This window comes from Photorhabdus australis DSM 17609 (assembly GCF_000711895.1).
GTDB classification, from domain to species: Bacteria; Pseudomonadota; Gammaproteobacteria; order Enterobacterales; family Enterobacteriaceae; genus Photorhabdus; species Photorhabdus australis.
Map to the genome: position 1 here is coordinate 1 of NZ_JONO01000005.1, position 57,671 is coordinate 57,671.

Sequence of the window (57,671 nt, forward strand, 5' to 3'; positions counted from 1 at the left end):
CCGCTGCCGGGCAGCGTCCCGGAGAGTTATTTTGCCATTAATCAGCTGATACGTCCGATACGGGTGATCCCCCGAGAAGGTCATTCACTGCATTTTTATGGGGCGGGTCATTTTACTACAACTTCCACACTGGCCTGGTATGCCCGCTATGACCGCGAGCCTCTGCATATCACACCACTCCAGGCTGGCCATCCAGCACGGGTCAGCGGATTCTGGCGAACAGACAGACTGCCCGGAAAGCTGTATTTCTTTGCTCAGGGAGCCATCGCTTTTGACATCGAAGGTGCAGAATCAGGGACAACCATGTGGCATCTGGTACGAGAGGCAGCAAGTATCGCGGAATGATAAATTATCACAGCATCTATGCCGCCTTGTGTCAGCGGGAGTACTCTTTGGAGGAAAATGTAGGTCAGACACTTAAATGATGTATGTAGACTAGAAGTTCGTTATGGAATATCAAGAGTCGTTGGATAATATTATAAAATTCTATTTTTCTTTCCCGAATGAAGTTATTAAATATATGATTAATTTTAATCATTTTTGATTAGATGAGTTTAATCAGATCTATTTGGTTGTTCTGTTTTGTTTAAAAACAATATCCAATTTAATAATTTAATTGCGAAGGATAAATACAGGCTATTTTGAAATAATAATAGTAAGAAAAGATTATTTAAATAAGTTAAAAATCCTTATTGTGAAGTAGAAGATTTTATCATTAAACCAAGATGAAACGTTTGCTCCTTGATAAATTCCTGTATATGGTGCAGGTGGCATTATTTTCGCGGTTTTATAGAATGGTTTTGTTGTTTTTATAGGCACTATGAATATAAGGATATTTTTTGCGATTTTGATCTCAATAATTACAATTATTATTAGCCATCTCGTCGAATTGTACAATAATTCTAATGTCGGAAAATTCGACACCCCATTACACGGGGATTTCCGTTAATAAAGCAGAAAAAATTTAAATATTCATAAGTCTATTTAAATTAATATCGATGGATATCATATCCTTGATATCTAAAAAATCATTGGAGGAGTCATTTATGTCTAACTTGAAAAAAGAAATCGCTGAAACTAAAACTGAAATTAAAGGTACTAAAGTTAAAAATAATCAACCTCAACCTCTAACAGAAGATCTGCTCGACCAAATCTCTGGTGGTTGGGTGAATGCTTACGCAAGATGGACAAACCGCTTTTAAATTCAGTAGATTAAAGTCAGGGGGCTTAATTGCCCCCATTTGATTCTTTCGAGCTGAGCAATGTTCGTAGTTGGAACTTAACCTGCCATTTTCGTATTACTGGCATAGGGTCTAACAAAGTAAAAAATGGAGCTTCGAGTGATGGTTAATTCATTAGTTAAGAAAAAAATTCAACATCTTGAAGTAATATTAAAGATAAGCGAGCGATGTAATATCAATTGTGACTATTGTTACGTATTCAATAGAGGAAATTCAGCGGCTAATGATAGCCCCGCCAGGATCTCTCATGCGAATATTGATTACCTGGTGGATTTCTTTCAGCGGGGAAGTCAAGAATATGATATTGACACTCTGCAAATTGATTTTCATGGAGGAGAACCTCTCATGATGAAAAAGCCGCAGTTTGCCAGTATGTGTGAGCGACTAGCCTCAGGTAATTACCATGGTTCGAAAATCAGATTTGCATTACAGACTAATGGCATCCTTATTGATGATGAATGGATATCTTTATTCGAAAAATATTCTGTCAGTGTGAGTGTCTCCATTGATGGACCGAAGCATATTAATGATCGTCATCGCTTAGACAGAAAAGGGCGTAGTACTTACGAAGGTACTATACGGGGTCTCCGTAAACTTCAAGAAGCTTATCAAGCAGGTCGGCTGCCGTCAGATCCGGGTATTTTGTGTGTCGCGAATGCTAAAGCAAGCGGGGCTGAAATATATCGACACTTTGTTGATAACCTGGGCGTTTATGGCTTTGATTTTCTGGTACCTGACGACTGTTACACTGATGCCCAGGTTGATCCAGATGGCGTTGGACGTTTCCTAAATGAGGCGTTAGATGAATGGGTGAATGACAATAACCCCAAGATTTTTGTGCGTCTTTTTAATACCCATATTGCCAGTCTTCTTGGCGCGGAAAATGCGGGGTTTTTGGGGCATAACCCAAGCGTAGCTGGAATATATGCATTTACCATTGGTTCAGATGGTTTTGTCCGTGTCGATGATACCTTGAGATCGACATCTGACCGTATTTTCGACATCATTGGTCACATTTCTGAAATCAGCCTATCTGAAGTATTAAATAGCCCACAGTTTCAGGAATATGCGTCTATAGGGGAATCGTTACCAACAGAATGTGAAGACTGTATTTGGGCAAAAGTTTGTGCCGGTGGGCGCATAGTTAATCGCTTCTCGCATGAAGAGAGATTTAAACGCAAGTCAGTATATTGTTATTCAATGAGAAGCCTTCTTAGCCGCGTTTCAGCTCATCTTCTCAATATGGGGATTGAGGAAGATCGCATTATGAAAGCGATTGGCCGGTAATTTAATATAGAGACTTTTAATATTTTATTTCAATAATGTGAGGTATGCCTTAGATTGCCAAATAAAAACTCTATTTTCAGATCCGAAGCAATAGAACACAGAACTCATCATTGGTTAGGAAATCCACAAGTTATTATGCCAGTAGGCGCCTCAGTTTGGACAATAATAGCGCTTGTTATTATTGTCAGCCTTGTTGTGTTCATGATAATAGGCACTTACACACAGAAGGTTCGGCTAATGGGGGAAATTATCTACGAGCCTGCGGTTGCGAGAATAGAAGCAACGGGTAACGGAACCATTGTCCGTAGTTTTGCTGTTGAAGGGAAAGAAGTTCGCGCTGGAGATGTTATTTTTATCGTTAACATGGAAACTCAAACCGAATATGGGCGTACAAGTCATGAAATTACTTCTGCCCTCAAGTCACAAAAAACCGCTATTGAACGAGAGATCATGCTGAAATCAGAGGCGTCTGATCAAGAAAGTGATTTTCTTACCCAGCGTCTTAAGAATAAGGAAGCGGAAATTCAAGAATTAGACAACCTGATCACAAAATCAACCGAACAAGTCGCGTGGCTATTTGACAAAGCTCAGCTTTTCAATAAATTAGTTGGGAAAGGAATCGCACTTGAAATAGATCATATAGAACGCCGCTCTGATTATTATACTGCTTCTGTTCAACTGGCGGCTTACAAACGAGAAAAGGTTAAGTTACAGGGTGAATCTCTCGATATCAGGGCGAGGTTGGCGACAATCCACATTGGACTTGAAACTTCACGTGAAACATTACGTCGAGATATTGCACGGCTAGATCAAGACTTAGTCTCTACGGCAGAACGAAGGGAACTCTATATAACGTCTCCAATTGACGGTAAGTTAACGGGAATTACTGGATTAGTTGGCAAAAGAATTCGCTCGTCCCAGGAATTAGCGAGTGTTGTACCTACTTCGGGCCGCCCCAAAGTAGAAATCTTTTCCACTTCTGAAGTTATTGGAGAATTACGCGAGGGACAATCTGTAAAATTACGGTTTGATGCTTATCCATACCAGTGGTTTGGGCAGCATGATGGTATTGTTACTGCAATTTCCACGACTTCAGTTGAAGGGAGTTTAGGAATAAAGGATGAAAATAATCAGCAACAGAAACGGTATTTTCAGGTTCATATCCGTCCTAAAAGCGACGGTGTACTCTTAGCGGGAAATATGCATCCTTTACGGCCCGGAATGGGGGTCGAAACAGACATTTTTATAAGAAAAAGGCCAATCTACGAATGGATTTTGTTACCTCTAAAAAGAATTCATGTCGCGACTCAAGGTAAACCTGGAGATGATGTATGAATGTCACAATGAAAGGCTACTTTGAAGCATTCAGGCACCATCTTCCTGTAGTGATGCAAACAGAGGCTACGGAATGTGGACTCGCTTGTGTCGCTATGATTGCAGGTTATTATGGACTTAATATGGATCTGCAAGCGCTTCGCAAATATTATCAGGTGTCTTTAAAAGGTATGAACCTGCGCGATATTATCGTATTAGCTGATCGCCTCTCATTAGCGTCTCGTCCAATTCGAGCTGATCTTGATTCTTTAAGTCAGGTAAAAACGCCTTGTATTTTGCATTGGTCTTTTAATCACTTTGTTGTATTAAAGAAATTTTCACGCCGTGGGGTCGTTATTCACGATCCGGCAAAAGGCGAGAGAAGAATTTCTATCGATGAGTTATCTAAAAAATTTACGGGTATTGCACTTGAGCTTTGGCCAAATAAAGACTTTCAGAAACGTACTGAAAAGAAAACAATTCGACTGCTGGATATGTTTAAAAACGTTTCTGGATTATCTCGGGCTTTAGTTCAAGTATTGGCTTTATCATTTTGTATTGAGCTTCTTGCTATGGCCGTGCCGATGGCAGCTCAATTCACGATAGATATGGCTTTGAGGTCTAGCGATATTGATCTTGTCTCTGTGATTGTGTGCGGAATTATTGGCTTATTAATATTCAGAGCCTTGCTTAGTATTGTGCGTTCATGGTCTGTTATGTCGATTAAGTATACTTTGGGTATTCAATGGAGCTCTGGGCTTTTTAGTCATATGATCCGATTACCTACTTCATACTTTGAAAAGCGTCATATTGGTGACGTCACTTCGCGATTTAACTCTTTATCGGCAGTACAAGATGCCTTCACCGCGGATATGATAGCTTCACTCTTAGACATTGTTGTGGTGATTGGACTCTTCTTTTTAATGTGGGTTTACAATGGTTATCTTGCTGTCGTGGTCATTTCGATATCCATTGTATACGCATCGCTAAAATTCTTTCTTTTTCGAGCCTATCGTTCGGCTAATCTCGAGGCGATAGCCCATGAATCTCAGCAACAGTCACACTTCCTTGAAACAGTACGCGGCATCACTTGCGTTAAAATTTTTGACTTAGCCGATCGCAGACGATCCGATTGGCTCAATCTTGTTATTGATGAAGCCAATGCAAAAATATACCTCTTTAAAATTGACCTGGTGACACAGACTGCGGCACAGCTTTTAATTGGTCTTACTTCTGCATCCATATTATGGTTAGGCGCTAAATTGATTGATGGCGGCGCGTTAACCACAGGTATGCTTTTTGCCTTCTTGATTTACTCTGATATGTACGTAAATCGAACCATACGAGTGGTTGACTCGATTATTAAACTTCGCTTGATCGATATGCATAGCGAACGACTGTCAGAAGTGGCTTTAGCCGAACCTGAACATAATGAAGGGGATGCTGTTCTATCATGTCCTGAAACAATTTCAGGCAGTATTGAAATTAAAAGCCTGAGTTATCGTTATGGCGATGGCGAACCCGCTATATTTGAGAATGTTTTTCTGTCTATTAAGGCTGGTGAAAGTATCGCTATAGTTGGGCCGTCAGGTTGTGGTAAATCGACACTGCTTAAGACAATCGGTGGATTAGTCTCGCCAGAAAGTGGCTTTATTTATTTGGACGGAGTTGATGTGCGGAGATTAGGACTTGGGGCCTACCGTAGCCATATCGCTTGTGTCTTACAAGAGGACAGATTATTTGCGGGATCGCTATTGGATAATATTAGTTCATTCGACGTTAAGCCTGACCATGAATGGGTATATGAGTGTGCTCGTCTTGCTTCAATTCACGCTGAAATAGAAGAGATGCCAATGAAATATGAAACAATGGTTGGAGACATGGGCAGTGCTCTGTCAGGTGGACAACGGCAGCGTATTTCTCTTGCCAGGGCATTGTACAAACGTCCAAAGATATTATTTCTTGATGAAGCAACGAGTGATCTGGATATCGATAACGAAGCAAAAATTAATGACTCAATACGAGAACTAAAGATTACCAGGGTATTTGTAGCCCATCGTCCGACAATGATCGCAATGGCGGATAGGGTTTTTGATCTAAGTATGAACGCAGAAGTGGAGAACCCCCATGCATTTTTCTCTAAGTAAACATATCAAGGTGACCGCATTTGTTGCTTTTTCTTCCATGATGTCATTATTTGTTGCAAATTCTATGGCCGCTGAAAAAGTCATGCATATCAATTTTCAATTTGATGAATTTGCTCTACCGATAGCAAATCTTGAAATTGATGGAAAAACTCAAAATCTTATGATCGATACGGGTTCAACTATAGGTCTCCATTTATCTAAAAACCTGATGTCGAAAATTTCCGGCTTAGTTATCGAACCTGAAAAAGCGCGTTCTACTGACCTTACGGGTAAGACTTTTTTAAATGACAAATTTAATATTCCACGGCTTTCGATAAATGGCATGATGTTTAAAGATGTTAAAGGGGTTTCATTAACACCATGGGGAATGAAATTAATTGGAGACAATGATCTTCCTTCCTCAATGGTAATTGGCCTTGATTTATTCAAGGGAAAGGTGGTTCTTATTGATTATAAAAGCCGGAAATTATCAGTTTCTGATCGTTTGCAAGCGTTGGGAGTCAATGTGGATAATGGTTGGATAAAATTGCCGCTGAGACTGACTAAAGAAGGCATTGCTGTCAAAGTTTCACAAAACTTTAAAAGCTACAACATGGTATTGGATACTGGCGCATCGGTTTCGATTTTTTGGAAAGAAAGATTGAAATCTCCTCCGGTTAACATTTCTTGCCAGGCTGTGGTTAAAGAGATGGACAATGAAGGGTGTGTTGCATCGACGTTTCAGCTTGACGAAATGGGCGTTAAGGGAGTTAAGCTGAATTCGGTATTGGTTGATGGGGGATTTAATCAGTTAAATACTGATGGATTAATCGGGAATAATTTCTTTAATAAATACGCAGTATTAATCGACTTCCCTGGTAAGAGATTATTCATTAAAGAGAACTCGTAGGGATGGATAACGGGAAGATGTTTTTGGTTTGGAAATTGAATCGTAACAACTCCCCCTTAAGGTGTTTCTGTAAAATGTGCTGTTATACCCGATAGATTTCAGGATGCATCGCGACGGCAAGGGAGCGAATCCCCAGGAGCATAGATAACTATGTGAACGGGGTGAGAGAGTGCAGCCAACAAAGAGGCAACTTGAAAGATAACAGGTATATACCCAATAGATTTCAAGATGCATCGCGACGGCAAGGGAGCGAATCCCCAGGAGCATAGATAACTATGTGACTGGGGTGAGAGAGTGCAGCCAACAAAGAGGCAACTTGAAAGATAACAGGTATATATCAAAGTGACGCAGACCGGTTGGGGTACATTCCCGATACTGAACATAATTCACCAGGCTTTTATTTCAGGTTAATATGGAGTTGATGAAAAGGAGAATCTCTCATGAAATATGCCCAACTATCTGTTTTAGCTTTGCTCATTACTGGATGTGCGAGCACTAAAACAATACCACCTCAATCTCCAACTAAATCTCCGGTAGAAGTTGCGAGAATGGCTGTAAATAATGGTACAAAATGGCTTGCTCAGTTTATAAATCATTCAGAACACGATGAATTATTTAACCTGAACTCTCATATCAAGGTGCAAGGGTTAAGAACTTATAAATCTGTTTTCTTCACGGAAGAGCAGGAAAATATCCGCAGAGCTTTATATGATCATTGCCAGGGGGCTGGTGGTGATTTAGTCTATAATACCCATATTGGAGATTTATGCCAGCTTAAGGATGGGAAATATCTCTATTCTTATCAAATGAGAGGAACTGGAAACGCAAATCGTGATGGGGAAGAATATCAGCTTTCACTTTACTATGTACCATATTGGAATTTCGCCGACCCAGGTTATATCAAGTTAGCATCGAAAACTCTCCATGAACTTGAAGAAAAAGTTATCGCAGTAAAAGAAGGTAACATGGAGTTTGAGAGGCAGAAAGTACGTGAATACTTTATATCTGAGATAAAAAATTATGCGGTGCAGATGCGAAATTTTGAAAGGAAAAAGCCTTTATTACATACTCCAGGAACTCAGGTTTGCCTGAGAGTTAATGGCTCAATCGTTCGGGGTTTTTCAAAAGGCCGACTTAATAATGTGGATGAGACGATAGGTATTCACATCAACAGTATTGATGGCTTATATCCAGTACGTTACCGAAACCTCAATTTAATACCTGGAGTGGATATTGCAGACACCGGTCTATACTGGGATATTTGCAATTAAGTGTTTTCCTTTATAAAAGGAAATGCTTTTTTCCAATACTGCTCATTTAAATAAACCTGAATGAGTCATAGTCGGAATCAGCTTAAACGGCCAACAATTTGTGCTGGCCGTTTAAAAACTAACATATGACCTGCTGATAACAAAGTTATTCATATCCTGCTTTGACTTGTATCACTACATTTACTCTTATTTTCTTAAGTGAATGGATAATCATTCTTTTCTGACGCCTGTTTTATTATCTATTGTCAGTGTGAAGATAATATGTCTTGCTGGCTGTTATAGAATAAAGTCATTAATTACGCTATCACGGATCTGCCCTGACGTAATAGAATTTTCTGTTCCTGACATTTTGCGAAAATAAATGCAACCCTTTTTTTAAATAAATGTCGTGTCGTTTAAGTTAGGTTTATATATTATGTGAATTTTATTGAGTTCTTTGAATTTTATATCCGATCTATTTTAAACAAAAAGTGCTTTCTGACAAAAATTATCTTGCTTTTGTACAAAACTGTTTAGAAAATCGCCTTCATTAAACAATGAATTATTGGGTCAGTCTGAATATTCATTTGGACGAGCAGGATCGATTTTCTCTTATTTCCTGCTGGCTAATGGCCAGTCTGGGAATAGCGGGATTGGCAAAAAAAAACCACTGCATTTTTATGGGGCGGGTCATTTTACTACAACTTCCACACTGGCCTGGTATGCCCGCTATGACCGTGAACCTTTGCATATCACACCACTCCGGGCCAGCCAGCCAGCACGGGTCAGCGGATTCTGGCGAACGGACAGACTGCCTGGAAAGCTGTATTTCTTTGCTCAGGGAGCCATCGCTTTTGACATCGAAGGTGCAATATCAGGGACAACAATGTGGCATCTGGTACGGGAAGCGGAAAATATAATGGAGTAAACGCTGAGAAGTGTATTCAATATACAAGGAATACCTGTTGCACTGGAAGGGCACCTTGTTAATTGTGGTTGCCCAACCGGAACCTTCCGATTAAAGGCGCAAGCATAAATATCAAATGCCAAAACCCTTAATTGAATACTCACAAAACTATGCCGCTGGAGTATTCTATTTTTCACTCCAATCGGCATACTCTTACCAGTACCTTATTTCTCAGCAAATTCTATTAAAGAATCATTCACTGTTTTTTAATCGCCTTAATGATATTAGTGGTTGAAATACCTTCCTCAAAGTTCAACACTTTGACTTCACCACCCGCCGCCCAAACCTCTTCACTACCAGCAATCTCTTCAGGTTTATAATCACCGCCTTTAACCAATACATCAGGCAAAACATCGGCAATCAAACGGCGCGGTGTATCTTCTTCAAACGGAACGACCCAATCCACAGCGCCCAGCGCTGATAACACGATCATACGTTGTTCCAATGGATTGACAGGGCGGCTTTCACCTTTCAACCGTTTAGTTGATGCGTCACTGTTAACGGCAACAATTAGCCGATCGCCCAACTTACGGGCATTTTCCAGATAAGAGACATGACCTGCATGCAAAATGTCAAAACAACCATTGGTCATCACGATTCTTTCTCCGCGCTGACGAGCATCAGCAACCGCTTGTTTAAGCTGAAATTCAGTCATAACACCGAAACCAGTTTCAGCACGGCCACGGATAGCGTTCTCCAATTCAATTGGCGAAACCGTTGAAGTTCCCAGTTTGCCAACCACAACGCCCGCAGCCGCATTCGCCAGAAAACAAGCCTCATTCAGTGGTCTTCCCGCTGCTATCGCAGCAGCCAGCACACCAATAACTGTATCGCCAGCACCGGTAACATCAAACACTTCTTGCGCCTGAGTCGGCAAATGCAGCGGGGGTTGATCGACGCTTAACAAACTCATCCCCTGCTCAGAACGGGTGATCAATAATGCCTGAAGCTCCAGATCCTTAACCAGTTTAGTGCCCTTCTCAACCAGTTCATCGTCATCTTTGCAGCAACCCACTACGGCTTCAAATTCAGACAGATTCGGCGTTAACAACGTTGCGCCACGGTAGCGTTCAAAATCATGACCTTTCGGATCGATTAATACGGGCACTTTGGCATCGTTTGCCAATTTGATCATTTTCTGAACCTGACTCAACGCGCCTTTAGCGTAGTCAGACAAAACCACTGCTCCAATATGAGGTAACGCCTGTTCAATGCGTCCAAGTATCGGCTGCGCCTCGACGTTATCGAAACCTTCTTCGAAATCCAGACGGATTAACTGCTGGTTACGGGAAAGTACCCTTAGCTTAGTAATTGTCGGATGTGTTGGCACAGCAACAAAATCACAGCGCACCTTAACACTGCTCAATTTTTCATTCAGCGCACGTGCTGCGTCGTCAATCCCTGTCAATCCGACCAAATGTGAATTCGCTCCAAGCGCAGCGATATTCATAGCAACGTTAGCCGCACCACCCGGGCGTTCCTCAATGGTATTTACTTTTACTACAGGCACCGGTGCTTCCGGTGAAATGCGGCTGGTTGGTCCATACCAATAGCGGTCTAACATCACATCACCGACAACCAAAACGCCGGCACGATGAAAATCCGGGAGTGTTACTTTCATCCCTCGCTCCAAATATCAGATATTAACTAGTGACAAATATTATCATAAGCCCAGAAAATGCCAGTAAAATCCACACACAAAACCGGTATCACCCGTTATTGCTCACCCAGCCACTGTTGCCAGCTATAACGTACTTGTTCCTGTTGCTGGCTGAAACAATCAGCTGATACCTGACTGGAAAGCTCCTGCAACGCCAGATGATGCAATTCATCACGCATGGAAACATAAGCCTGAGTCAACGAAACGGCTTCAGTTTCGTCCATAATTCCATAAGCTGCCATCAGCTCAAAAATTCGCACATTATCTGACCAACGGGTCAATCGCTCGTTCTCAGATGCGTAACGTAGTACCAGATACTGAGCAATAAATTCAATATCAGTAATCCCGCCCGGATCAGCTTTAATGTCAAATTGATCTGAATGACGACTGCCTAAATGTTTATGCATCTTCTCCCGCATTTCCCTGACTTGCTGACGTAACAAAGCCGGTTCCCGTCGCGTACATAACGTCTGGTGACGTATTTGCTCAAAATCCTGATGCAAATTTTCATCACCAAATACCATACGAGCGCGTACCAATGCCTGATGTTCCCAAGTCCATGCTTCATTTTGTTGATAGTCAGCAAACGCTTCGATAGTACTAACCAACATTCCTGACTCGCCAGAAGGACGCAAACGAACATCTACATCATACAAAACACCAGAGGAAGTTCGGGTACTAAACAGATGCATAATTCGTTGAGCAAGACGCAAATAAAATTGTCGGGCATCAATCGACCGACCTCCATCGGTCATCACATCCATCGGGCAATCAAGTAAGAAAACCAAATCAAGATCGGAACCATAGCCCAGTTCCCAACCTCCTAGCTTGCCATAGCCAATCACAGCAAACCCCAATCCTTCACGCTGGCCCAGATGTGATGGAACACCGTAGCGCTTTGTCATTTGGTTCCAAGCCTGTTGAACTACGGCCTCAATAATTGCCTCAGCCAGATAAGTCAGATGATCACTCACTTTCATTACCGGTAGCACGCCTGTGATATCTTCCGCGGCAATCCTCAACAATTGCGCCTGTTTAAACTGACGAAGAGCCTCTAATTGCTGCTCTTCATCATCTTCAGGTATGCGTAACAAATACTGCCGCAGTTCATCTTTATAAGCATGCAGGGGCAACGGCTTATACAGAAATTGTGGATCAAGCAACTCATCCAGTAATAATGGATGGCGGGAAAGTTGAGTCGCAATCATCGGTGAAGCGGCACATAGCCGGATAACATGTGTCAATACGGCTTCCGATTCCAGTATTAATTCCAGGTAAGTTGTACGGCTGACAATACTGAGTAACAACGGAATAATTCGCTCCAGTACCGTATTAGCATCTTGTCGCAAACAAATTTTCGCCAACAATCGAGGCATAAGATGATCAAGTACATCACGCCCACGAGGGCCAATGGTTCTTTTGCTTATATCATGACGGTATAGAGAAATGGTGTGCAATATCTGTTGTGCAATTAATTCATCCAAATGCGGAGCCAGTACTACTAATTCTTCTTTATCAAGATGTTCCAGCCACAAGCTCTTAAATGGCACATGATAGGGCTCTTTTTCACCATTATCACTATCATCGCCAATTAATTGGGTAAAAATATCCCGAACTGCTCCCATCTTGCTATTTAATTCAATAATCAAATCGTCCCAGCTTTCAAATTTCATCCCCCATGCCAATCGTGAACGGTTCAGCTCATCTTCCGGCAGAGTCTGTGTTTGCTGATCATTGATTGACTGTAAAAGATTTTCCAATCGCCGTAAAAAGAGATAACTATCAGTTAATTGTTTAATCTGTAATGGCTGTAAGAGATCCAGCTTTTCGATTACTTGCAGAGTGGGTAACAGCGCCGGAGATTGTAAGCACAATTCACGACCACCACGAATAAGCTGAAATACCTGAGTGATAAATTCAATTTCACGAATGCCGCCCGCACCCAGTTTGATATTGTCTTTCAAGCCACGGCGACGAACTTCCCGTTCAATCATCCCTTTCATATTTCTCAGGGATTGAATCACACTGAAATCGATATAACGGCGAAAAATAAATGGCCTCAGCATCCGGCGTAGTTCTTCACAATATGATTTACTACCGGACCCCATAATGCGCGCTTTAACCATTGCATAACGTTCCCAGTCACGCCCCTGCTCTTGATAGTAATCTTCCAGCGCTGCGAAACTGAATACCAGCGGACCACTGTCACCAAATGGACGCAAACGCATATCAACCCGATATACAAAACCATCCACTGTCTGCTGATCGAGTATTCTGATAAGACGTTGCCCTAAACGGGTAAAAAACTGAGAATTATCCATTTCACGGCGGCCACCTTGGGTAATCCCGTTTTCAGGATAGACAAAAATCAGATCAATATCGGAAGAGAAATTCAGCTCACCCCCTCCGAGTTTTCCCATACCGAGAATTAACAGTGGTTGTGGTTCACCTTGCTGATTACAAGGCGTTCCCCAATCCTGACAACAACGCTGATACAACCAATCACGGGCAGCAACAATCAGCGTCTCAGCCAACACACTGAGCTGTTGCAAAGTCCCCTGAGTGGTACTGCCATGCAACGCTTGTAACCAGGCAATTCTGACCAAAATTTTGTTACGAAACTGACGTAAAACCCGCATCAGGGTATTTTCATCTTCTATTGATGAAAGTAACCGTTGCAGCCATTCAGTGTATTGGTGCCATTCCTGCGCTTCAGGTGGATTCTGGCGGATTTCAGCTAACCATTCAGGGTGAATCTGCAAATTTTCAGCAACAAAATCACTCAGAGACAACACAGCCTGCTCATGCGGAGCAAAAGGTTCAATAGATAAAGCCAATTCCTGGAAATGTTCAGTCACTCTCTGTAATTGAACCAGAAGCGGGGTTGAAAGTGGCAACATAGAGAATTCCTGTTATTTAAGCAGAGAGATTTACCAACCACATAGTCAGCGCCAGCTTACATTGTAAATAAACTGAGCTGTAACACAGAGTTTCGGCCTTTGTTTCCGCCTCTGATAATTTTTGCTTAATAGCAGTTAATTGATCATCCAACTGTTCCAACCGACCCGATGGCTTGCTAAGACATGTAATCGTCTGCTGAACCAATGTAAGTACTTGCTTCAAATTATCCCGGCCTTCTGATAAGCCGGCCAGACAGCATTCTTCCTGATCTTGCCAATGGCTCAATATTGATGAAAGCACTGATGATAATGGCTGTTGCATATCAATTTCTGTCGGAACTGGAGAAGAAATTGCCCTCGGTTTTCCCTGAACTAACTGATAACCACGGGCAGCTTTACTTTTATTTCCCTGCCGTAAACCATCTGATTTTGCCAGCTCAAATGCCAGATCGAATACATCAGCTATGGTTCCTTGTTTCAATTCCAGTTCAAACTCACAGATTGGATCTTTGCCACCTGCTGCAATAATTTCCCCCTGATCGAACACCACTTCAATTTCACTCTGCCCGTAAGTGACCACCCACTTTTCACGCATAAAGTCAGTGCTGAATAAAGCATGCAAGTGGGATTGCAATTCTTCCACATCACAGTTCTCAGGCCAGATATGCGGTGGAAATAGAGTCAGCGCCAGTTCCGGCTTTGCCAGAGGAACATCATATTCTGGCCTCTGGTGCAATCCACCAATGACTTTACCGGCTGTTTTTATCGTCATTTCATATTGGTCATCAAAACCACGAATACGCAGTCCCATATCAAGACGACGAAGTTGGTTATCTGGCGTTTCAAAATAGATATTAGTCAGTTTCTGAGGAACAAAATAGCGATGAGGAAATATTGATAACTGTTGACGGATTGCAGGAATAGCTGTCGGTTTGGCGGTAAGTTTTAATTCAATTTCTACACTCATATCTGCACCATTGATGACAATCTTTTAGTCATCATCTTACCCTGATTTCACTTTTCTTTGCGACTACAAGCTATTTTCATCAAGAAGTTAATCCAAGAAAGTTGCGTTTATTACTATGTGCCTACACCAGATTGCCTGACTATCCTGAATACGATAATTAAAGGAAGCCTTCAGATGTAATTTTTCATCAATCAGCTTCCAATACAAAATACATTCGAGATAGTTGCTTTTTCGTTCCTTTGCTTCTTAAACGCCAATTTTATTATGCTATTTGTCCAATTTAAAACCTTGTTGCTGAATAGCAGAAAGCACCGCTGGATAATAGATATTCTGGTAATAATTGGCAGTATTCACGCTCCAATTACTACTGTCATTGCGATCGATATGTTGCCAGTGCTTCATTAACGTTTTGTTGTACTGTTCGATGGCTTCCGGTAATACTTCACAATGATAATACTCTTCATGACAGAAACTATTGAGTGGCAAACGCGGTTTCTGCTGTGCGGGAATATCAACATAGCCAATCACCAGACCGGCCACCGGGAAAGTGAGTTCCGGCAATTGCAGGAGCTCGATCATCGCCTTTGGGTTATTGCGAATACCCCCAATCGGCACAACACCCAAACCGTAAGAGCGGGCTGCGGTCATTAGTGCCCCCAGTGCGATACCAACATCAGTTGAGCCAGAAATTAGGCTTTCAATACTTTGATGCGCGATCTGCTGTTTACCGCTCATCTCTATGCCGAGGTATGTTTTATACATATCCAGTACTACGGTAATAAATACCGGTGCCTGAGCGATCCACGGCTGGCCACCAGCCAGCTCAGCGATTCTCGATCGGCAATGGGCATCACGAATAACGATTAGTGACACCTGCTGCGAGTTCACCGAAGTCGGTGCGAGATGGGTAGCTTCAATGATGCTGGTAAGAATATCCTCAGAGATTGGTTTATCAAGATAACTGCGTTCACTGCGGTGCGAGGTGAGTAGTTCAATTGTTTGATTCATAATAGTTCTTTAAATAGGTTAACCGAGGCTTACGTAAATATACAATGACGTTATACGCTATAAGAATATTGCCAATAAATTAGCGCAGAAGCACAATGCACGTTCATGTAGATGTCTTGTCTATCTTAACTATCAAACTTCTCTATAGGAGCAAGAATATTACATGATCCTATAAGTTTCCGTCATTCTTCATTAATGGCAAACAACACTGCCAGACAAAGTCAGTATAATATTTCTCTTTCTGTGCAACTCTCGGAAAAAAGGATAGCTGTCGTTGTGACTAATCCCCACCCTATCGAGGGATTACGGCGGATTTTACTAAAAGAGAAAATTAAAATTTTCTCTTTTCTAAAAGTTATGATAGTAATTGGCAGAATGTGCTTTGTTAAACAAACAACCAGTAAACACTGTATTCGACCAGTTAGATAGCTTTTCTTTATGGTTTACTGTTTGCTCCAGCGAACTTAACTCTTTACTATCAAATTCTAAACTCACCATAGATAAAGGACAGTTGAAATTACAATGCGAAAACTACCTTTACTTTTTACAGCGTTATTGAGCCTGGGTTTTTCGCTTACTGCCCAAGCTGAAGAAAAACGCTATGTATCCGATGAGTTATCTACCTACACTCACGCAGGCCCGGGTAACAAGTATCGTATTGCCGGCACACTGAATGCTGGTGATGAAGTCATATTAATGAGCATCAACCAGGACAGTAATTACGCTCAAATAAAGGATGACAAAGGCCGTATTGTCTGGCTGCCAGTTAACCAGCTCAGTAATAAACCGAGTCTACGGGCCCGTCTTCCCGAAATGGAGCAGGAAATAAAGCTACTCACCGATAAGTTAGCCAATATAGACAATAGCTGGAATCAACGTACTGCCGATATGCAGCAGAAAGTTGCAAACAGCAGTGACATTATTGCTGGGCTAAAAAAAGAAAATGAACAGTTGAAAAATAAGCTGATCGTAGCAGAGAAAAAACTCGATGTTGCCAATCTGCAACTTGATGACAAACAACGTAATATCATTCTGCAATGGTTTATGTATGGCGGCGGTGTTGCAGGTGCTGGCTTAATTTTAGGGTTGTTATTACCACATATGATCCCACGTCGTAAACGTAATGACCGTTGGATGAATTGATAAGGAATATTGAGGTGAGAATCTATCTGGTTGGCGGTGCAGTACGTGACCGCCTGCTAAATCTTCCTGTCAAAGAGCGGGATTGGGTTGTTGTTGGCGGAACACCGGAAGAGCTGATATCCCAAGGATACCAGCAAGTGGGCAAAGATTTCCCCGTATTCCTACATCCCAAAACTCATGAAGAGTATGCACTGGCGCGTACTGAGAGAAAATCTGGCTTGGGATATACAGGTTTTACTTGTTATGCCGCCCCCAATGTCACCTTGGAAAACGATTTGCTGCGCCGTGACCTAACAATTAATGCTATTGCTCAAACTCCTGATGGCGAATTTGTCGATCCCTATCATGGTATTAGTGACTTAAATAATCGTATCTTGCGCCATGTTTCCGAGGCTTTTTCTGAAGATCCGCTAAGGGTATTACGAGTAGCCCGTTTTGCTGCTCGTTTCGCACATCTGGGGTTTACCATCGCACCAGAAACTCAGGCATTAATGTCAAATATGGTAACTGACGGGGAGTTATCAATACTCACACCAGAACGTGTCTGGAAAGAGACAGAAAAAGCCCTTTCTACTCATTCACCACAGGTTTTCTTTCAGATTTTACGTGATTACGGCGCGCTGGCTGTACTGTTTCCTGAAATTGATAATCTGTTTGGCGTTCCCGCTCCAGAAAAATGGCACCCTGAGATTGATACCGGTATTCATGCGTTGATGGTGCTAAAAGTTGCGGCAGAGCTGACAAATGAAGTGGATAGCCGTTTTGCTGCACTATGTCATGATCTCGGTAAAGGGCTGACGCCATCAGAACAGTGGCCTCATCATTATGGCCATGGCCCCGCAGGTGTTAAGTTAGTGGACCAGTTGTGTCAACGTCTGCGTGTTCCTAATTCTGCCCGTGATTTAGCAAAACTGGCCGCTCAGTATCATGATTTAGTACATACTGTCGATCAATTACGACCAAAAACATTACTTAAGCTGTTTGATGCCGTTGATGCATGGCGTAAACCTCAGCGGATAGAGCAGTTGATTATCACCAGTGAAGCAGATGCACGTGGCCGTACCAGTTTTGAAGATACACCATATCCACAAGGTAATTATCTTCGACAGGCATTCAAAGTTGCCAACCAGGTTCAGGTAAAAAACATTGTAGCCAGCGGGTTGCGTGGTGCTGATATTGGTAATGAGTTACGACGTCAACGTCAACAAGCACTAGCAGAATGGAAACAACAACAGGACTAGTGCTGCTATTTAAACTTTAACATTTCCCCTAATATCGAACTTTAACCATACTTGGATTAAATAGATATTAGGGGATATATTCACTATATAAATACCCAGTAAACAGCTGCCGCTACAATAAACCGGTAGATAGCAAACGGGATAAAAGAAATACGTTTAATCAACGTCAGAAAAGTCTTAATTGCTATCAACGCAACAATGAATGCAGTAACAAAACCAACAGCAAACATTGGGATGTCAGAAGCAGTTAAAAAATGCAAGCTCTTATAGAGATCCAGCCCACTCGCTCCCATCATCATTGGTACAGCCAGAATAAATGAAAATTCTGATGCAGTATAACGGTTAACTCCCATCAGCATTCCACCAGAAATTGTTGCTCCTGAGCGGGAGAATCCCGGCCACAATGCCAGACACTGAAAGCAACCAATCATAAAAGCCTGGCGATAAGTAATATCATCCAGCCCTTCTGCTGTCGGTGTCTTAGGCTTCAAGATTTCTGCTGTAATTAATAACACACCACCAATAACCAAGGCATACATAACACTTTGCGGGTTAAACAATGACTTGATTGTATCGTGGAAGAGTAACCCAAGAGTCACCGCAGGCAACATTGCCAAAATAATATGGCTCAGCTTCAGCTTACCGTTGGTTTTACCTTCGTGGGGAACCTCACCAAAGTGAATACCAATTAACCCGAACAGACGACGCCAAAATACAACTACCACGGCAAGAATAGATCCAAGCTGAATAATCACTTCAAATGTTTCAGCTTTATCACCAGTAAACCCCAGTAAGTGACCAACAATAATCATATGGCCAGTAGAGGAAACAGGAAGAAATTCAGTTAGCCCTTCAACAACACCAAGAATAAGTGCATGAAACAAGGTAGAAAGGTCAGTCATATAGAGAGGTCGCACTCCATTAACAAATATCCGAAACAGGCAACACGGAATAACCCTGCTGCCATTTTCCCATTGTCATTAATCAAATTGACATATTATTAAGCTTAGCGATGCTGCGTGCCAAGCTATGGTAAGAACAATGACAACAATATGACAACTGAATTCACTGCTGATCAGACTATTTTTTTCTTTCAATAATAACGCCAACTTGACGAGCCCGTGCTACAGCCCCCGGTTTACTGACTTTTATCCGTATCCACGGTGAATTAAAGCGGTTTAACAACAAATCAGCCACCTCTTCAGCCACCCTTTCAACCAGAGCAAAATTCTGATTCTCTACATGGTTGATAACCGCTTCACTAACTTTGGCGTAATCCAGACAATATTCAACATTATCACTAGAAAATGCGCGTTTGTTATCCCAGCCCATTTCGATATCGAACACTAACTTCTGCTTAATGGTTTGTTCCCAGTCATAAACACCAATGGTAGTGATGACAACTAATTCCTCAATAAATACGATATCCATCACATCGCTTTCCTATATTTTCAACTTGTCGGATACCACTTCCGACTAAATATGCGTATTATCCATGGATAAGCTAAGAAAACGACCATTATTATTGGAGAAACATTATGAGTGCTATCGCGCTTGGTATGATTATCTTCGCGTATCTTTGCGGTTCGATCTCCAGCGCAATACTGATCTGCCGTCTGGCTGGGTTGCCTGATCCTCGCCAACATGGCTCAGGCAATCCAGGAGCGACGAATGTATTGCGGATTGGTGGCCGCAGTACTGCAGCAATAGTACTGATTTTTGATGTTCTAAAAGGAATGATCCCAGTCTGGCTGGCTTATCAGCTTAATGTATCCCCTTTCTATTTGGGGATTACCGCAATAGCCGCTTGCCTCGGTCATATTTATCCAATCTTTTTCCATTTTAAAGGTGGTAAAGGTGTCGCAACTGCTTTTGGTGCTATTGCCGCCATTGGTTGGGATCTCATGGGTTTGATGACCGGTACCTGGCTACTGACAGTCTTACTAAGTGGCTACTCCTCTTTAGGCGCAATTGTCAGCGCCTTAATTGCCCCTTTCTATGTCTGGTGGTTTAAACCTGAATTTACTTTTCCAGTTGCCATGCTTTGCTGTCTGGTGCTACTACGTCACCATGATAATATTCAACGCCTTTGGCGCGGTCAGGAAAACCGTATCTGGAACAAACTGAAAAAGCAAAAAGAGATGACTGAACAAGAAAAAATTCAAGCAAAGAATCAAGAAGGAAAAAAAGATTAACAACAGATATAAATAAAAAACCAGTAACTGACTGAATTACTGGCTTTTTATTTTCATTACATTAAAGAAGAATTATAAGGCAGGTAATTCAGACAACGGCCAGCGGGCTTTGACAGTCACTCCCAGAGAATCACTCACTCCGCCTTTCAAACGGATCATACCAGCAAGCGCAATCATGGCACCATTATCTGTACAGAATTCCGGACGTGCATAAAATACTTCACCACCTAATTTTGCCATGACCTCTTCCATTCTGGTGCGCAATGTACGGTTAGCGCTGACACCACCAGCCATTACCAGCCGTTTGAATCCCGTCTGATCAAGAGCCCTTTTGCATTTGATCGCTAATGTATCAACTACCGCATCTTCAAAAGCCCGGGCAATATCCGCTCTGGTCTGCTCATCATTACTATTGTTATGAATAGTATTAGACGCAAAAGTTTTCAGTCCGGAAAAACTAAAATCCAGCCCAGGACGATCAGTCATCGGGCGCGGAAATACAAAACGCCCCACTTCTCCTCTTTGAGCCATTTTAGAGAGCAACGGCCCTCCTGGATAATCCAACCCTAACAATTTAGCTGTTTTATCAAATGCTTCACCAGCAGCATCATCTATTGATTCACCAAGCAACTCATATTCACCGATACCTGTTACGCTAATGAGCTGAGTATGACCACCAGACACTAACAAAGCCACGAACGGAAATTCAGGACTGTTATCTTCCAGCATCGGAGCTAGTAAATGTCCTTCCATATGATGAACAGGAACCGCAGGAACATCCCAGGCAAATGCCAGAGAGCGACCAATAGTCGCCCCTACTAGTAATGCACCAACCAGACCAGGGCCAGCTGTATAAGCAACAGCATCAATATCTTTACTCGTTAATTTTGCTTCTTTCAAAGCAGCCTGAACCAAAGGAACTGTTTTGCGGATATGGTCACGTGAAGCTAGCTCAGGCACAACACCGCCATAATCAGCGTGTAATTTAATCTGACTGTATAATTGATTTGCCAATAAACCGGCCTTATCGTCATAAATTGCGATTCCGGTTTCATCGCAAGACGTTTCTATACCTAAAACTCGCATTACACTACCCATAGTCCACGGAAGGGAGCCAGTTTATCATTAATGAGATAATTTGCGGGGTTTACATGCTGACTATTTTTGCTGTTTAGTCTATAATCAGCGCCCTACGTGAAGTTCCTGTGTGGTTATCGTCAATATTACAAAACTGATTTGCAAATCTCATTGCAGGTCATCATGTAATGTTGTTTCAATTTGCTGCGGCGCTTTACAAAGCCGTATCCGTTGAAGTAAAATTCCGCACCATTTTAAGATGGCTGGCATATCACGCCAGCAAAACCGATTTCTATTGAGGTGAAAGGCACATGCCGGTAATTAAAGTACGTGAAAACGAGCCATTCGACGTAGCACTGCGTCGCTTCAAGCGTTCCTGCGAAAAAGCAGGTGTGTTAGCAGAAGTTCGTCGTCGTGAATTCTATGAAAAACCAACGACTGAACGTAAACGCGCTAAAGCTTCTGCTGTAAAACGTCACGCTAAGAAGCTGGCTCGCGAAAACGCACGCCGCACTCGTCTGTATTAATCCTTGCGGTTCACCCGCACAGTGGTTAAATTTGCAGATAATAGTAGTTGCAGATAAAGGCCGTGCTTTCCAAAAGGAAGCGCGGCTTATTGTCGTTCATCAACGGGCGTAAAAGGGCTTATGGCTGGACGAATTCCGCGCGCATTTATCAATGATTTATTAGCTCGTACCGATATCATCGAGTTGATCGATGTTCGTGTGCCACTTAAAAAACAGGGTAAAAATTACCACGCGTGTTGTCCGTTTCATAACGAGAAAACGCCTTCTTTTACTGTTAATGGCGATAAACAGTTTTATCATTGCTTTGGTTGCGGAGCTCACGGTAACGCTATCGATTTTCTGATGAATTACGACAGACTTGAGTTTGTTGAATCCATCGAAGAATTGGCAACCATGCACGGGTTGGAAGTGCCTTATGAAGCCGGTTCTGGTAGTAGCCAGATAGAACGCCACCAAAGGCAAAATCTTTATCAATTGATGGATAAGCTCAACAGCTTCTATCAGAATTCATTAAATACCTCCGCTGCACAACAAGCCCGGCAATATCTGGCTCAGCGCGGGCTTAGTGAAGAAGTTATCCTCCGTTTCTCGATTGGTTTCGCTCCTGCAGGTTGGGATAACACCTTGAAACGGTTTGCTCGTAGCGCGGAAGAACGTCAACAATTAAATGACGCCGGTATGTTGGTCGCAAATGATAATGGCCGCACTTATGACCGTTTTCGCGAACGAGTGATGTTTCCAATCCGTGACCGCAGAGGGCGCGTGATTGCATTTGGTGGACGAGTTCTGGGAGATGCACTCCCTAAATATCTCAACTCACCAGAAACTGAAATTTTTCATAAAGGCCGCCAATTATATGGCCTTTATGAAGTACAGCAAAGTCACAATGAGCTTTCACAATTATTAGTGGTTGAAGGTTATATGGACGTGGTGGCGCTAGCGCAGTTTGGTATTGATTATGCTGTTGCCTCATTAGGCACTTCAACTACATCGGAACATATTCAATTACTTTTCCGCGCTACCGATAACGTCATTTGTTGTTACGATGGCGACAGAGCCGGACGTGACGCTGCATGGAGGGCATTGGAAACAGCACTCCCTTATCTAAATGATGGTAGGCAGTTACGTTTTATGTTTTTGCCTGATGGCGAAGATCCTGATTCACTGGTTCGCAAAGAAGGCCGCAAAGCATTTGAGCAACGAATGGAACAATCTCATACATTATCCGAATTTTTGTTCGAATCATTATTGCCACAAGTTGATTTCAGCAGTCCAGAAGGAAAAACCAAGCTCAGCTCACTTTCCGTACCATTAATCAACCAAATTCCGGGGGAAACTTTACGCCTCTATATGAGGCAAGAACTCGGTAATATGATAGGCATTCCTGATGCAGTACAGTTGGAGCATTTATTACCACAGCGTCTGGAAAACGGGAATAATTATCAGATGCCGCAGCTAAAACCGACAACTATGCGTATACTTATAGGACTGTTGGTACAAAACCCACACTTAGCTGCTTTAGTTCCCCCTCTACAGGGAATTATGCAGGCCAAGATTGCAGGCTTACCATTATTTATGGAGCTTGTGGAGGTTTGCCGTACTCAACCGGGGCTAACAACTGGACAGCTACTAGAACAATATCGTGATACTAAATTTAGTAAACAACTTGAAAAATTAGCTACATGGAACGATATACAAGTAGAAGAAATAGCAGAAAATACATTTCGTGACGCATTGGATCACCTCGTCGATTCTGCGTTAGAAGAACGTTTAGACATTCTTATCGCCAGGGCAAGGACTGAAGGTCTGACACAGGAAGAGCGTGAAGAAGTCCGCTTAATTAATGAGTCCCGTGCCAGAAAGTAAACACTGAATTCACGGCTTAAGTGCCGCATTTAGGTAGGGACAAAACCCTACATTTTGCCGCTATAAGTGGGCAGTGGCAATATAACGAAAACGCCCCTAAATGTTATTGTTGGCAGATTAGTTTTGCCGACCGACACCAACCCAAATACTCTGAAGTGTGGATACCGTCTTATGGAGCAAAACCCGCAGTCACAGCTAAAGCTACTTGTCACCCGTGGTAAGGAGCAAGGCTATCTGACCTATGCTGAGGTCAATGACCATCTGCCGGAAGATATCGTCGATTCCGATCAGATCGAAGATATCATCCAGATGATCAATGACATGGGCATTCAGGTAATGGAAGAAGCACCTGATGCCGATGATCTGATGCTAGCAGAAACTACTAACGACACAGATGAAGACGCTGTGGAAGCTGCTGCACAAGTCCTATCTAGCGTTGAATCTGAAATCGGCCGTACCACCGACCCGGTACGTATGTACATGCGTGAAATGGGTACCGTTGAATTATTGACCCGGGAAGGTGAAATTGACATTGCTAAACGCATTGAAGATGGCATCAATCAGGTACAATGCTCTGTTGCTGAATACCCTGAAGCAATTACTTATTTACTGGAACAATACGACCGCGTAGAAGCAGGTGAGGCTCGCCTGTCAGATCTAATTACCGGTTTCGTTGATCCGAACGCAGAAGAAGACCTCGCACCTACCGCAACTCACGTTGGTTCTGAACTCCCACAAGAAGAGCTTGATGACGATGATGATGAAGACGATGAAGACAACGATGACGATAGCGATGGTGATGATGACAACAGCATTGACCCGGAATTAGCTCGTCAAAAATTCCAGGAATTGCACGAACAGTATGAAATCACCCGTAAGGAAATTAAGAAACACGGCCGTAACCATGCAAATACTACTGCCGAAATCTTAAAACTATCAGAAATTTTCAAACAGTTCCGCCTAGTACCAAAACAGTTTGATTACTTGGTCAACAACATGCGTTCTATGATGGATCGCGTTCGCCTTCAAGAACGACAAATTATGAAAATGTGTGTTGAGCAGTGCAAAATGCCGAAGAAAAACTTCATCACTTTATTCTCCGGTAATGAAACTAGTGACATCTGGTTCACCGCTGCAAAAGCAATGAACAAGCCGTGGTCTGAAAAATTACTTGAGGTTGAAGAAGAAATACAACGTAGTCTGCAAAGACTTCGTCAGATTGAAGAAGAAACTGGTTTAACCATTGAACAAGTGAAAGATATCAACCGTCGTATGTCTATCGGTGAAGCAAAAGCCCGCCGTGCGAAAAAAGAGATGGTTGAAGCTAACTTACGTCTGGTTATTTCAATTGCTAAAAAATATACCAACCGTGGTTTGCAATTCCTGGATCTGATCCAAGAAGGCAATATTGGTCTGATGAAAGCGGTTGATAAATTTGAATATCGTCGTGGTTACAAGTTCTCAACTTACGCCACATGGTGGATACGTCAAGCAATTACACGTTCTATTGCTGACCAAGCTCGTACCATTCGTATTCCCGTTCATATGATCGAGACAATCAACAAACTCAATCGTATTTCCCGCCAGATGTTGCAGGAAATGGGACGCGAACCAACACCGGAAGAATTGGCAGAACGGATGTTAATGCCGGAAGACAAAATCCGTAAGGTACTGAAAATCGCCAAAGAACCTATCTCAATGGAAACCCCGATTGGTGATGATGAAGATTCACATCTGGGTGACTTTATTGAAGATACAACGCTAGAACTGCCGCTGGATTCTGCAACCTCAGAAAGCCTGCGCTCAGCAACCCACGATGTTTTGGCTGGGTTAACTGCACGCGAGGCAAAAGTATTGCGCATGCGCTTCGGTATCGATATGAATACTGACCATACACTGGAGGAAGTCGGTAAACAGTTTGACGTCACCCGTGAACGTATTCGTCAAATCGAGGCGAAAGCATTACGTAAACTGCGCCATCCAAGCCGCTCTGAAGTTCTGCGTAGCTTCCTTGATGAATAATCAAAAATTTTAATCATGCTTGATTGAAAAGCGTTTGCTCCGGCAGACGCTTTTGTTTTTTTACTCACAATACCAATATCAATCGCGATAAAAACTCTGATAATCAAACAATGGAGCAAAACCGAGACGTTTATATAAAGAAACACCATCAGCTGAAGCTTCCAGGTAACAAACTACCGCACCATTAATCCTCGCCTCATTTAGGGCATATTCTATCAATGCAGTCGCATACCCCCTTCCCTGCACTTCCACAACCGTACCAATATCATCTAGACGCGCCATATTATCCAGTATTGATAAAGTTAAAGAACATACAGGACTACCATCCACGTACAGCGCATAGTGTTTTAGTTGTTTTCCAGCTTCAACTGCCGCCTGATGCCGCTCCAGATATTGCCTGGTAACATTATATTCCTCAGATGCAAAAGCACTCTCAAGCGGAATAGACCAATCCTGCAAAACAATATCAACACATCGAATATCGTGATTGACTGGCTTGTTATGCCATTCAGATAAATTTAGTTGCATAGCAGTGGTCACCCCACCATTAACAAAATTAGCTTGTTGAATATCTTGCTGAACACGCAGGTCCTCATCCTCAACAAAAACAACGCCAAAAGGTAGCCCAGTATGTTCTAAAAATTTAACACCTGAACGCAGAAAATCACTTACATCAACACATCCTTTTGTTACCAACAAAAAATTAAAAATATCTGCTTCAATCCCAGTCACATATACCCGCACATGCTCGTTTATATGTTGAGACAACTGACTAATAGACGAGAAAAAGTAATTTTCCATCTGGTGATAAGAAGAAACAGAAGGAAGATGTTTATTATTCATATAATCACCCATAAAAATACATTGATTATCGTGATCATAATATAATCAACAACACAAAATATCTTATTAAAAATTAAGTCGATAACTTATAAAAACGTTAAATTAGCCATAAAAATAGCCAATATATATCGTTAACCTCTTTTACTACTTAATAAAAACCAAGTTTTGTATACAAAATGGTCATATAAATTTATAGGTCTAGACCGCAAGCAAAACTGTACGTATAATCCCTCTCACTCAACGGCCCCTTAGCTCAGTTGGTCAGAGCAGGCGACTCATAATCGCTTGGTCACTGGTTCAAGTCCAGTAGGGGCCACCAGATTTTAGCTGTGAAAACAGATAGATAGACCACTCAAGCAAGAGTGGTTTTTTTATGTCTTTTAGCCAGTGCCCCCTTTTTGTCCCCTGAGAAAATTTTTATGTCTCTGTTGTGCCATTGTTCATACACAAGGAAGATTGTTTTTTAACCGAACGAATCAAACGCGAAAAAAATTTTCTGCCAATGAAAATATATTTACTTAACTTAGTCGATTTCAATTTTCTAATAGCCACGAGACCGCACTAGTACTGTGTTTTGAAATTTCCTTCGGCTTATCTTCGTGATCTTACTTCTTACGTAAAATAGAAATATTTCCTTACTATCATTGTGTTAACCTTTCTGCCGTGATTCTTCCTGGATCTACAAACTGAAATTTCCTGAAAATCTTTTCAATCATTTCAGTTTGTGATTTCTCCCACTCCGCCAGTATTGGCGCGGTTTGGCAGTTTGCCTTGTAGGATTTTAAAACTGAAATAATTTTTTGATCCAAAACGTGCAGGCGGGTGCGGAGCCTGCTATCGCCCCTCTATGGCGATTCAGACAGGGGAGATTAACACCTCGCCGGAAATGAACGCCGGTCTGCAAACCCTGTTTGAATCGCCACCATCAAAGAGGGACATTGTCACTTAAGTTACCTTTTCCAATCCTCAAGATCTTGATGCTCAAGGCCACTAATGATTTCTTTGTGAAGTAATATTAAGTAATCTATCCCCAAAAAACATGAATATAAATTAATAATAAAAATAAATGTCATATTCTATCTGCGTAAATTAATTCAATGAAAATATGTGAAGATTATAACAACATTATGATAAAAATATAAAAACACATAAATTCCATATTTAATAATAACATAAAAAAAGAATAAAAATAAAATGATATAAAAATACTAATAATTTAACTAAGTTGCGTTAAAATAAAACATACCTAATATTGTTCACTTACAGCTAATACCAGCCTACTCAATTTGTTAAAAACGGCATCTAATATTAAACCAAACCATAGCAACTCCCTTCATATTCCCACACATTTTTACAACAAAAAAATCTCAAAAACTAAACCGATAATAAAAAAATAATAAAAACACCATTGGTTATTAAACATTAATTAAACAATTGTTGTTTTTTTGTCCCAAAAAACACAAACTGAAAATTTGTTTAAATTTTGTTTAACACTTAAATAGTATAATAAGCTGTTTAAGTTGTTTCATCCTGCTGTCTTAGGAAAAGAAATGGAATATATATATCAATATCAACCTGCTAGCTCAGGTATTCGACTGTTTACAGATTTAGTCGGAAAAAAAATCAGTCCCAGCCCCCATTGGTATTCTGCACAGAACCGCACTAAGTTTGCTTTGCGTAGTGCATTGATGCCAATATCAACACTAAAACTCTTAAACCAGATAGTTAATACACCATTTTATCTGGATATTTTGAAAAAACAGCCATGTTTGCCATCTAAGTTACATCGCCCTTATTTGAGTATCAACTTCAACAGGGGACAAACATTACGCGCAATAAATGAACATTATCAACTCTTATTTACCGGGTTAAATAAGTCCATTATTAATAAAATATTTTGTTCCAATGCATATCCATTAGCAGTTATCAATGGTAAAAGTGGAACTTATACTATTTTTATAGATTCCATGGACTGTTTTAATAAGGAAGGTGAACTCACTTTATTTATTAGAACAGAAGATAATAAAATTCTGGCAAAATGTGCCTTTACACTATTGACTATTGCCGGTAAAAAGACACTGTTTATTGGTGGACTACAAGGTTCTAAAGAAGACACGACCCTTGACATTATCCGCCATGCAACGAAAGATTGCCATGGTTTATTTCCGAAACGCTTGCTACTTGAATCCGTCTGCCACTTTGCTGCTCACTTTGGATGTCAGCAAATTCTGGCAGCCAGCAATGATACTCATATCTATAAAAGCCTGCGTTATTGGCACAAAAAGAAAGACAAATTAGTTGCTGACTACGACGCTTTTTGGGAATCATTAGGTGGAGAAAAGAAAAAAAATAAAGATTTTTATTTACCATTATCCATTGAAAGAAAATCTCTTGAAGATATAGCCAGTAAAAAACGAGCTGAATATCGCCGCCGTTATCAATTACTGGACGAACTGGACAATGAAATGCGGGATTCCCTGTCTTCAAATTAAAATTAGAATCAGGCAGTCAACTTTCTCAGGACGGCCTGATCTTAAAATTAATTTACCTTGGCTTAACCATCTGCCATTCAAGATGGGTTTTAACTGTAGGCCACTCACAGCTGATGATGCTGTAAACACAAGTATCCCTAATACTGCCCTCTTTAGATACAGTATGATTACGCAGAATTCCATCGAGTTTTGCCCCCAGCCGTTCTATCGCTTTCCGGCTCTGATGATTAAGAAAATGGGTACGGAATTCTACTGCAATACAATCCAATTCTTCAAAAGCATATTTCAATAGCAGATATTTCGCTTCTGTATTGATATGTGTCCGCTGAACAGAACGCGCATACCAAGTGGAACCGATTTCCACCCGGCGAGCATTAGGATCAATACTCATATAAGTTGTCATTCCAACTGCTTTACCCGTCCGAGGGTCAACAATAGCAAAAGGCAACATAGTGCCTTTTTCATGTAGAAATAAACGGCGATCAATTTCTTTGCTTAGCTCAGCCGGCGCAGGAATGCTGGTGTACCACAATTTATACAGTTCCCCCTCTTCAATTGCCTGTATAAATTCATCATTCCTCTGGTGTGTCAGAGGTTCAAGAGTAACTCCTTTTCCTACCAAAGTTATCCATTTAGTCATTTGCCTTTTCATAATAGTTGCTTTTTATCAAATAGATAGAAGACATTACCCTATCCCGTAACTAAAATCGGAATGAGGTTAATATATGAGAAATTCATCTTTCATTCAAAGTTAAACGACCACCGGCGAGGAACATGATAACTAATACAACTTGGAAAAAACTAACAATTTCAATCTGCCATGTTCCTGCCTCATCGTTCAGAAAAAAATATTAAGACCATGAAGGAACCAGATTTCATGATATCCATCACATTCATTTAACATTTTTTTCCCAATTAACCTTATTCCATCTAAATTTGAAGCATTATCTCATCCGACCACTTGGAATTTTACCCGGTGGTTTCGAGCACAATAACAATAATCTGATTATGATTGACAAACACCCGACGGAGATTGCAATGAGCCACTATCCTCACCTGTTTACCCCTTTAGACCTGGGGTTCACCACACTAAAAAACCGTGTTCTTATGGGATCAATGCACACCGGGCTGGAAGAACATCCCGATGGTGCTCAGAGACTTGCTCGCTTTTATGCTGAACGGGCTGCTGGAGGTGTAGCATTAATTGTCACAGGAGGCATTTCACCAAATAAGCAAGGTGTTATAGGAAAAGGCGGTGCATTCCTGGCAGATGAAAAAGAGCTTAACTACCACAAAATCATTACAGAGGCGGTTCATCAGGCTGATGGAAAAATTGCAATGCAAATCCTGCATACTGGCCGTTACAGCTATCAAACACAGCTTGTCGCCCCCTCTGCAATTCAGGCACCGATTAATCTATTCATACCTCGTGAAATGACAGAAAAAGATATTCTGCAAACAATTGCTGACTTCGCCCACTGTGCAAAACTGGCACAGCAAGCAGGCTATGATGGTGTGGAAATCATGGGCTCTGAAGGATATCTGATTAACCAGTTTTTGACTGCTCGTACCAATCATCGTCAAGATAAATGGGGCGGAAGCTTTGAGAATCGAATGCGCTTAGCTGTGGAGATTGTCAAAGCTGTCCGCCAGGCAACTGGACAAGAGTTTATTCTGATTTACCGGCTTTCAATGTTAGATCTCGTAGAAGAGGGTTCTAATTGGCAGGAAATCGAGCAATTAGCTGTCGCTATTGAGCAAGCAGGGGCATCTATCATCAATACGGGTATCGGCTGGCATGAAGCACGAATTCCAACGATTGCCACTATGGTTCCCCGCGCTGGATTTAGCTGGGTAACTCGAAAACTGATGGGGAAAGTTTCCATTCCACTGATTACAACAAATAGAATTAATGATCCACAAATTGCAGAACAAGTGCTAGCACAAGGTTGTGCCGATATGGTTTCTATGGCCCGACCTTTTCTGGCTGATGCTGAATTTGTTCTAAAAGCTCAACAAGGACGGGCTGATGAGATTAATACTTGTATTGGCTGTAATCAGGCGTGTCTGGACCAAATTTTTGTCGGTGAAATAGCCTCTTGCTTGGTTAATCCCCACGCTTGTCATGAAACAGAAATGGATGCCAAACCTGTGACTACGCCTAAAAAACTGGCGGTTGTCGGTGCCGGACCTGCTGGATTGTCATTTGCAGTGACTGCTGCCAGTCGTGGTCATCATGTCACACTGTTTGAACGTGACAGACAAATTGGCGGGCAATTCAATATTGCCAAACAGATCCCTGGTAAAGAAGAATTTCATGAAACATTACGTTATTTTCAACGTCAGTTAGAAATCCATCATGTTGATGTACGGCTGAATCAAACCGCAACTACAGAAACACTTTCTGATTTCGATGAGATAATCATCGCTAGTGGCATTGTACCTCGCCGACTCACTATTGATGGTATTCATCACGAAAAAGTGCTGAGCTACCTGGATGTATTAAGAGACAAAAAAACTGTCGGTCAAACTGTGGCTATCATTGGCGCCGGAGGAATTGGTTTTGATACTGCAGAATATCTAAGTCAGCCAGAAAAAAATACCAGCCTTGATAGTACCGCTTTCAGCGAAGAATGGGGTATTGATAAAAATCTGACACATCGTGGTGGATTATCTCCTAAAGGTCCTCAGCCGGAACCCTCCCCCCGAAAAATTTATTTATTACAACGTAAATCTACAAAAGTTGGTGAAGGATTAGGTAAAACAACAGGTTGGGTGCATAGAACCAATCTGCACATGCGTGGTGTGAAAATGATCAACAATATTCAATACCTGAAAATAGATAATCAGGGATTACATATCAGCTGTAATGGAGAACAGAGCTGTCTCGCAGTAGATAACATCGTTATTTGTGCTGGACAAGAACCACTAAAAGAATTGTATCAGCCATTACAACAAGCGGGAAAAACAGTGCACCTTATTGGTGGAGCAGACGTAGCAGCTGAGCTGGATGCCCGACAAGCTATCAATCAGGGAACTCAATTAGGACTGAGAATCTGATAAAAATGGTCTTGTATAAACCCGTGAAGATACAGTAGATACCCAAGCCGCGCCATTCCTGGCGCGGACTCCTTATTCTTTTTTACCAATTATTACATCTTCTAATGTCGGCCAGATTAAGCCTCTATCAATCAACTACGTCGAGTTAGCTGATCCGATGCCAGACGGTCATCTTCAGCCTGACACACAGCAGCGGTGAACAATACATCAGTAGAAGAATTCAGGCCAGTTTCTGCTGAATCCTGCAATACACCAATAATCAAACCTACCATCACCACCTGCATAGCAATTTCATTAGAAATGCCGAACATGCTACACGCCAGAGGGATTAACAATAAGGAACCACCAGCCACACCAGAAGCACCACATGCACAAATTGCAGCCACCACACTTAGCAACAATGCTGTAAGCAGATCAACCGGCATCCCAAGCGTATTTACCGCAGCCAAAGTCAAAACAGTGATAGTCACCGCTGCCCCTTCCATGTTGATCGTTGCCCCCAAAGGGATGGAAACAGAATAAGTATCTTCATGCAAATTCATACGGCGACACATAGCCATATTCACCGGAATATTTGCCGCCGAACTGCGAGTAAAAAATGCAGTTACACCACTTTCACGCAGGCAAGCAAACACCAGAGGATAAGGATTGCGACGAATTTTCCAGTAAACAATCAATGGGTTTACAACAAGTGCCATAACCAACATACAACCCAGTAATACACCCAGCAGATAGACGTATCCCAACAGAGTATTAAATCCGGTACCTGCAATTGTTGAAGACACCAAACCAAAAATACCAATCGGTGCCAAACGAATAACTACCCGAACAACCTGAGTAACCGCTTCAGACATATCATGAATTAGGGATTTAGTTGAATCCGTTGCATGACGCAGTGCGATACCAAGACTAATAGCCCAAGCAAGAATACCGATATAGTTACCATTCAGTAATGCATTCACCGGATTAGCAACAACATTCCCCAACATCCCTTTAATCACCTCCATAATGTTTTCAGGAGGAGACATCTGAGCATCATTGACAACCAATATCAGTTGTAACGGAAATATAAAGCTACCGACCACAGCAACCAGCGCTGCGGAAAAAGTGCCCAAGATATAGAGGATAAGAATTGGGCGAATATTGGTTTTCTGACCTTCTTTATGGTTAGCAATAGAAGACATAACCAAAATCCATACCAATATCGGAGCTACTGCTTTCAAAGCACCAACAAACAACGTTCCAAGCAAACTAACTGACTTGGCAACCGAAGGTGCTAACCACGCTAGCAGTATCCCTGCAACTAAACCTATCAAAATTTGTTTAACCAGGCTACCTTGCATAATGTAATACACGAAGCCACTCTTTCGTTTTTCCATAGCTAATCCATTTTATTAACAATTCTGCTGAGTCTATATTTTTGTGTTTGGTCCCTAAGTATAGGGAAGCCAAAAATGGTGAAAACAGCAACAGTTAAAATATACAACTCTGTCAGCACTTATTAACAATATATTTACATTTATGTGATCAAAACGGCAATTTATACATTTACAAAAGGCGGATTCGACTAATAAGTGCAATTTTTCAGAAGGGCGGTCAGTTGCTATAGTAGGCATCTTTCCCGCCACAGGAAAATGCACAATGACCTATATACAACTGACCGAAACAGAAAGATACCAGATTTCCAGTTTAAAAAAAGCAGGTTTTTCACAGCGTTTCATTGCTGAGTCACTTAAGCGAAGCCCGTCGACCATCAGCAGAGAGTTGAAGAGAAATCAAGAAGTTCAAACCTATTGCCCTGAACAGGCTCATTTGAAGGGATTAGCTCGTCGTCATTTTGCTAAAAAAGCCGTAAAAATAACGCCGGAAGTCAAAAAATGGATAAAACGGTTAATTTGGCAAGATTTAAGTCCTGAACAGGTGGTTGATTATTTGAAGCGGCATAAAGGGATATTTTTGCATCATGAGACGATTTATAGGCTGATTTATCAAGATAAAATAGAGGGGGGTGATTTATGGCAACATCTGCGAATTGCCAGAAAACCTTATCGTAAACGCTATGGTCGCTATGAAAAAAGAGGCAAAATTAAAAATCGGGTCAGTATTGATGAGCGTCCGGAATTCGTTGATAAAAAAGAACGTATTGGCGACTGGGAAGGTGATACGATAATGGGGAAAGATAAAAAAAGTGTCTTATTAACCCTGGTTGACCGCAAAACGTTGTATACCATAATTGTTAAACTTGATAGCAAGCGGGCATTAGAAGTCGCAAAAGCGGTAGTGAAAGTATTATACCCGTTAAAACAAAGGGTTAAGACCATCACATTCGATAACGGTTTGGAGTTCGCAGAGCATGAAATCATGAGTAAAAAATTAGAAACCCAAATTTATTTTGCTCACCCTTACTCGCCTTGGGAAAGAGGGATAAATGAGAATATCAATGGACTCATCAGACAATACTTTCCAAAGGGAACGGATTTTAATGAAGTCTCTGATCAGGAAATAAATTTTGTGGTAAACCGATTAAATAATCGCCCCCGAAAAACACGGGGAGGGAAAACACCGAATGAATTATTTAAAGGAATACGAACATGTTTACTTCCGGATTAACGATGTTGCACTTATTATGTGAATCCAAGAAACACAATCATTTGTTTTTATGTTTCACCCTTTTTCAGCAATTTAAACAGAAAAACCATATCCTTCTTCTCAGAAAGATATGGTTTCCTATTAAAAAAGAGTTGTTTGTTTAGTAGAACTTTTTAGCTTTACTCTTATTTATCCAAATGTTAATAATCATTGTTACAGTCAAAATACCCGCTATAGTTCCTAGAGAAATCGTCATAGGAATATGATAAACATCCATTATCAACATCTTAATACCAATAAATACCAAAATAACTGACAAACCATATTTCAACATCGTGAATTTCTCTGCCACACCTGCCAGCAGGAAATACATTGCACGTAATCCTAAGATAGCGAAAAGGTTAGAAGTCAAAATAAGAAAGGGATCTGTTGTCACAGCAAAAATAGCAGGAATACTGTCTACCGCAAAAATAACATCACTAATTTCAACCAGAATCAGGACCAGGATCAATGGAGTTGCATACAACAAACCATTTTCTTTAACAAAAAAACGTTCACCATGAAGACTATCAGTCATACGAATATGCAATCTTAACCAGCGGACAAAAGGCTTATCCTCTACTGGGGAATCATCCCCTTTTGCCAACGCCATCTTAACACCCGTTACCAACAGAAAGAGGCCAAACAGATAGAGTATCCAGCTAAATTGAGAAACCAGCCAACTCCCCGCAAAGATCATCACAGTACGCAGCACAATGGCGCCTAAAACACCATAAATAAGCACTCGACGTTGCAAATTTACCGGAATGGCAAAATAACTGAATAACATCAGCCAGACGAACACATTATCAACCGCAAGTGCCTTTTCAAGCAAATACCCCGTAAGAAAAGCCATTACCTGACTATTGGCGACAGTTTCCCCCAAAGTTTCTCGGAAATACCACCACAACCCTAATGCAAATAAGAGCGATAAACTTACCCAAATTACGCTCCAGACAGCAGCCTGACGGAATGACATTATCTGCTCTTTCTTGCGTCCCTGTAAGAATAGATCCAGCAGCAACATAACTGTTATTAAAACAGCAAAACTTCCCCATAAGACAGCATTACCCACTGAGTTCATTTTCTTCCTCTCACAAACAAAAACGGCTGAAGTCTCAGAAGACGCCAGCCGTTGCTATATTTCTTTCTCGCGTTATGGAGATGAATGTATTGCAAGCAACCTCGCCTTCTGGCAAGGTCTCACTTACAACACAGAAAATGCACCACCAGGTATAAATTCAAGGTTGCCCGGCTACCGGATGCTATTGCATCGTAATGACGATAAACCGGCTAAGGAAGTTACTCCCCTTTGCTACAGTGGAAAATAAATCAAACTCACACAAGAATCAATCATAAAAAAAATATTAACTTATAACCATAAAGATTAAAAAAGTTAAATAAATAAGTTACATGCATCATATCTGTAAACAGAAATCAGTAATCATTAAATATATAAATGGGTAGAATGACACAAACTACAAAAAAACAGGTTAAAACAGCAGAAAAAATAGCAATTAGTTTAAATAAGGAATCTAGCAAGCTAATCTCATCCGACCTGTTTATTATTCCATTACAATCAATGTTCAATTGATCACCAAAATTTTCTGTTTAGTCCCCCCTGATTTTGTTACAGTGTTGCAGGCACGTCATTTTCCTCTTTCAAAGGATTGGAAAGGCATTACAACCGGCCAAATAACTAAAATTTAATCAGCTTAGCCTCATGCTTTCAGGATGAATGAATAAAGGCATTTTAGGAACACCTGATGGAAATAGTAAAAGAACTTATATATGCACTTTGGCACCAAGATTATGAAACTCTGGCCAACCCATCCTTACTATGGGCCATTTATATCATGCTATTCTTGATTCTATTCCTTGAAAGTGGCCTGCTTCCCGCGGCATTTTTACCTGGAGACAGCCTGCTTATATTAGTTGGAGTATTAATCGCCAAAGGGGCAATGAGTTTCCCTGTAACAATTGCAATATTAACTGCCGGAGCGAGCTTAGGTTGCTGGGTCGGTTACCTTCAAGGGAAATGGTTAGGAAATACCAAGATAGTACAAGGCTGGCTCTCTCACCTTCCAGCCCATTATCACCAAAGAGCTTACAGTCTTTTTCACCGCCACGGCCTGTCTGCTTTGCTTATCGGACGTTTCCTTGCATTTGTAAGAACCTTATTACCAACACTTGCCGGTCTGACGGGCCTACAAAATAGTCGATTCCAGCTTTTTAACTGGCTCAGTGGCCTCCTATGGGTAGTTATCCTTACCTCTCTGGGCTATGCACTCGGTAAAACCCCCATTTTCCGTCAGTATGAAGATCTGGTAATGAATTTCTTGATATTGCTACCACTTGCTTTACTTATTATTGGTTTTAGCGGCAGTTTGTTAGTTGTATGGCGCAAAAAAATGTGCCATTCCCCTCAAAAAAAGTAGTTAATTCTAAAAAAATAGAAAATTTCTCTCTGTTGCAGACAATTGTATTGTTTGCAGCAGAATAGTGAAATAACGCTAATGTTTTTCATTCATCTTCCAAAATATAAGCTATATTTAATGATAGCCTTTTCCACAACCAGGAAAAGCAACTAACGTAAGTTAAATATCCATATCTTATACGAGGAGTAGCCTATATGATGCAGAACAAAACTACTGAAGATTTACATGTTGAACTAAAATCACTGGCGGATACATTGGAAGAAGTGATCAAAAATTCCGGCGATAAATCAAAAGTCGAACTGGAAGAACTTCGTGGCAAAGTAGAAGAAGTAATCAAAGATACTCGCTCTAAGCTCGGTAGTGCCGGTGATATGATCGTTAAGCAAACAAAAGATATGGCAGTTCGTGCTGATGACTACGTTCACGATAAGCCATGGACAAGCATCGGTATTGGTACAGCCATCGGTGCCGTATTAGGTGTATTGTTAGCTAAACGCTAAGTATGAGTAATTCATCCAAATCTCAAGGCCCCGGTAAAGGGGTCCTTGATATTCTTCAACGCATTGCCACTACCGTTATCGAGATAGTAGAGACTCGTTTACAATTGATCGTTGTAGAGTTGGAAAAAGAGAAAGCAACTCTGATACAACTGATAGTCATTGCTAGTCTGACACTGCTATTTACCGCTTTCGGCCTGATGTGTCTGCTTGTGATGATTCTTTGGGTCATCGATCCCACCTGGCGCTTTACTGTATTGGTTAGCACCACGGGAACTTTATTTCTTCTGGCTCTTATTGGCCTCATATGGACTATCAGAAAAGCGCGAAGCTCAACCTTACTTAGCGCAACTCGAGAGCAATTAAGGATTGATAGAGAAATGCTGGAGGATAACAACAATGAGTAAACTGGGCCAGAAAAGGAGACTAAAAAAACAGCATCTACTCAGAAATATCCAACAGCAACGGCTTGAACTCTCCAACAACGCACAACTCTGGAAAAATCTCACCGAACCTTATGACAAAAGCTGGCAAAAGCTTTTGTCATTAAAACCTTATCTCCAAATTGGAGTCAGTGTCATTTCCTTATATGGCCTTCGCCACCCAGTGGAATTTTATCGTTTGGCACACCACATCATTCGGGCATTGAAATGGAAATAGTAATAATTTTTCATAATATACTTCATTGATGATCACTCTGGTTGCATACATTCAAAAACTTTGTATAAAATTGTTAATAATCCTTGCTTACAACTAAATTCATCTCTCTTTAGTATGCATTCTATCCGCTAATGATTAGCAAATTGTACTATTTCAAGTTGGTACAAGTTAATCATCAAATAAACCATTGTGATTTACTGTACATCTGGAGTTGTTAATGAAAAAGTTTGAAGACAGTGCTCTGCTAGTAGCCCGTATTTTAATGCCAATCCTGTTTATCATTGCAGGCTATGGGAAATTAGGTGATTCCTACGCGGGTACTCAACAATATATGAGTGCTATGGGCGTTCCAGGCTTCCTATTACCACTGACGATTTTACTTGAACTGGGTGGCGGCCTGGCAGTTCTGTTTGGTTTCTTGACGCGTACCACCGCCTTATTTACTTTTGGTTTCTGTATTCTGACTGCCGTTCTTTTCCACAGCAATTTTACTGAAGGCATGAACCAGACTATGTTTCTAAAGAACCTGACTATTGGTGGCGGCTATCTGTTACTGGCTATCACCGGCCCAGGTAAATTTAGTATCGACCGACTGATAAATAGAAATTGGTAATATCCTGCCGAGAGATCTGGAAAATCTTTCGGCTTACTTTAATCCATAGACTCAATTTTTATTGAATTATAGTGATTCCGCCAGGTGAGATAGTTATTTTTTTCAGGATAAATAGCTATCCCACTTTTTGAAAAAATGGACAAGCATTTTCTAAATATAAATGGATAACTCAGTTATAAAGAACGCAAGCTTATTTTACACCCTCTGACATGCCCTGGGAACGAGGGGTCAATAAAACCAATAATTGACTTATTTAACAATACCTTGCAAAGGAAAAAGACTTTTCGCCAGAGACAAAACAAGAAATAAGATTCATCATAAATAAATTGAGCAATCGCCTACATAAGATATTAGGGTATAAAACACTTAATGAGTTATTTTAAAATAAATAACATCATTTTATAGTATAAATAAAGCAAGTTAAATAAAGGGAATAAAGTGGAAATTTAAAAATAACATTCATACAGAGAAAGTCCGTTTGCTACCCTATCTTATCTAACTCCCCTACTTTATCACGATTAATATTAATAAGTTAACAAAATGGCAATTAAGCCACAATACAATAAAATGAATAATTATTTTTCCATTTAAATTCTCATTTATAAAAAAATCAAAAAATTAATTTACTGATATTATAGAAAGAATATAGAATGCATTTAATTTATTCCTTTAAGATAATTATATTAAAGACGAAATAAATATAAATTATTAATAAAATAGTTAATAAGAAACTCAGAAATATTTCCTAAATGTAAATTTAATAAATGAGCAAGAATGGCTCACCAATTCTGTGAGCCACTTTGCAATCTTCTTAAGAAGACATCATAATCCTATCGCTTACATAGCTGCTATTTACCGACTAGCAAATAACTTAGGGATTTCCCGCAAACACCAGGATTTCGCTTCCCCCATACTGTCTCGTCGCCATGCCATAATAATATTTGCGTCCTGACTGTATTCAGAACTAATCACCCGCAAACGACCAGCAGCAATATCTTGTTCCACCATAGAATAAGGCATGGTCGCCACCCCCAAGCCAGCTAAGAGAGCTCGACGTTTATCTTCCAGAGAACTGACCGTCAAACGCTGCTGCTTATCTAACAACTGAACCGTCAATACCGGGCGCTCCCTTGCTGTATCTGCCACAGCAATACCACGGTACTTCACTCGCGTCACATCAGACAAAGGCTCTGGTTCTTGGTGAATAGGATGCTCAGGGCTAGCTACATATACATTAGTAATGCTGTAAAGATGACGCGAGTTAATTTCTGCCGATGCGCGGAAATGCATATCTGGCGCAATAACAATATCCGCCCGGCCAGTTTCCAGTCTCTCCCACGAACCAGCCAAAACCTCAGTCAATAAAGAGAGCTGGGTATTCGATTTCTGGGCAAGTTTGCCCACTAGAGGAAACAATGAAGATGCCGGAACCAGCGCCTCACAAACGATTGTCAGATGTGTTTCCCAACCCCGCGCTAATGCTTCTGCATCAGCGGTTAATTTATCCGCAGCCTCAAGTAATTGACGTCCACGCTCAAGTAACATACGGCCAACATTGGTGAATTTAGTTCTATGACCCGAACGGTCAAATAGCACCACATCCAACTCATCTTCTAGCTTTTGCATCGTATAGCTAAGAGCAGAAGGAACTCGACCAAGTTCATCAGCTGCCGCAGCAAAACTTCCCCGCCGGTCAATAGCATCCATGACCCGTAGAGATTCCAGTGTAAGCGCTCGTTCTTTGCTCATATTTTTCTCAATCAGGAAATTTGAATATGGTGACCAGATTAACTGGCTAACATTTCGCCGTCCAGATAATTACTATTTTAGTGTGTGTTTTTTAAGGTAATCGCTATCATGATTATAAGCAGAGAAGCAAAGCAATGTGGAAAAGCTGATTATGGTTGGCTACAAGCTCGTTATACATTTTCATTTGGTCACTATTTTGATCCGAAATTTTTAGGCTATGGCGCTCTACGCGTGCTTAATCAGGAAACTATCGCACCAAAAGCCTCTTTTCAGCCTAAATCTTACCCACATGTAGATATATTGAATATTATTCTACAAGGGGAGGCAGAATATCGCGACAGTGAAGGCAATCATATCAGAGCTTACAAGGGAGAATGCTTGCTGTTTTCTACTCGTCAGGGTATTAGCTACAGTGAACATAATATCAGTGCTAATAAGCCACTAACCCGCTTACAACTTTGGCTAACTGCCGTCCCTCAGCAGGAACATTTACCATTACAGCGGATGAGATTATCAGATCAGACATTAACTATGCTGGCCTCTCCAACCGCAGAAGATGGCAGTATGCAATTACGCCAGCAAGTTTGGGTCAATCATATTTCTCTTAATAAAAATCAATCTCATTATCTGCAATTAAAAGGAAAAAATGCTTATCTGCAATCTCTAAATGGGAACATAAAAATAAAAGGTAATTCGAAGGATAACGCTTTGATTAAATGTGGAGATGGCGCTTTTATTCACGAAGAAAATCGTCTGACTTTAAAAGCCGATACTGAATTTCAGGGTTTACTCATTGATCTGTCAGGCTGAAAAAGTAAAAGCCCCACCAGGTAACAACCTGATAGGGCTAAATTCGTGAAGTTGACCGATAAGCCGGGTTCTGTCGTGGACAACCATTCATCTAGGCCAGTACTTGCGCACTGGCTCAAGCAGCCTACCCGGGTTCGATACGGGCCGTACCTAATGAACCCCTATTTGGCCTTGCTCCGGGTGGAGTTTACCGTGCCACGAACTGTTACCAGTCGCGCGGTGCGCTCTTACCACACCCTTTCACCCTTACCTGATCCTACAACAAGTAGGCCATCGGCGGTTTGCTCTCTGTTGCACTAGTCGTAGGCTTTCACCTCCCAGACGTTATCTGGCACCCTGCCCTATGGAGCCCGGACTTTCCTCTCCTCTACCTACCATCCAAAGGATAATGATAAAGCAGCGATTGTCTGGTCAACTCCGCCGCGGATTATAAGAGGTTTGTCTGATTATGTATAGATGTTTACTGATTATCTGTCTTGTTTATCAACAACTATCACTATTCTTCATTCTGTCCTACGGCATGACGATAAAGTGCATTTTTCTTTACTCCATGAATCTCTGCTGCCAATGCAGCCGCTTTTTTCAGCGGCAGTTCTTGCTGAAGAAGTTCCAGCGTTCTTAATGCCTCTGGAGGTAAAGCATCATCCGCAATTTTTTTATAACCTTCGACAATTAATACCATTTCACCACGACGGCGGGTTTCATCTTCTTTAATCCATGCCAGAAGCTCACCTGCCGGCATTCCCTGAATTGATTCCCAGGTTTTTGTCAGTTCCCGCGCCAAAACGACATAGCGTTCAGCCCCCCACACTTCAACCATATCTTCCAAACCCTCGATCAGACGATGAGTAGACTCATAAAAAATTAAAGTACGCGATTCTTGTTCCAAAGCCCGTAAAGTATCCTTACGGCTTTTACTCTTAGCGGGTAAGAACCCTTCATAACAGAAACGATCAGATGGCAAACCAGCAGCAGACAATGCGGTTATAGCTGCGCAAGGACCTGGAAGAGGGACAACATGAATGCCTGCTTCACGACAACGGCGAACAACATGATAACCAGGGTCATTAATCAATGGAGTTCCCGCATCAGAAACTAATGCAATACTCTGCCCCTGCTGAAGTTTTGTAATTAATTGATCTGCTTTCTGCTGTTCATTATGATCATGAAGTGCGAACATGCGCGCATTAATGGCAAAATGTTGAAGCAACAAGCCCGTATGTCGCGTATCTTCTGCCGCAATCAAATCGACATGCTCAAGAACTTCAAGCGCACGCTGAGTAATATCGCCCAGGTTTCCAATGGGGGTTGGTACAACATATAGCGTGGATGTCGTAACCACTGCTCGATTGGGTTGATTCATTGTTTCATCCGAATGACCGATTTAAAATTGAGCATCTTTGAAAAAAACATCGCTGGATACAGTATGCTTTCCTCAATTTTTGTGCGTATCAAAACTGGTTTAGTCTGTTCAGCTATGCTGGCAGTTATGATCATCGCAGGGTGTACCATGCCTGACCAACAAGGGCAACAACCTTCGCAAACTCTGGACAAAGTCAGTACAGAAATCGCCCATTATCAATCCATCATTGATGCTGCCAATGGCGAACCTTCTCTTGATGTCATCCGTGCTTATATCGCTCAGGAACCACTTCTGAAAGATAATGCTGCTCATCAAAAAAATATTGATGATACCTGGCAGATACTCACCCGCCTTTCTCCGCAAGATAGCCGTGGGTTAGTCATCAACGCTGATGAAAATGTTCTGCAAGGCTGGCTAGACTTACTCAGTACCTATCAGGATAACAAACAGGACTCCGACAAACTACAGGCCGCTATCCGTGACTGGAAAATTCGTTATCCGCAAAATCCCGCGGCACAATCACTTCCAATCCAATTACAACAGGAAGCTATCCAATTACCAGGCACCAATGCCCGTATTGCACTGTTCCTACCATTAAGTGGTCACGCAAAAGTATTTGGTGAAGCAATCCGTCAAGGTTTTCTTGATGCTCAAGCCGGTTTACCAAGCCCATCAATACCAACAGAGAATCCGGCAAGCTTATTGATAGTTAACAGCAATGACACTCCAGATGAAACGATGCCTAATAATGCGACGTCAAATGTAACTACACCAACTGAATCAACTGTACCAACCGTTCAGCCAACACCTGCCATAGCAACTACACCGGTTAACACGCAACAAGTCAAAATCTACGACACTGCAAGTCAACCACTAGAAAATTTATTAATTCAAGCTGAACAAGACGGCGTGAATTTAGTTGTTGGGCCGTTACTTAAGCCCGACGTGGTTAAATTGGTTCAGCTTAATACCCCACTGAATATGCTGGTGCTGAACGAATTAGATAATGCCCCTCCTCAGCCCAATATCTGTTATTTCTCTTTATCGCCGGAAGATGAAGCAAAAAATGCCGCAGAGCATATTTGGCAGCAGCAAAAACGGAATCCTCTGATATTGGTTCCTCGTAGTAGCTTTGGTGACCGAATTGCCAAAGCATTTGCGGAGGAATGGCAAAAACAAGGAGGTCATACTGTTTTGCAACAAACCTTTGGCTCTTCTGCCGAACTGAAACAATCAATTAACAAAGGTATTGGTATTCGCCTGACCGGAACAGCCGTTGGCGTTAATGTAGCAAACAACCAACCGATGCCAACTACCCTTGGTAGCCTGGAAATTCCCCAGATAAATACAGATGCAGTTTCCACCTCTAATGGTGCAGTAGATGCCGTTTATATTGTTTCTACTTTGGATGAACTGACTCTGATTAAACCAATGATTGATATGGCAACCAGTTCCCGCAATAAGCCTGCTCTATATTCAAGCTCTCGAAGTAATCAAGCAGGTGCCGGTCCTGATTTCCGTCTGGAAATGGAAGGAATGCAATTTAGCGACATTCCATTAATAGCGGGAGCTAACCTGCCACTGATGCAGCAAGCAGCCGGTAAGTTTGCGAACGATTACTCGCTGATGCGCCTTTACGCTATGGGTATTGATGCCTGGTCACTAGCAAATCAGTTCAATCAGATTCAACTGCAAAGTGATTTCCATCTCAATGGTGCTTCCGGTATGCTATCTGTTCAGGAGAATTGTACAATTTTGCGACAACTCCCATGGATGCAGTATCATCGTGGTCAAATCATTACCCTTTAATTTAATAGTTGATTGCCGCTGGTTACCAAGCGGCATTTAAATTCAAGCAATTCATTTCAAGATGAAAATGAAAATAAAAAAGCCGACAAGTTATTTGCTGGGACGCAGCTATGAAACGCAGGCAAAGTTATTCTTACAAAAACAAGGGCTATCTTTTATCGCCGCGAATGTCAAAGTGCATGGTGGTGAAATTGATCTGATCATGAAAGACAAGCAGACTTGGGTCTTTATTGAAGTCCGCTTTCGCAAACTAGAACAACATGGCGATGCACTGTCGACCATTACCCTTAGTAAGCGTAAAAAATTATTACACGCCGCCGCAGTGTGGCTGTGTCAACGAGGCGAATGTTTTGAAACTACTTCTTGTCGCTTTGATATTTGTGCTATTACTGGTCAAAGATTTGAGTGGTTGCCAAATGCCTTCAATCAAAATGAGTTCACTCGTTAAAATGATACTGAGTAGGTTATAAACGTGCTGGATAGAATTAAAGTCTGTTTTACGGAAAGTATTCAAACTCAGATTGCAGCTGCGGAAGCATTACCTGATGCTATCTCTCGTGCTGCAATGACGATGGTTGAGTCATTACTCAATGGTAATAAAATCCTTTGCTGTGGCAACGGTGGTTCAGCCGCAACGGCACAGCGGTTTGCAGCCAATATGATCAACCGGTTTGAGACTGAACGTCCAAGTCTTCCTGCATTATCCCTTAACGCAGATAATGTGGTGATAACTGCGATTTTAAGCAGTAAACAGCATGATGAAATTTATGCTAAACAGGTTCGAGCATTAGGTCAGCAAGGCGATGTGTTATTAGCTATCTCCACTCATGGTAATAGCCGTGACGTTGTTAAAGCTGTCGAAGCTGCTGTAAACCGCGATATGACGATTGTCGCCCTAACTGGCTACGATGGCGGTGAACTTGCTGGCTTACTAGGGCCGCAGGATGTGGAAATTCGTATTCCATCGCATCGCAGCACCAGAATTCAGGAAGTTCATATGCTGACAGTTAACTGCCTATGTGACTTAATCGACAATACTCTCTTTCCCCATCAGGATGACTAAGGAACCAATCATGCGATTTTTCTCCCTCTTAACTATGGTTTGTGCCGCTGTAATGTTACAAGGATGTATTGGTGCTGCGGTAATAGGTTCCGCCGCCGTAGCAACCAAAACGGCAACTGATCCCCGCACTATCGGTCAGCAAGTCGATGATGGCACTCTGGAAGCACGTGTGAGTAATGCGCTTAACGAAGACAAACAACTCAAGGAACAAACTCGAATTATTACTACTGCCTATCAAGGGAAAGTTTTGCTGACAGGCCAAAGCCCAGATTCCAGCCTTTCAGACCGTGCTAAACAAATCGCATCACGTGTTAACGGAGCGCAGGTTATTTACAATGAAATTCGTCAGGGTAAACCTGTTGAATTGGGTACTGCATCTAAAGATACTTGGATCACCACCAAGGTACGTTCAAAAATTCTGGCGAGTGACTCGGTTAAATCTTCCAACATAAAAGTCGTTACAGAAAACAGCGAAGTCTTTTTACTGGGAATTCTGACTAAGCAAGAAGGCAACGCCGCAGCAAAAATTGCCAGCGAAACTGACGGAGTAAAACGGGTAACAACTGCATTCACTTATCTAAATTAAGTATTACTGAAAGTGACAGCATAATAAGCTATCCCCAAACGTATTAAGCCGCGCCTGCCATTATGGCGCGGGTATTTTGCGCTTTTCCATCGATATCTGCGTCAAACCTGGTGATCTTCTACTTCTTCCCTGAATTATTTTTCATTAACTCATTTTTCTTAAGATAGCTCACTCCCCCTAACAACCGCATTTGCCGTAAAATCCATTGTTGACGCTGTAAAACATAAGCCGAAGGTGCACTAACTTTATAACGATGTGGGTTAGGTAATACTGCTGCAAGTAAGGCCGCTTCTGACATTGTCAACTTACTAGCCGATTTATGGAAATAATGTATGGATGCTTCTTCAACACCAAAAATACCATCACCAAATTCTGCAATATTAAGATAAACCGTGAGAATCCTACTTTTTGTCCATCCCAACTCAATGGCAAAAGTCATCACTGCTTCCAATCCTTTCCTCAGCCAGCTACGCCCATCCCATAAAAATAAATTTTTAGCTGTTTGCTGAGAAATCGTTGAAGCCCCTCGAAGTCTTCCAAGGTCATTTTTATTATGCTCAAGTGCCTTTTCGATAGCATCCAAGTCAAATCCCCAATGCTGAGGAAATTTTTGATCTTCCGCAGCAATAACAGCTAATGCGATATTTGGCGAGATTTGCTCTTGCTCTATCCAGACAGAACGAGAAACATAAGAAAGATTAACTGATAACCAAGCACTAACCTGACGTTCAACCATAACCATAGAAAATGGCACTGGCAAAAATGAAAACGCCCCAACAGAAACTATCCATAAGATAATGACTGAAATTACGATTTTTTTAAACCAGCGCCATAAAAATTGAAAAGAGTTTCTCACCCGGTTACTCAGTCATTTCCAATACTTTTCTGACAAGTTTATTAATTCCTGCCTCTGCTTGAGAGATAGATTCAGCAAGCATATAGGCTGGAGTTGTAACAATTTTATTTTCTAAATCAACAACAATCTCATCTACTTTACAAGCTACGTGTATTCCTCCCATTTTCTCTATTTGGGCAACAGTATTGGGATCATGACCAATAGTTAATTTCACCGGTTTATTAAGTAGCTTTGGCAACATAACAGGAGCAATACACATAAACCCCATTGGTTTATGTTGCTTATGCATAGCCCTCACTAAACTTAACAAATCCTTATTTATTTCGCAGTCAACTTCTTTAACCGCAAAGTCACATAAATTCTTTACAACACCAAATCCCCCAGGAATGATCAGGGCATCAAATTCATCTGCATTTGCCTGTGACAAAGGCTTAATTTTTCCTCTTGAAATACGTGCAGATTCCTGTAAGACATTACGTTTTTCACCAACTTCTTCGCCGCCAATATGATTAATAACATGAAGTTGTGGCTGATCAGGTGACAAAAAACTCGTCTTAACACCTAAACGGTCTAAAGAAAGCATAGTTAATACTGACTCATGAATTTCACTGCCATCAAATACACCACATCCACTTAAGACAACCGCAACTGATTTCATACCTCTCTCCATTTGTAGTAGATTATTGCTTAACCCTTTAGGGGGTCAAACACCAATCTTCATCACAGATTTTAATGAATCTTGTAACAAAAAATCTTATCTTTGCTATGTTGGTACTTGTATGATGTACGGAGAATTCCTCATTTACTCGCCCCAACAAATATGTATCAGATAGGCGGGTAAAAAGTTTTCCCTGGTATTCGCGCACCCCAACCTCGGTTGGGGTTATTTTTTTTCAGCGTCCGCCAACCATTCCCGTAAAATTTCTATATCGTTTTTCCATTCTTGCTTTAACTCATCAACCCATTCCTGAACATTGTCCCACCATGCAGGTAAATCAGGTGATTGAATCTGCTGAGCCAATTGCTGTAAATGACGTAATCCGACCGAACCAGCGGCACCTTTTATCTTATGGGCCTCCTCTGTAATACCTTTCTGGTCTTTAGCCGTCATATTCGAGTCCAAAACAGATAGGTACCCCGGCATCATCTTCTCAAATACAGATAAACTGTTGCGAATCAATTGAGGACCAACGAGCTCGATGTATTGATTAAGCATTTCTATATCAAGTAAATTTTCATCTTTTTTCATCAATCCCGGATCATCTCCTTTTGATTGCATATAACACACAGACTGTTCTCCCCAGAATTGTTCAATAATGGCAGTCAACGCATTAACAGAAAGCGGTTTACTCAGCACACCGTTCATACCCGCATCCAAATATTCTTTTTTATCTTTTAAGACATTAGCAGTCAGCGCAATCAGTGGGGGCAGCTCCTGTTCGGCATATCGTTTACGCAATTCACGAGCGATATCTAATCCACTCATATCAGGTAACTGAATATCAAGTAATACCAGATCAAATTCTCCTGGCTGGAACACTTCAAGAGCATCCTTACCATTCATTACGACCTCTACGCTGTTACCCAGCTTTTCCAATACTGAGCGGGCAACAATGACATTCAGCTCAATATCTTCTACCAACAAGATATGTAAAGCAGGCAGTGGGTAATCTTCTGTCTCTTCCTCACAGGAAAGACTCTCTTCCAGAGCAGGAGCGATGATAGACAGTGTAAATCGAGAACCTTGTCCCGGTTCACTTTTCACCACAATATCTCCTCCCATATTTTGGGCTAAGCGTTTGGATACAGCCAATCCAATACCCGTTCCTGTTGCTGGGCAACCACCATTACTGTCTTTCACTTGATAGTACATCGCAAAGATCTTCTCCTGCTCATCAAACGGAATACCAATCCCTGTGTCAGTGACTTCAAAAAGCAGGCGCTCTCCTTCTTCATACCAGATTCGAACATGAATCTCACCTTCCTGGGTGAATTTCACCGCATTACCAATCAGGTTCCATAAAATTTGACGTAAACGAGTGCCATCTGTAAGAATTTTAGTGGGTAATGACAATGCCGGTTCCATAACAAATTTAATCCCCTTTGGCTGTACCAAAAGCCCAGAAAGGTTTTCCAAATCAGACATAAAACCGGTAAAGTCAATTGGCTGATTATCAATCTGTACTTTGCGCCGCTCAATTTTGTCCATTTCTATAATGTCATTAAAAATATTACCCAGCGTGATAGCACTAACATGAATCGTTTTCAGATAATTATTTTGCTCCGTAGTCAACTCAGTATCGAGCAAGATGCGACTCAAACCAACAATGCCATTTAAAGGTGTACGAAGCTCATGGCTAATCGTAGAGATAAACGTCGTCTTATCCCTACTGGCATTCTCTAAAGCGTCTTGATAGCGCTTACGTTCCGTTATATCGCGACCAAACCCCATAAGCCCATGTCTTTTTCCTACTCGATCATAAAAAGGGACTTTCCGCAGTTCAAAACAGGCTTTTCGTCCATCGTGATAAACCAGCCATTGTTCATAAGTCAGTGCAACATTATGACGGAAGACTTTCTCGTCTGTTTCCATCACCTTGCGAGCAACTTCTTTGTCATAAACATCATGGGGTGTCAGACCAATAAGTTGTTTTTGACTCTTACCCGTCAGCAATTCCATAGCTCGGTTACAACCAGAGAATTCATTATTTTCATTACGGTAATAGACCAAGTCAGGAGAAGCATCGAGAAAAGATTTCAGTAATATAGATTGCTGTTCCAGTTCAATTTGAGTCTGCTCACGGTGTTTCACTTCTTCCTGTAATTTATCCAACAATATCAGGTGAGCCTGTTCCGCTTTTTCTCTTTCTGAAATTTCCTGATTAAGCTTAATAATATTATCTTTTAATTGCTGATTCAGTTCTCGATCACGCTGGCGCATCACTTCCAATTTTTCAACTAATCTGGATAAACGCTGTCGAGATTCTTCAAGCTGCTCAACAACAACTGAAAGGAAATAGACAGCCCAGGGAGTAATCAACAGACCAAAAAATATTGAGCGAACTAAATCAATACTTTGTACTCCCCCCTGAAGCAAGAAAGTCACTACCATTTGTACGCCCATGGCAAGAACCACCAACGCAGATGCAAGCAGTAATGAGAAGCGCACTAACCCCAATTTCATCATTAAATCAACATAATATTGGGCCAGACCCCTGAGCAACTTCATAAAGACTCCCGTTCATATGACCAGTCCGAATCATACCGTAAAAAACCAGCTACTTTGTTGAAGGAATACAGAAATTGTTGACCTGATAAAACAATAGTATTATGTAATAGTTTAGGTTATGACTTCCCAAACATTATTCTGGCTTTTCATCTTTGCCGGCCTTTTTGCACAATCTAAATATGAATAAATAATCACAATAGTCACCAAAACAAGCATAAAATCCTTTTTTGCCATGTTAATAACGCCAAAAGGATAATACTTTATTCTTATAAATAAATAAAAATATATATCTATGCCATATAGTTTATATTTGTCAGACTATAAATCTGGAAAATAAATACTTAACAGTATATATAAAACAGATATTACACTAATATTAGTGAGATAGCTCACATTAAAATTCCAACATGATCTATGTCACACAACACCAATATTATTTTTTTTACTTAAAAATCATTAAATTAAACAGAATTTTTACTCGTTCCTATCTTATCCCGGCAATATTTGACCTGATTTACATTTCTCGTTAATTTGGAAAGCCACTGAAAATCGTCAGTCAGATCCACATCTGAACCATAATTATGCAGTGAGATAATAATTGTTTATATCACCTGTTTCTAACAGACAAGTGATGGTTGATTAAGGACGCAATTCAGACGCCCGTAAAGATATTAATCTCACAAATTTTTGTGAGTCTCTGTGAGAGTCGGACAGAACCTGGGGAGGTTCACTATGCTATATAACAAATCTCAAGAAAAGGATAACTGTGGTTTTGGACTGATAGCCCATATCGAAGGGGAGCCAAGCCACAAAGTCGTCCGTACCGCTATCCATGCACTGGCACGAATGCAACATCGTGGTGCCATCCTGGCGGATGGTAAAACGGGTGATGGTTGCGGTTTATTACTGCAAAAACCTGACCGTTTTTTTCGTATGGTCGCACAAGAACAAGAGTGGCGTTTAGCCCGTAATTACGCAGTCGGTATGTTATTTCTCAGCCAGGACTCTCAGATTGCACAAACCTGCAGGGAAATAGTCGAACAGGAGTTACAAAATGAAACTCTATCAGTCGTTGGCTGGCGTGAAGTACCAACCAATAGTGATATTTTGGGTGAAATAGCCCTTTCAAGCCTCCCCCGTATTGAACAGATTTTTGTTAATGCTCCTGCTGGCTGGCGCGCACGTGATTTAGAACGCCGTCTCTTCGTTGCCCGCCGCCGAATAGAAAAACGCATCAACGACAGTGATTTTTATGTTTGTAGTTTGTCCAATCTGGTCACTATCTATAAAGGATTATGCATGGCGGCAGATTTGCCCCGCTTCTATCCTGATCTGGCTGATTTGCGTCTGGAATCAGCTATTTGCCTGTTTCATCAGCGTTTCTCAACCAATACCGTCCCTCGCTGGCCATTGGCACAACCTTTCCGCTATCTCGCTCATAATGGCGAAATAAATACGATAAATGGTAATCGCGAGTGGGCACGGGCAAGAGCCTATAAATTCAAAACTCCACTCATTCCCGATTTACAAACTGCCGCTCCTTTCGTAAACGAAACAGGATCAGACTCCAGCTCACTCGATAATATGCTAGAACTGTTTCTCAATGGAGGAATGGATCTAATCCGTGCTATGCGGCTACTGGTTCCTCCTGCGTGGCAAAACAATCCTGATATGGATGAGGATTTGCGGGCTTTCTTTGATTTCAACTCCATGCACATGGAGCCATGGGATGGTCCTGCCGGTATCGTCATGTCAGATGGTCGTTATGCGGCTTGTAATCTGGATCGTAATGGCCTGCGCCCAGCACGTTATGTCATCACAAAAGATAAACTGATCACCTGTGCTTCCGAAATCGGCATCTGGGATTATCAGCCGGATGAAGTCATAGAAAAAGGGAGAGTCGGCCCCGGTGAACTCATGGTGATTGACACCCGCCAAGGCCGTATCCTTCATGCAGAAGAGACCGATAATGACCTGAAAAGTCGCCATCCGTATAAAGAATGGATGGATAAAAACGTCAAGCGTCTTATCCCATTTGAAGAATTGCGACAAGATCAATCTGGCCACCGGGATCTAGACGATCAATCACTGGCGGTTTATCACAAGCAATTTGCCTATAGCAATGAAGAATTAGATCAAATTATCCGTGTTCTGGGAGAAAACGGCCAGGAAGCAACAGGTTCAATGGGTGATGATACTCCGTTTGCTGTATTCTCCAGCCGCCCTCGAATTATTTATGACTATTTCCGCCAACAATTCGCTCAGGTCACTAACCCACCCATTGATCCGCTGCGTGAAGCTCATGTTATGTCTCTCACCACCTGCATAGGGCGTGAGATGAATGTATTTTGTGAGGCTGAAGGACAAGCACATCGGTTAAGCTTTAAATCCCCTATTCTGCTCTACTCTGATTTTCATCAATTAACAACTCAGCAGAGTCCACATTATCGCGCAGAACGATTAGACTTAACTTTCAATCCACAGAACACCAATCTGCAAAATGCGCTACTTGTACTATGTGATTTGGCCGAACAACTCGCAAGAGATGGTGCGGTACTCCTGATATTATCTGATCGCAACATCACACCAGAAAAATTACCAATACCAGCCCCCATGGCTGTTGGCGCTATTCAGCATCGTCTGGTAGAAAAAAGTTTACGCTGTGATACCAATCTGATAGTAGAAACAGCCAGTGCCCGTGATCCGCATCATTTCACTGTACTACTGGGATTCGGTGCAACAGCTATCTACCCCTATCTGGCTTACGAGTCACTGGCCAAAATGGTCGATAATGGCACGATTAACAAACCTTATGCTGATGTCATACTCAACTACCGCAATGGCATCAATAAAGGGCTATATAAAATCATGTCGAAAATGGGTATCTCGACTATCGCTTCCTATCGTTGTTCTAAATTGTTTGAAGCCGTCGGCTTACATTCTGAACTCACTGAGTTTTGCTTCAACGGCGTTATCAGCCGGATTGGAGGAGCAAACTTCGGTGATTTTGAGCAGGATCTACGAAATTTATCCAAACGAGCATGGCTTACCCGCCAGCCAGTTGATCAGGGTGGATTGCTGAAATATGTCCATAACGGTGAATATCATGCTTATAACCCAGATGTCGTAAGCGCTCTACAATCTGCGGTTCATAGCGGTGAATACAGAGACTACTTGAAATATGCTCATCTGGTTAATCAGCGACCCATTACGACAATCCGTGATTTGCTGGTGATAAAAACCAAAGATGAACCTATCTCCATAGATGAAGTAGAACCAGCCGAAGAACTGTTTAAACGCTTTGATACCGCAGCAATGTCGATTGGTGCATTAAGCCCAGAAGCACACGAAGCTCTGGCTGAAGCAATGAATACACTAGGCGGCTTTTCTAACTCTGGTGAAGGAGGAGAAGATCCCGCTCGCTACGGTACGAAAAAGGTTTCCCGTATCAAACAAGTTGCTTCTGGTCGGTTTGGCGTAACACCCGCCTATCTGGTCAACGCGGATGTAATTCAAATTAAGGTAGCGCAAGGCGCTAAACCTGGGGAAGGCGGGCAGTTACCGGGTGATAAAGTGACAACTTATATTGCAAAATTACGTTATTCCGTACCAGGCATCACTCTCATTTCGCCACCACCACATCACGATATTTACTCAATTGAAGATCTCGCCCAGTTGATTTTTGATCTAAAACAGATTAACCCCAAAGCACTAATCTCAGTAAAACTGGTTTCAGAGCCGGGCGTTGGCACAATTGCAACCGGTGTTGCTAAAGCTTATGCCGATCTCATTACTATTGCAGGTTACGATGGTGGTACCGGGGCCAGCCCATTATCCTCCGTGAAATATGCCGGATGCCCGTGGGAATTGGGATTAGTGGAAACCCAACAAGCTCTGGTTACCAATGGATTACGCCATAAGATCCGTTTACAGGTAGATGGCGGACTGAAAACAGGTGTAGATATTATCAAAGCGGCCATTCTTGGCGCTGAAAGTTTCGGTTTCGGCACCGGACCGATGGTTGCCCTCGGATGCAAATATCTGCGTATTTGCCATCTCAATAACTGTGCAACCGGGGTTGCAACTCAGGATGAGAAATTACGTCGCGACCACTACCACGGATTGCCTGAGCGGGTAATGAATTATTTCCGCTTTATCGCCCGTGAAACCAGAGAGATTATGGCTGCATTGGGTGTCAAAAAGCTAACTGATTTAATCGGCCGAACTGACCTGCTTGAAGTATTAGAAGGCATCTCAGCAAAACAGAGCAAATTAAATCTTGAGCCACTGTTAGCAAAAGCTGAACCACATCAGGGCAAGACGTTATATTGCACTGAAAACAACCCAACATTTGATGATGGAATCCTGAATAAAAACTTACTGGCTCAAGCCGTCAGTTATATTGAGAGCCAAAAAAGCAAAACTTTCTATTTTGATATCCGTAATACAGATCGTTCAGTCGGAGCTTCTCTTTCTGGCTTTATTGCGGAACGACATGGTAACCAAGGGATCACAGCTACTCCAATAAAAATTCATTTCAACGGTACTGCGGGTCAGAGTTTTGGTGTCTGGAATGCAGGCGGTTTGGAGCTAACACTTATTGGTGATGCCAATGATTATGTCGGCAAAGGTATGGCTGGAGGACGCATTGTAATACACCCTCCAGTGGGATCTGCCTTCAAAAGCCACCAAGCAACCATTATTGGTAACACATGTCTTTATGGTGCAACCGGAGGCAAGCTGTTTGCTGCCGGACGCGCCGGAGAACGCTTTGCCGTTCGCAATTCAGGTGCGCTTACTGTTGTGGAAGGTATCGGAGATAATGGTTGTGAATATATGACAGGCGGTATCGTCTGTATTCTCGGACGTACTGGAATAAACTTTGGTGCTGGAATGACCGGTGGCTTTGCTTATGTTCTAGATGAAAATGATGATTTCCGTAAACGGGTTAATCCAGAATTGGTAGAAGTACTGGCAGTAGATACCTTGGCTATCCACGAAGAACATTTGAGGGGGCTTATCACTGAACACGTTCTTCTGACTGGTTCTCAGCGTGGTGAAGATATTCTTGCTAACTGGCAACAGTGGCTGAGTAAATTTGCACTTGTGAAACCTAAATCTAGTGATGTGAAAGCCCTTCTGGGACATCGCAGTCGTTCTTCCGCAGAATTACGAATTCAGGCGCAGTAAGGAGTCAAAATGAGTCAGAATGTTTATCAATTTATCGACTTACAACGCGTCGATCCGCCTAAAAAACCGCTGAAAATCCGCAAAATAGAATTTGTAGAAATCTATGAGTCATTTTCAGAAGTCCAGGCTCAAACACAGGCAGATCGCTGCCTTTCGTGTGGTAACCCTTATTGCGAATGGAAGTGCCCTGTTCATAACTACATTCCGAATTGGCTCAAACTTGCCAATGAAGGGCGTATCATGGAAGCGGCTGATTTATCTCACCAGACAAACAGCCTACCGGAAGTCTGTGGCCGCGTTTGTCCACAGGATCGTCTTTGTGAAGGCGCCTGCACTTTGAATGATGAATTTGGTGCTGTGACTATCGGTAATATTGAACGCTATATCAACGATAAAGCTATTGCTATGGGCTGGAAGCCGGATATGTCACAAGTTCAACCAACGGGAAAACAAGTCGCTATTATTGGCGCTGGCCCTGCCGGGCTAGCTTGTGCTGATGTATTGACCCGTAATGGTGTACAAGCCGTCGTTTTTGATCGTCACCCAGAAATAGGTGGATTACTCACTTTTGGCATACCTGCATTCAAATTAGAAAAAGAAGTGATGGTACGACGCCGTGAAATTTTTTCTGAGATGGGCATTGAGTTCCGGCTCAATACTGAAATAGGCAAAGATATTGCTCTGTCTGAACTCACTGAACAGTTTGATGCTGTATTTCTTGGTGTTGGAACTTACCAGTCGATGCGTGGAAAACTGGCAAACGAAGATGCTGATGGCGTTTATGATGCGCTTCCATTCCTGATTGCTAATACTCAGCATCTAATGGGTTATCCCGACCAACAATCACAGCCTTTCATTAATATGCTAGGCAAACGGGTCGTCGTGCTCGGTGGTGGCGATACTGCTATGGATTGCGTCAGAACTTCTATTCGCCAGAAAGCAGCTTCCGTTACCTGCGCTTATCGCCGTGACGAAATGAACATGCCTGGCTCTCGCCGTGAAGTGAAAAATGCCAGGGAAGAAGGCGTGGAATTTCTGTTTAATCTGCAACCTATCGGTATTGAGATCAACAGTTCAGGTCAAGTGTGTGGCGTAAAAATGGCACAGACTCAATTAGGTAAGCCTGATGATAATGGACGCCGCCAGGCTGAAATTATTGCAGGCTCAGAGCATCTACTCGAAGCTGATGCAGTGATTATGGCATTTGGTTTTAAACCACATTCAATGAACTGGCTAAACGATCATCAAGTCATATTAGACAAACAGGGGCGTATTATCGCACCAGAGTTCTCTGATATTCCTTTCCAGACCAGCAATCCCAAGATATTTGCTGGTGGAGATGCTGTTCGCGGCTCCGATCTGGTTGTCACAGCGATTGCCGAAGGGCGTAAAGCAGCACAAGGTATTCTTGACTACCTCAATATCTAAAATCTACAAAGGGAGCTTCCTAGCTCCCATATTTCTATTATCAGTTTGATAACCCATATTAATTAGACCACTCTTAATATATAGAGTAAGAGCCTATCTCAATAGGCGTAATTGTTGCAGGCAGTTTGAACACGGACAGCGCGGAAAAACCGGAGCGTACACGTAGTACGTGAGGATTTTGAGCACTGCCCAGGTTCAAAATGGCAAATAAAATAGCCCTATTGGGATAGGCAGTAAGTATCTTAATGAACATTCCACACTTATTGCTGTCATACTGATTATCTGGAAATATTTCTTCTTATTATAATGAATTTTAAATAAGATATTTAAAACACTGGATTCATATATCACTATACTTACTCAACTATAAATATTGGAAATATTAATGCGAATACTAGAAGCTCTACTCTTATTGTCTTCGACTTTGTTTACCAGTCTTCCGGCACTTGCTTTATCACCAACCATTACAGCCAATGATATTGCCAGAGAGATTAGAAACAGAGGTGTCAACTCTGTTGTTGCAGAATTAGGAGAGACAGGTGCCAGACAAGAAATAACGCACAAAATTACTACTGGTGATAGTAACTGGGTAAAGTTGGCTTTCAAATTAACTCAAAGTATGCACTTTGATTTTTCCAAAGAGATACGTTACTCCC

At 41.7% G+C, this 57,671-nt stretch carries 46 protein-coding genes, 1 tRNA gene, 1 other RNA gene and 1 pseudogene (1 of these 49 running past the window's edge); 31 read left to right on the forward strand and 18 right to left on the reverse strand.

Annotated elements, in window-relative coordinates; all coding sequences use genetic code 11:
• From BO26_RS01820 to BO26_RS01855, 8 genes and pseudogenes are all read left to right on the forward strand, one after another.
• On the forward strand, positions 1 to 345 hold a 345-nt coding region (locus tag BO26_RS01820; protein ID WP_036768345.1), incomplete at its 5' end, for a type VI immunity family protein.
• 701 nt (positions 346 to 1,046) lie between these two features.
• On the forward strand, positions 1,047 to 1,202 hold the full coding sequence (gene xyeA / locus BO26_RS01825; RefSeq protein ID WP_074439177.1) for a XyeA family cyclophane-containing RiPP triceptide: 156 nt from the start codon (positions 1,047 to 1,049) through the stop codon (positions 1,200 to 1,202).
• 141 nt (positions 1,203 to 1,343) lie between these two features.
• Entirely contained in the window at positions 1,344 to 2,528 is a 1,185-nt protein-coding gene (gene xyeB, locus BO26_RS01830) for a cyclophane-forming radical SAM/SPASM peptide maturase XyeB (RefSeq protein ID WP_036768348.1), read from the forward strand.
• A gap of 201 nt (positions 2,529 to 2,729) precedes the next feature.
• Positions 2,730 to 3,863 carry a beta-barrel domain-containing protein gene (locus BO26_RS01835; RefSeq protein ID WP_477706998.1) on the forward strand — a complete coding sequence of 378 codons (1,134 nt, stop codon included), beginning with the start codon at positions 2,730 to 2,732 and terminating at the stop codon, positions 3,861 to 3,863.
• Positions 3,860 to 5,989, forward strand: coding sequence for a peptidase domain-containing ABC transporter (locus BO26_RS01840; protein ID WP_036768349.1), 2,130 nt, complete (start codon positions 3,860 to 3,862; stop codon positions 5,987 to 5,989). The genes BO26_RS01835 and BO26_RS01840 overlap by 4 nt, the downstream gene beginning before the upstream one ends.
• Positions 5,970 to 6,878, forward strand: coding sequence for an aspartyl protease family protein (locus BO26_RS01845; RefSeq protein ID WP_036768350.1), 909 nt, complete (start codon positions 5,970 to 5,972; stop codon positions 6,876 to 6,878). The genes BO26_RS01840 and BO26_RS01845 overlap by 20 nt, the downstream gene beginning before the upstream one ends.
• A 440-nt stretch (positions 6,879 to 7,318) precedes the next feature.
• Positions 7,319 to 8,149 carry a hypothetical protein gene (locus BO26_RS01850; protein WP_036768351.1) on the forward strand — a complete coding sequence of 277 codons (831 nt, stop codon included), beginning with the start codon at positions 7,319 to 7,321 and terminating at the stop codon, positions 8,147 to 8,149.
• A 649-nt stretch (positions 8,150 to 8,798) separates the two neighbouring features.
• Positions 8,799 to 9,056: pseudogene (locus BO26_RS01855) on the forward strand (hypothetical protein); the annotation flags it as partial.
• A gap of 235 nt (positions 9,057 to 9,291) precedes the next feature.
• Here BO26_RS01855 and hldE read toward each other — a convergent pair.
• The 4 genes from hldE to BO26_RS01875 all read right to left on the reverse strand — a co-directional run bounded on the left by hldE (position 9,292) and on the right by BO26_RS01875 (position 15,630).
• Positions 9,292 to 10,716 carry a bifunctional D-glycero-beta-D-manno-heptose-7-phosphate kinase/D-glycero-beta-D-manno-heptose 1-phosphate adenylyltransferase HldE gene (hldE, locus tag BO26_RS01860; protein ID WP_036768353.1) on the reverse strand — a complete coding sequence of 475 codons (1,425 nt, stop codon included), beginning with the start codon at positions 10,714 to 10,716 and terminating at the stop codon, positions 9,292 to 9,294.
• A gap of 95 nt (positions 10,717 to 10,811) precedes the next feature.
• The gene (gene glnE / locus BO26_RS01865) at positions 10,812 to 13,655 is read right to left on the reverse strand and encodes a bifunctional [glutamate--ammonia ligase]-adenylyl-L-tyrosine phosphorylase/[glutamate--ammonia-ligase] adenylyltransferase (RefSeq protein ID WP_036768354.1); all 2,844 of its coding nucleotides are present in this window, start codon (positions 13,653 to 13,655) and stop codon (positions 10,812 to 10,814) included.
• A 16-nt stretch (positions 13,656 to 13,671) separates the two neighbouring features.
• The gene (locus BO26_RS01870) at positions 13,672 to 14,622 is read right to left on the reverse strand and encodes a CYTH domain-containing protein (RefSeq protein WP_036768355.1); all 951 of its coding nucleotides are present in this window, start codon (positions 14,620 to 14,622) and stop codon (positions 13,672 to 13,674) included.
• A gap of 267 nt (positions 14,623 to 14,889) precedes the next feature.
• Positions 14,890 to 15,630, reverse strand: coding sequence for an NADPH-dependent oxidoreductase (locus BO26_RS01875; protein ID WP_036768356.1), 741 nt, complete (start codon positions 15,628 to 15,630; stop codon positions 14,890 to 14,892).
• A 522-nt stretch (positions 15,631 to 16,152) separates the two neighbouring features.
• On the opposite strand from BO26_RS01875, the gene BO26_RS01880 reads away from it, so the two are divergent.
• Together BO26_RS01880 and BO26_RS01885 are read left to right on the forward strand one after the other, a co-directional pair.
• A complete protein-coding gene (locus BO26_RS01880) occupies positions 16,153 to 16,773 on the forward strand; it encodes a TIGR04211 family SH3 domain-containing protein (protein WP_036768357.1) in 621 nt (206 codons plus the stop codon).
• Positions 16,774 to 16,787: 14 nt separating this feature from the next.
• Positions 16,788 to 18,014 carry a multifunctional CCA addition/repair protein gene (locus BO26_RS01885; RefSeq protein ID WP_036768358.1) on the forward strand — a complete coding sequence of 409 codons (1,227 nt, stop codon included), beginning with the start codon at positions 16,788 to 16,790 and terminating at the stop codon, positions 18,012 to 18,014.
• An 83-nt stretch (positions 18,015 to 18,097) separates the two neighbouring features.
• Here BO26_RS01885 and bacA read toward each other — a convergent pair whose 3' ends face one another.
• Complete coding sequence (gene bacA, locus BO26_RS01890; RefSeq protein ID WP_036768359.1) at positions 18,098 to 18,916, reverse strand: undecaprenyl-diphosphate phosphatase; 819 nt, start codon at positions 18,914 to 18,916, stop codon at positions 18,098 to 18,100.
• Between the two features lie 178 nt (positions 18,917 to 19,094).
• Positions 19,095 to 19,445 (reverse strand): bifunctional dihydroneopterin aldolase/7,8-dihydroneopterin epimerase, encoded by a 351-nt coding sequence (gene folB, locus BO26_RS01895; protein WP_036768360.1) that lies wholly within the window; start codon positions 19,443 to 19,445, stop codon positions 19,095 to 19,097.
• A 107-nt stretch (positions 19,446 to 19,552) separates the two neighbouring features.
• On the opposite strand from folB, the gene plsY reads away from it, so the two are divergent.
• On the forward strand, positions 19,553 to 20,209 hold the full coding sequence (plsY, locus tag BO26_RS01900) for a glycerol-3-phosphate 1-O-acyltransferase PlsY (protein WP_036768361.1): 657 nt from the start codon (positions 19,553 to 19,555) through the stop codon (positions 20,207 to 20,209).
• Positions 20,210 to 20,281: 72 nt separating this feature from the next.
• Here the strand turns inward: plsY and tsaD are convergent, their stop codons facing one another.
• Positions 20,282 to 21,295, reverse strand: a complete 1,014-nt coding sequence (gene tsaD, locus BO26_RS01905) for a tRNA (adenosine(37)-N6)-threonylcarbamoyltransferase complex transferase subunit TsaD (protein WP_036768362.1) — start codon at positions 21,293 to 21,295, stop codon at positions 20,282 to 20,284.
• Positions 21,296 to 21,597: 302 nt separating this feature from the next.
• Between tsaD and rpsU the strand changes: the two genes are divergently transcribed.
• From rpsU to rpoD, 3 genes are all read left to right on the forward strand, one after another.
• Complete coding sequence (rpsU, locus tag BO26_RS01910) at positions 21,598 to 21,813, forward strand: 30S ribosomal protein S21 (protein ID WP_001144069.1); 216 nt, start codon at positions 21,598 to 21,600, stop codon at positions 21,811 to 21,813.
• 120 nt (positions 21,814 to 21,933) lie between these two features.
• Positions 21,934 to 23,679, forward strand: a complete 1,746-nt coding sequence (gene dnaG, locus BO26_RS01915; protein ID WP_036768364.1) for a DNA primase — start codon at positions 21,934 to 21,936, stop codon at positions 23,677 to 23,679.
• Positions 23,680 to 23,850: 171 nt separating this feature from the next.
• Positions 23,851 to 25,701: an RNA polymerase sigma factor RpoD gene (gene rpoD, locus BO26_RS01920; RefSeq protein WP_036768367.1), complete on the forward strand. Its 1,851-nt coding sequence runs from the start codon at positions 23,851 to 23,853 to the stop codon at positions 25,699 to 25,701.
• 78 nt (positions 25,702 to 25,779) lie between these two features.
• Here the strand turns inward: rpoD and BO26_RS01925 are convergent, their stop codons facing one another.
• On the reverse strand, positions 25,780 to 26,544 hold the full coding sequence (locus BO26_RS01925) for a GNAT family N-acetyltransferase (RefSeq protein WP_036768369.1): 765 nt from the start codon (positions 26,542 to 26,544) through the stop codon (positions 25,780 to 25,782).
• Positions 26,545 to 26,786: 242 nt separating this feature from the next.
• On the opposite strand from BO26_RS01925, the gene BO26_RS01930 reads away from it, so the two are divergent.
• Positions 26,787 to 26,863, forward strand: a tRNA-Ile gene (locus BO26_RS01930).
• A gap of 322 nt (positions 26,864 to 27,185) precedes the next feature.
• Here BO26_RS01930 and BO26_RS24775 read toward each other — a convergent pair.
• Positions 27,186 to 27,353, reverse strand: coding sequence for a hypothetical protein (locus BO26_RS24775; protein WP_477706999.1), 168 nt, complete (start codon positions 27,351 to 27,353; stop codon positions 27,186 to 27,188).
• A 741-nt stretch (positions 27,354 to 28,094) separates the two neighbouring features.
• On the opposite strand from BO26_RS24775, the gene BO26_RS01935 reads away from it, so the two are divergent.
• Positions 28,095 to 29,036: a VirK/YbjX family protein gene (locus BO26_RS01935; RefSeq protein ID WP_036768370.1), complete on the forward strand. Its 942-nt coding sequence runs from the start codon at positions 28,095 to 28,097 to the stop codon at positions 29,034 to 29,036.
• A 52-nt stretch (positions 29,037 to 29,088) separates the two neighbouring features.
• Here BO26_RS01935 and BO26_RS01940 read toward each other — a convergent pair whose 3' ends face one another.
• The gene (locus BO26_RS01940) at positions 29,089 to 29,688 is read right to left on the reverse strand and encodes a GNAT family N-acetyltransferase (protein WP_036768371.1); all 600 of its coding nucleotides are present in this window, start codon (positions 29,686 to 29,688) and stop codon (positions 29,089 to 29,091) included.
• A gap of 386 nt (positions 29,689 to 30,074) precedes the next feature.
• On the opposite strand from BO26_RS01940, the gene BO26_RS01945 reads away from it, so the two are divergent.
• Positions 30,075 to 32,096 carry an oxidoreductase gene (locus BO26_RS01945; protein ID WP_036768372.1) on the forward strand — a complete coding sequence of 674 codons (2,022 nt, stop codon included), beginning with the start codon at positions 30,075 to 30,077 and terminating at the stop codon, positions 32,094 to 32,096.
• A 131-nt stretch (positions 32,097 to 32,227) separates the two neighbouring features.
• On the opposite strand, the gene sstT is transcribed toward BO26_RS01945, so the two are convergent.
• Complete coding sequence (gene sstT / locus BO26_RS01950; RefSeq protein WP_036768373.1) at positions 32,228 to 33,475, reverse strand: serine/threonine transporter SstT; 1,248 nt, start codon at positions 33,473 to 33,475, stop codon at positions 32,228 to 32,230.
• Between the two features lie 262 nt (positions 33,476 to 33,737).
• Here sstT and BO26_RS01955 point away from each other — a divergent pair, with 262 nt between their 5' ends.
• Positions 33,738 to 34,706, forward strand: coding sequence for an IS30 family transposase (locus tag BO26_RS01955; protein WP_036768374.1), 969 nt, complete (start codon positions 33,738 to 33,740; stop codon positions 34,704 to 34,706).
• Between the two features lie 139 nt (positions 34,707 to 34,845).
• Here BO26_RS01955 and BO26_RS01960 read toward each other — a convergent pair whose 3' ends face one another.
• Positions 34,846 to 35,808 carry a TerC family protein gene (locus BO26_RS01960; protein WP_036768375.1) on the reverse strand — a complete coding sequence of 321 codons (963 nt, stop codon included), beginning with the start codon at positions 35,806 to 35,808 and terminating at the stop codon, positions 34,846 to 34,848.
• Positions 35,809 to 36,490: 682 nt separating this feature from the next.
• On the opposite strand from BO26_RS01960, the gene BO26_RS01965 reads away from it, so the two are divergent.
• The 5 genes from BO26_RS01965 (at position 36,491) to BO26_RS01985 (ending at position 38,932) form a co-directional block, all read left to right on the forward strand.
• Positions 36,491 to 37,162 (forward strand): DedA family protein, encoded by a 672-nt coding sequence (locus BO26_RS01965; protein ID WP_036768376.1) that lies wholly within the window; start codon positions 36,491 to 36,493, stop codon positions 37,160 to 37,162.
• A gap of 194 nt (positions 37,163 to 37,356) precedes the next feature.
• Positions 37,357 to 37,662, forward strand: a complete 306-nt coding sequence (locus tag BO26_RS01970) for an ElaB/YgaM/YqjD family protein (protein ID WP_110882646.1) — start codon at positions 37,357 to 37,359, stop codon at positions 37,660 to 37,662.
• A gap of 2 nt (positions 37,663 to 37,664) precedes the next feature.
• Positions 37,665 to 38,066 (forward strand): phage holin family protein, encoded by a 402-nt coding sequence (locus tag BO26_RS01975; RefSeq protein ID WP_036768378.1) that lies wholly within the window; start codon positions 37,665 to 37,667, stop codon positions 38,064 to 38,066.
• On the forward strand, positions 38,059 to 38,319 hold the full coding sequence (locus BO26_RS01980; protein WP_036768379.1) for a YqjK-like family protein: 261 nt from the start codon (positions 38,059 to 38,061) through the stop codon (positions 38,317 to 38,319). The genes BO26_RS01975 and BO26_RS01980 overlap by 8 nt, the downstream gene beginning before the upstream one ends.
• Before the next feature lie 217 nt (positions 38,320 to 38,536).
• Positions 38,537 to 38,932, forward strand: a complete 396-nt coding sequence (locus BO26_RS01985; RefSeq protein WP_036768380.1) for a DoxX family protein — start codon at positions 38,537 to 38,539, stop codon at positions 38,930 to 38,932.
• Between the two features lie 852 nt (positions 38,933 to 39,784).
• On the opposite strand, the gene BO26_RS01990 is transcribed toward BO26_RS01985, so the two are convergent.
• The gene (locus BO26_RS01990; protein ID WP_036768381.1) at positions 39,785 to 40,681 is read right to left on the reverse strand and encodes a LysR family transcriptional regulator; all 897 of its coding nucleotides are present in this window, start codon (positions 40,679 to 40,681) and stop codon (positions 39,785 to 39,787) included.
• Between the two features lie 108 nt (positions 40,682 to 40,789).
• Between BO26_RS01990 and BO26_RS01995 the strand changes: the two genes are divergently transcribed.
• Complete coding sequence (locus tag BO26_RS01995) at positions 40,790 to 41,491, forward strand: pirin family protein (RefSeq protein WP_036768382.1); 702 nt, start codon at positions 40,790 to 40,792, stop codon at positions 41,489 to 41,491.
• A gap of 43 nt (positions 41,492 to 41,534) precedes the next feature.
• Here the strand turns inward: BO26_RS01995 and rnpB are convergent.
• Together rnpB and rsmI are read right to left on the reverse strand one after the other, a co-directional pair.
• Positions 41,535 to 41,910, reverse strand: an RNA gene (gene rnpB, locus BO26_RS21455) — RNase P RNA component class A.
• 77 nt (positions 41,911 to 41,987) lie between these two features.
• On the reverse strand, positions 41,988 to 42,854 hold the full coding sequence (gene rsmI / locus BO26_RS02000; RefSeq protein ID WP_036768383.1) for a 16S rRNA (cytidine(1402)-2'-O)-methyltransferase: 867 nt from the start codon (positions 42,852 to 42,854) through the stop codon (positions 41,988 to 41,990).
• Positions 42,855 to 42,917: 63 nt separating this feature from the next.
• Here rsmI and BO26_RS02005 point away from each other — a divergent pair, with 63 nt between their 5' ends.
• The 4 genes from BO26_RS02005 to dolP all read left to right on the forward strand — a co-directional run bounded on the left by BO26_RS02005 (position 42,918) and on the right by dolP (position 46,312).
• Positions 42,918 to 44,663 (forward strand): penicillin-binding protein activator, encoded by a 1,746-nt coding sequence (locus tag BO26_RS02005; protein WP_036768384.1) that lies wholly within the window; start codon positions 42,918 to 42,920, stop codon positions 44,661 to 44,663.
• Positions 44,664 to 44,730: 67 nt separating this feature from the next.
• Positions 44,731 to 45,111: a YraN family protein gene (locus BO26_RS02010; RefSeq protein ID WP_036768500.1), complete on the forward strand. Its 381-nt coding sequence runs from the start codon at positions 44,731 to 44,733 to the stop codon at positions 45,109 to 45,111.
• A 24-nt stretch (positions 45,112 to 45,135) separates the two neighbouring features.
• Positions 45,136 to 45,726, forward strand: coding sequence for a DnaA initiator-associating protein DiaA (gene diaA / locus BO26_RS02015; protein ID WP_036768385.1), 591 nt, complete (start codon positions 45,136 to 45,138; stop codon positions 45,724 to 45,726).
• A 10-nt stretch (positions 45,727 to 45,736) separates the two neighbouring features.
• Positions 45,737 to 46,312, forward strand: coding sequence for a division/outer membrane stress-associated lipid-binding lipoprotein (gene dolP / locus BO26_RS02020; protein ID WP_036768386.1), 576 nt, complete (start codon positions 45,737 to 45,739; stop codon positions 46,310 to 46,312).
• Between the two features lie 118 nt (positions 46,313 to 46,430).
• On the opposite strand, the gene mtgA is transcribed toward dolP, so the two are convergent.
• From mtgA to arcB, 3 genes are all read right to left on the reverse strand, one after another.
• Positions 46,431 to 47,168 carry a monofunctional biosynthetic peptidoglycan transglycosylase gene (gene mtgA / locus BO26_RS02025; RefSeq protein WP_036768387.1) on the reverse strand — a complete coding sequence of 246 codons (738 nt, stop codon included), beginning with the start codon at positions 47,166 to 47,168 and terminating at the stop codon, positions 46,431 to 46,433.
• A 4-nt stretch (positions 47,169 to 47,172) separates the two neighbouring features.
• Positions 47,173 to 47,826, reverse strand: a complete 654-nt coding sequence (gene elbB / locus BO26_RS02030) for an isoprenoid biosynthesis glyoxalase ElbB (RefSeq protein WP_036768388.1) — start codon at positions 47,824 to 47,826, stop codon at positions 47,173 to 47,175.
• A 225-nt stretch (positions 47,827 to 48,051) separates the two neighbouring features.
• The gene (gene arcB, locus BO26_RS02035) at positions 48,052 to 50,397 is read right to left on the reverse strand and encodes an aerobic respiration two-component sensor histidine kinase ArcB (protein WP_036768389.1); all 2,346 of its coding nucleotides are present in this window, start codon (positions 50,395 to 50,397) and stop codon (positions 48,052 to 48,054) included.
• A 732-nt stretch (positions 50,398 to 51,129) separates the two neighbouring features.
• On the opposite strand from arcB, the gene gltB reads away from it, so the two are divergent.
• From gltB to BO26_RS02050, 3 genes are all read left to right on the forward strand, one after another.
• The gene (gene gltB / locus BO26_RS02040; RefSeq protein WP_036768390.1) at positions 51,130 to 55,587 is read left to right on the forward strand and encodes a glutamate synthase large subunit; all 4,458 of its coding nucleotides are present in this window, start codon (positions 51,130 to 51,132) and stop codon (positions 55,585 to 55,587) included.
• Positions 55,588 to 55,596: 9 nt separating this feature from the next.
• The gene (locus BO26_RS02045) at positions 55,597 to 57,015 is read left to right on the forward strand and encodes a glutamate synthase small subunit (protein ID WP_036768391.1); all 1,419 of its coding nucleotides are present in this window, start codon (positions 55,597 to 55,599) and stop codon (positions 57,013 to 57,015) included.
• 385 nt (positions 57,016 to 57,400) lie between these two features.
• On the forward strand, positions 57,401 to 57,671 hold the 5' portion of the coding sequence (locus tag BO26_RS02050) for a hypothetical protein (RefSeq protein WP_036768393.1). 236 nt of this gene lie beyond the right edge of the window; 271 of the gene's 507 nt are visible here — the first part of the coding sequence; its start codon is at positions 57,401 to 57,403; the stop codon falls past the right edge of the window.

Coding starts and splice junctions, on each gene's coding strand:
- rpsU (WP_001144069.1), top strand. CDS start 21,598: ATGCCGGTAATTAAAGTACGTGAAAACGAGCCATTCGACGTAGCACTG.
- BO26_RS01980 (WP_036768379.1), top strand. CDS start 38,059: ATGAGTAAACTGGGCCAGAAAAGGAGACTAAAAAAACAGCATCTACTC.
- folB (WP_036768360.1), bottom strand. CDS start 19,445: ATGGATATCGTATTTATTGAGGAATTAGTTGTCATCACTACCATTGGT.
- sstT (WP_036768373.1), bottom strand. CDS start 33,475: ATGGAAAAACGAAAGAGTGGCTTCGTGTATTACATTATGCAAGGTAGC.
- gltB (WP_036768390.1), top strand. CDS start 51,130: ATGCTATATAACAAATCTCAAGAAAAGGATAACTGTGGTTTTGGACTG.
- elbB (WP_036768388.1), bottom strand. CDS start 47,826: ATGAAATCAGTTGCGGTTGTCTTAAGTGGATGTGGTGTATTTGATGGC.
- BO26_RS01870 (WP_036768355.1), bottom strand. CDS start 14,622: ATGAGTGTAGAAATTGAATTAAAACTTACCGCCAAACCGACAGCTATT.
- BO26_RS01945 (WP_036768372.1), top strand. CDS start 30,075: ATGAGCCACTATCCTCACCTGTTTACCCCTTTAGACCTGGGGTTCACC.
- BO26_RS01840 (WP_036768349.1), top strand. CDS start 3,860: ATGAATGTCACAATGAAAGGCTACTTTGAAGCATTCAGGCACCATCTT.
- BO26_RS01990 (WP_036768381.1), bottom strand. CDS start 40,681: ATGAGCAAAGAACGAGCGCTTACACTGGAATCTCTACGGGTCATGGAT.
- plsY (WP_036768361.1), top strand. CDS start 19,553: ATGAGTGCTATCGCGCTTGGTATGATTATCTTCGCGTATCTTTGCGGT.
- BO26_RS01875 (WP_036768356.1), bottom strand. CDS start 15,630: ATGAATCAAACAATTGAACTACTCACCTCGCACCGCAGTGAACGCAGT.
- xyeA (WP_074439177.1), top strand. CDS start 1,047: ATGTCTAACTTGAAAAAAGAAATCGCTGAAACTAAAACTGAAATTAAA.
- xyeB (WP_036768348.1), top strand. CDS start 1,344: ATGGTTAATTCATTAGTTAAGAAAAAAATTCAACATCTTGAAGTAATA.
- BO26_RS02045 (WP_036768391.1), top strand. CDS start 55,597: ATGAGTCAGAATGTTTATCAATTTATCGACTTACAACGCGTCGATCCG.
- BO26_RS01975 (WP_036768378.1), top strand. CDS start 37,665: ATGAGTAATTCATCCAAATCTCAAGGCCCCGGTAAAGGGGTCCTTGAT.
- BO26_RS01965 (WP_036768376.1), top strand. CDS start 36,491: ATGGAAATAGTAAAAGAACTTATATATGCACTTTGGCACCAAGATTAT.
- BO26_RS01880 (WP_036768357.1), top strand. CDS start 16,153: ATGCGAAAACTACCTTTACTTTTTACAGCGTTATTGAGCCTGGGTTTT.
- dnaG (WP_036768364.1), top strand. CDS start 21,934: ATGGCTGGACGAATTCCGCGCGCATTTATCAATGATTTATTAGCTCGT.
- BO26_RS01995 (WP_036768382.1), top strand. CDS start 40,790: ATGATTATAAGCAGAGAAGCAAAGCAATGTGGAAAAGCTGATTATGGT.
- arcB (WP_036768389.1), bottom strand. CDS start 50,397: ATGAAGTTGCTCAGGGGTCTGGCCCAATATTATGTTGATTTAATGATG.
- BO26_RS01835 (WP_477706998.1), top strand. CDS start 2,730: ATGATAATAGGCACTTACACACAGAAGGTTCGGCTAATGGGGGAAATT.
- hldE (WP_036768353.1), bottom strand. CDS start 10,716: ATGAAAGTAACACTCCCGGATTTTCATCGTGCCGGCGTTTTGGTTGTC.
- BO26_RS01850 (WP_036768351.1), top strand. CDS start 7,319: ATGAAATATGCCCAACTATCTGTTTTAGCTTTGCTCATTACTGGATGT.
- BO26_RS01845 (WP_036768350.1), top strand. CDS start 5,970: ATGCATTTTTCTCTAAGTAAACATATCAAGGTGACCGCATTTGTTGCT.
- BO26_RS02010 (WP_036768500.1), top strand. CDS start 44,731: ATGAAAATAAAAAAGCCGACAAGTTATTTGCTGGGACGCAGCTATGAA.
- BO26_RS01935 (WP_036768370.1), top strand. CDS start 28,095: ATGGAATATATATATCAATATCAACCTGCTAGCTCAGGTATTCGACTG.
- rpoD (WP_036768367.1), top strand. CDS start 23,851: ATGGAGCAAAACCCGCAGTCACAGCTAAAGCTACTTGTCACCCGTGGT.
- BO26_RS01955 (WP_036768374.1), top strand. CDS start 33,738: ATGACCTATATACAACTGACCGAAACAGAAAGATACCAGATTTCCAGT.
- BO26_RS01960 (WP_036768375.1), bottom strand. CDS start 35,808: ATGAACTCAGTGGGTAATGCTGTCTTATGGGGAAGTTTTGCTGTTTTA.
- bacA (WP_036768359.1), bottom strand. CDS start 18,916: ATGACTGACCTTTCTACCTTGTTTCATGCACTTATTCTTGGTGTTGTT.
- BO26_RS01940 (WP_036768371.1), bottom strand. CDS start 29,688: ATGAAAAGGCAAATGACTAAATGGATAACTTTGGTAGGAAAAGGAGTT.
- rsmI (WP_036768383.1), bottom strand. CDS start 42,854: ATGAATCAACCCAATCGAGCAGTGGTTACGACATCCACGCTATATGTT.
- glnE (WP_036768354.1), bottom strand. CDS start 13,655: ATGTTGCCACTTTCAACCCCGCTTCTGGTTCAATTACAGAGAGTGACT.
- tsaD (WP_036768362.1), bottom strand. CDS start 21,295: ATGCGAGTTTTAGGTATAGAAACGTCTTGCGATGAAACCGGAATCGCA.
- BO26_RS02005 (WP_036768384.1), top strand. CDS start 42,918: ATGCTTTCCTCAATTTTTGTGCGTATCAAAACTGGTTTAGTCTGTTCA.
- dolP (WP_036768386.1), top strand. CDS start 45,737: ATGCGATTTTTCTCCCTCTTAACTATGGTTTGTGCCGCTGTAATGTTA.
- BO26_RS01970 (WP_110882646.1), top strand. CDS start 37,357: ATGATGCAGAACAAAACTACTGAAGATTTACATGTTGAACTAAAATCA.
- BO26_RS01985 (WP_036768380.1), top strand. CDS start 38,537: ATGAAAAAGTTTGAAGACAGTGCTCTGCTAGTAGCCCGTATTTTAATG.
- BO26_RS01925 (WP_036768369.1), bottom strand. CDS start 26,544: ATGAATAATAAACATCTTCCTTCTGTTTCTTCTTATCACCAGATGGAA.